Below are 57,671 nucleotides of genomic sequence, written 5' to 3' on the forward strand. Positions count from 1 at the left end.
GCGTACAACATCTTTATCATCTAGGTAAACCATACCAACTCCTTCAACGGTTTTGAGAATAAGTAGCGCTTCTTTAAGACCACTAGTAACTCTCCTAGGTAAATCTATCTGTCCTGGATCCCCGGTAATCATAAACTTTGCATTACGCCCCATACGAGTAAGGAACATTTTCATTTGAGCATGAGTCGTGTTTTGTGCTTCGTCAAGTATTACAAAGGCATTGTCTAAAGTACGACCGCGCATAAATGCCATAGGAGCAATCTGTATGACTCCTTTCTCAATAAATGTTTCTAGTTTCTCATGAGGAATCATATCACGTAGCGCATCATATAGCGGCTGCATGTATGGATCTAGCTTTTCCTTGAGATCACCTGGTAAAAAACCTAGGTTTTCACCAGCTTCAACCGCTGGACGTGTGAGAATAATTTTTTTTACTCTCTTTTCTTTGAGAGCTTGTACAGCAAGAGCAACTCCTATATAAGTTTTTCCAGTACCCGCTGGGCCTATAGCAAATGTTAAGTCATTCTTCTTTGCGAGCTCTACTAGTTTACGCTGGTTTGCAGTTTGCGGCTTTATAAGTTTACCACTTACACCATGTACTAGTGTGTCACCACTTTCTACTGGGGTTTCATAATCTGCTTTACTTACACTCGTGAGTACACGCTCTATGGAATTCTCGTCGAGCTTATTGTATTTTCCAAAATGCTCCATAAGCATCGTCATACGCCTATCAAACTCTTCGAGGAGATCCTCATCACCATAAGCTTTGATTTTGTTACCTCTGGCAACAATTTTAAGCTTTGGATAATACTGTTTTAAAAGTTCGATATTTGAGTTACGCTGACCGAAAAATTCGCGCGGGTTGATTTCTGAGAGTTCTAAGATTAATTCGTTCAAAAGGCAGAGAGATTATGTGAGATACGTCCGTAAAATATTTTAGCTTTGTTTACTACTAAAATACGTCTTTTTTGACCATCATTTGCAAGGCACACGCTTTTCTAGGTTAAGAAATAATGAACATTTTTAGTTTATAACTATATTAGATTTATATACTTTCTAGTAAGCACACACTCATAACTCGATGAAAATAATCACTCTTACTACAGATTTTGGAGAGAAAGATCCTTTTGCAGGCGCTGTAAAGGGTGCTATTTATTCAGAGTTAGAAGAAGTGCGCATTGTAGATATCTCACATAATGTATCTCCCTTTCATCTTATGGAGGCAGCATACATTATTCAGAATGCTTATCAAAATTTCCCTAAAGGAACTATACATGTGATAGGAGTAGATAGTGAGCTCACTCCAGAGACAAATCATATCGCTGTAAAGCTAGACGGGCATTATTTTATATGCGCCAATAATGGTATTATTTCTCTTCTCACTAAGGATATTGTACCTGAGGAAAAAGTAGAAATAAACATTCACGACCGCACACAAACTAACTTTACTGTTCTTGACGTCTTTGTAAAAACCGCTTGTCATATTGCACGTGGTGGAACCTTAGGAGTTATCGGTAAAAACATAGAGACCATAAGACAACTTACGGGAATCTCACCAGTAATAAACACCTCACGAAATCAAATTTCTGGAAATGTCATTTACATAGACAACTATGGGAATGTGATAAGCAATATCACAAAAAAGCTATTTGATGAGGTAGGAAAAGGTAGAGATTACAGACTTCAAGCAAGAGGTGCCGACATTTCAAAAATTCACAATCAGTACAGTGATGCGATTAACTTTACTATAGATAAATCTAAACGTGAGGAAGAAGGTAAAAAGCTAGCTGTCTTTAACTCTGGTGGATATGTGGAACTTGCCATTTACAAAAGTAATCCAAGTACGGTAGGAAGTGCTGCTAGCCTATTTGGCCTCAACTATAGAGATACTGTGATGATTAATTTTATAGACAAATGATTGTAAGACTTGTAAAATTACGCTTTCGCGAAAGCGAGATTCCAGCTTTTCTAGCTAATTTTGAGAAGGTAAAAGAAAAAATTAGAGCGTCAAATGGATGTTTATATCTAGAGATACTACGCGGGGAAGGTGACCCATGTATTTTCTTTACTCACAGCCATTGGGTCTCTGACGAAGCATTACAGAATTATCGTAACTCAGAACTTTTTAAAGGTATCTGGGCAGATACGAAAACTAAGTTTAGTGCAAAGCCTGAAGCTTGGACAACTTCATCACTAGAAAAACTACTTTAAATTTCTGGATTTCTGCGCAGAGAAGAAGGGCTAATCCCGTATTTCTCCTTGAATATTTTTGAAAAGTAACTTCTACTGGATAAGCCGAGTGCATATACTACTTCAGATACATTTTTATCTTCTGATGTGAGCATAGTCAAAGCTCTCTTAAGTCTAAACTCCTTGATATAATCATTTACGGTCATACCATAATTGCGCTTAAATCCATCTTGCAATCTGTAGGTCTCGATGCCAACCACTTCGGCGATTTCTGGAATGGTTACAAGCTCAGATATATGATTTTCTATGTATTGAACAGCAGCTGCAATATTGTCTAGATCTGCCAATCTAAGTGTAGGATGCTTCTTGCCTTCAAGGGAATCTTCTTTAAATAATTTGAGCATTAATGAGGTACACTCTAATGCCTTTGCTCCAAGATAATTTGTTCTTACCAGGCCTTGATCATCGTTAGTCAAGATATCATCTATGATATCTGAAATTTGCAAACTGTAATATCCTTTGTAGCAAACTTGGGTAAGCGCATTAACATCTGCAAATAATGGATAATACACTTCATCCACCTTTGATAAGTCGTAAGAAAGCTGCTCTTGAAATTTCGCCTTGTTGATTTCCAAATAGCAAACAATTGCCGGCTTTTCTTTTTTTATAATATAGACTTGGTCTTCATTATATCTAGGCGCTGCAATAAGATGCTCAGCTCTTCTAATGGCCATTTCTTCAGAATCTCTAGAAAATTTATGACCTACCTCCCCTTTCATGCAATAAATGAAACGCAAGGAATTCATCCCATTATTCTCAAAATAAAGTTCGGTATCGTCTATCATATCACCATTAATGATGTGAAGACCGATACCGTTAGGAAAATTAATACCCTTTATAAAACCTTTACCTAGATGAGTAGGAATTTGCATCGCAAACTCGCCAAAGTTGTTTGTATAATTGACTCCAAAAGCATCTGCAATTTCTGGTACAAAGTCGTCTACCTGCTCTATTTTAAGTTTATATGATTTCATATTTCTGTTTGTGAATCATGAAGGTCTGAAATATATTCCTATAAAAAATAAAGCATACTGCATTTAACCCAGCTTTAACCAGAAAGCATAATTATATGTGAATGCTAGATAAGCTCTTTCTTGTAGGCTTTCTTAAACAGTTTAAAAGTAGCTTTTGCACTTTTTACAGCAGTTTTAATTTCTTCATAGCTGAAGTCCAAAGAATCAACAGCCTCTTTAAATTCATTCCACCTCAATAAGCCTTCATTTACGTCTCCATTAAAGAAATGATGACTCTCTATGTGAGAGAGGTTGCTGCAAGACTGAAGTTTCTTACTCATCATTATTCCTCCTATCATAGATCCTTCAATAACGTAAAGCTTACCCACTAAGGTTGCTTCATCTCTAGCTCCCGATATGCTCATAGGCTCAGGCAGCGGCATACTTGAAAAAGCCGTAATATCTTTAGCTAACGCATTTGTCTTTTCATAACCTGCAAATGACTTTAATCCTAGTGGCAGCATTTCGTAGCGACCATTTATAAAATCTTCGACAGCTTTATATACTTTAAAATTATGACGTAATAATGTTTCATATTGATCTTGATCAATTGAACCATCCATGATAAGATTAGTTAAGTTATTCTTTTCTATTTCGTCATGAATTGATGTTGTTCCATTCTTAAGTGCTTCTAAAATCATAGGGATGTTTTTATAAGTAAACTATTCATATGTTAAATTTAACCACGCTTATAACCTAGTTAATAGAGAATTAACTAGTTCATCATAAACTATACCAATTAAATAAAATTAAGCCTGACCTGTAGGTCCAAAATTTAATGGAACAGGTTGTCTCTCATAATCCTTTATAACACCATGTGCATTTTCAAAACGTTTTACATTTTCTGCAAGTGCCTTAGCAAGCCTTTTAGCATGTTGTGGAGTTAATATGATGCGGCTCTTCACCTTACTTTTAGGAGTACCAGGCATAATATTTACGAAGTCCACTACAAATTCTGAAACAGAATGATTTATTATCGCCAGGTTTGAGTACGTGCCTTGAGCGACAGCCTCATCTAGTTCAATATTTATTTGTTTTTGGTTGTTTTGAGTCTTTTTATCTTCAGCCATGTGGGCGTGTATTGTAATGAGAGTAGTACTCTCTAATTGATTGATTTAGTCTTAATTCTACCTTTATAAGGCAGTCTGGAAAGATAAGAATTGCCTTGCTTTCGCGAAAGCGGAAATCCGCATTACAGTGTTAGATATTCGTTAATTAAAACTTAATATTTCTATAAAAAATTGACTTTTAAGTATTAAAAAACCCATTCAGATAAGCTGAATGGGTTTTAGAACTTTTTTTTGAAATTTGTTTCTAAAGAAAAACTAAGTTGAAAGACTAGTAGTACTTTACATTTTTATTTTCATTAGTTATACTCACGAGAACCCCTTTACTTCTTAGGAGGATATTCTCGTAATATTATAATGAGTTTTTTATTTTTTCTAGATGCTCTCTTATTTTAGCTATTCGATCTTGATGAGAGATATTTTCTCTATTAATATCTTCCATATACTCCTTTATATCATTTACAAGATCTGTGCTCTGCTTAATACGATTTCTAGTGTTTTGAACAATAACAGGTCTGTTTTTGATTTTATCTATATATGGAGCCAGCTTAGAAGCAAGTACACTCATGTGTTTTTTTAAAATAAAGCCATCTGCACCATTTAAAATAGTCTCTGCTGCCAGTTCTTCATCTTGAAGAGTGCCTGTAACAAACAAGAAGGTGGCAGTAGGAGATTTACTCCTAGCAACTTCTAGCACTTCCATCCCAGAGCACGTAGGTAAATTATAATCTGAAATTATCATTTGCGGATTAAAAGTCTTTATTGCAACCTCTAAATCTGCTAGATTATCAACAACTTGCACTTTATATGCTTTATCTAACTTGTGAATTTGCCTTGTAATAAGGGCAGCATCTGAGTCTGTATCTTCTACAAGTAGTATATGTACTTCTGTTGACATAGTTATTTATTTAATGTTAACCAATATTTGGCGACAATAGGAATTCGCTCCTTTAGCTCGGCATAATTTTTAGGCTTTTCTAGGTAGCTATTTGCTCCATTGAGATAAGCCTTATCCTTATCACTTATTTGATCTGATGAACTCATCATAACAATAGGTGCATATTTAAATAGCTCTATTTTTCTTATTTCCTTTAATAAGTCTAAGCCATTTAATCTAGGCATTTTTATATCTAACAATATAAGATCTGGTATGCGACTCACATCATCATATGCCTTAAACCATGATAGAGCTTCTAAGGAATCATCTATAAAGCGAACTTCAACAAGGGGCATTTCTTTATCAAAAATACGACTCATTAATGCACTGTCTGTGGCATTATCTTCTACAGATACTATAAGTCCCTTCATTATCTAGTGGGTAGTTGAAAATAAAATGTGGCTCCTTCATCTATCTTACCTTCTGCCCAGATGCGACCTTGATGTTTATCTACCACACGCTGAGAGATGGCGAGACCTATCCCAGAACCTTCAAACTCATCCTTTACAAGTCTATTAAAAACTCCAAAAATTTTCTCATTATACTTATTGTTGAAACCTATGCCATTATCCTTTACATAGTAAACCGAAGGAGACTCACTACTATCAAAACCTACTTCTATAATAGGCTTTTCTACCATTTGAGAATACTTAAGAGCATTACCTAGAAGATTATTAAGCAATTGAAAAACCATACCTCGATCTCCAAAGGCGTCAGGTAATTCTGGGTCAATAACAAATTGTGAGTCTTTGTACTTCATATCTACTTGCAAAAATGCAACTACCTCTTCTACTAGATCTTTCATAGAAAAGACTCCCATAGCTATCTGATTTTTACCTATTCCAGAAAACGCAAGGATATCATCTATAAGCGTATTCATTTTGCTTGTAGAGTCGATGATTGTCTGAATGGCTTTTTGCCCGTATTCATCCAGCGTTTCAAAGTAATCTTCTTTAATTATTTGTGCAAAACCATCTATACCACGCAAAGGAGACCTCAAATCATGAGACACACTGTAGCTAAAAGATTCTAACTCTTTATAAGCTTCTTTAAGTTTATCGTTAAGAAGTTTTACCTCTTGATACCTACTTATAATAATATTCGAAATACTAGTTTTGAGTGCTTGAGCAGAAGCTATTTCATAATCTTTCCAAGGAAGCGATGTATTTACTTGCTCTTTATTCCATTTTTCGAAAGATTTCCTAGGGCTTAGTTTTTGCGCATTTTCTTCCATCGCTTTTTCTGGATTACCTCCCCAGGATATAACTTGTTTAAGTTCTGGTTTAAACCAGAGAAGACAATCCTTTTCTCCTTTTGCAATAAAAACACAAAGTAATCCCGAGCCTATATTGGCGAAAGCCACCCCCTTATCATACTCTTCTGCAATATTTTGAGTGGTATATATATCGCCCATCTGGGTGTTATAAATCCAGTCTATTAAGGCTGTAATTTCTTCATTACTGGGAGTCTCTCCTACAGTGGACACATTATTTTCTAAAAACACTGCTCCACCCGTAGCTTCTGTAATAGTGAGCATTGATGTAGACTTCTGTGTCAAACCATTTGCCACGTCCCATCCATCACTCATTTGCTCTACAAGGCTAGCTCGTATAGCAGATGTTGCGTTAATACGGCTGAGCACTTCATTGGACGCCCTTAATGTGAGCTGCGTAGAAAATACCTGGGTTAAAAACTTAACCGTTTGTCTTTGATAATAGTTTACAAACTTAGGATTATAATGATGACACGCTATCAAACCCCATAATTCTCCATCACTCACAATTGCTGCCGTGAGTGTTGCTCCCACTTCCATATTCTCCAAATACTCTATATGTATGGGAGACGATGCTCGAGACTCACAAAGACCTAAATCTACTGGCTCATCTTCTGCACTAGGCTTTGCATAAACGGGAACCGTCTGTGATGCAACATCTGCAATGATACGCACGCCTTGTTTTAAAAACAGTTTACGTGCTTGCTGTGGTATATCTGTCGCTGGGTAGTGCATGCCTATCCAGCTATCAAGGTGCTCTTCACGAGCCTCAGATATAATCTTACCGTTCCAGTTTTCGTCAAATTTGTATATCATTACACGATCATATGCAGTAAAACCCTTAATGAGTCTTGCTGTTTTATCGCACATTGCAGAGACAGAAACAGCCTCACTTAAATCTGATATAATTTCAGATAACTGGCGTTGCATGTATTGAGCACTTTCTTGCTGTTGTATGGGCTCTAATTCTATATATACTAATTGATTGTTGTGGTGAGTGACTACTACATAACGTTTATCATCAATGGTTACTTCTAGAGAGGTCTTATATTCACTTTTTATATATGTTTCTATAAGTGTACCATTTTGTCCCAACACATCTTCAAGACGCTTAGAATAAAACTCTTCACGCTTTCGCGAAAGCGTAGAAATCACATTTTCAGATATGTGTGATATCTCAAAAGATGAGCTATCTATCACAAAAAGCATCGCATGAGATTGTATACGACCTATGAGATGTATAGGTTCTTTATCACAATTAGTTAGGTCAATCTTTTTTGGATATAAAGCAGATGGACTCCCCATAGTTTACTTATTTTTTAATTTTGAAATAAAATGTACTACCTACATTTAACTGAGAGTCTACCCATATTGAGCCATCGTGAAGTTTTACAATTTTCTCACAGTGTGCAAGACCGACACCAGTACCTTCATATTTATGCTGGGTGGATGCACGACCAAAAATTTTAAAAACATGGTCAAGATCTTCTTCGGCTATACCTATACCATTGTCGTTTATCACAAAGGTCCAGTACCCTTCATCTTCAAAAGATGAAATACGTACTACAGGACTTACATCTGGCTTTGAATATTTGAGTGAGTTACCTATTAAGTTCTGGAACAATAATCTCAACTCCGTATTATAAGCCTGGATAGTAGGCATTTTACTAAGATGTATTTTACCTCCGCACTCTCTCAGTCTTTTGCCGAGATCATACTTTACAATCTCTAGTAGTTCTTGAACATTTACTTCTGTGCGCTCTAGTTCTTGTCCTATACGGCTATGCTCTAGAAGTCCTTTGATTTGGTTTGCCATTCTACCTGCTGCACCATAGATGTAACCCAAGTATTCGGTAGCCTTAGGGTCTAGTTCATCTCCAAATTTCTTTAGAATAACATCACTACTAAAGCGTATCGTACCCAAAGGTTCTTGTAAGTCATGTGAACATATAGATACAAACTGTTCTAGGTCTGTATTAATGCGTTGTAACTCTTCATTCTTATCATACATTAACTGCTGTGCACGCTGCAGATCTGATATGTTTATTAAGGTAGAACGCGAGTACGAGTTACCTTCTTCTGGAATCACCAGCTCAGAGTTAAGAATAATAGGAATCTCATTACCTTCTGTATCTATAAGGGTCATTTGCTCACCTTCTATCACTCCAGTTCTTTGAATCTCATCCAAGAGACCAAGGCCTTTAGCCTTAGAATCGTCTGTGTAGAAATCAAATATACGCCTACCTACAACTTCGCTACGAGAATTTAAGCCAAGCGTCTCGATAAAAATTTTATTACATTCTACAATACGCCCTGTAGAAGGATCTACACTAACGTGCATCACAGGATCATTTTCATAAAAATCTTTAAACTTCTGCTGGCTTTCTTTTAATTTCTTTTGTGAATCCACCGTTTTGGTAATGTCTACAAAGGTGATTACAGATCCTTCTATTTTATTAGTCCCTGTATAGAAAGGTGAAATACGTCGTATATAAGAGCGTCCACCTTTTTTATCAATTTGTGTTTCATTTACCTCACCTTTACTCATCACAGTTTCAATCTTACTTCTAAGTGACGATTTTCTCCCTGTTCCTAACTGGGTTAAGAAGTGATCTATAGGTCTCCCTACATCTTGCTTCATTAACTTGAAATGTTCTTGTATGGAAGGTGTAAATTTTCTAATTGTAAGTTGCCTATCTAGAAAGATTGTGGCTATCTGAGTACTATTAAGAATATTGTCCATATCTGCATTAAGCAATGCGAGATCATCCATTTTTTCAATATGCTCCACATTTACAGTATGCAATTCTTCATTTACACTCTGCAACTCCTCGTTTGTGCTCTGCAATTCTTCATTTGAGGCAAGTAACTCTTCATTGAGCGTTTGTAATTCTTCATTACTAGTCTCTGCATCTTCAAGCGCTTTTTTAAGCTCTCCTCTTGTTTCTTCTATCTCGTCTATAAGGTCTTTAATACGCTCGTCTGGAGCTACTGCAAGATTCATTGTACCACGAGCTACAGCTGCATCTGGATTCAATTCCTTTTCAATAAAGGTGACTACATAGTTACAGTCACTCGTGTTATTTTGAAAAACAGGCTTTACCATTACATTAACAACGGTATCGGCACCTGCTTTTGGGGTAATCACGTCGTTATAAATAAAATCTTTTTTTGAACGTTTTGCTTTTCTCGCAGCCGAGTTTACTGCCGTTTTCAAATTATCAGGAAGCATCTTTAGTAAGTCTAAAGAAAAACCGCTTTCTGGTAACTGTGCATACTTAGAAAAAGAACCTAAAGCATCTAGTACTTTAAAGTCTGCATCTACATATACACTAGCAGTATCAAATTGAGATAAAAGCACATTGCTTATACTCATTTTAATATCATTGGTAAATGTTTCTTTCTTGTGAATTACCGTTTTTTTCTGCTTTCGCGAAAGCATGAAGTTACTCTTATCTGCATTTGAAGTAAGTAACTCACTATGCAATCTCTCCGAAGGATGTATATTCTTAAAAATTTTAAGCTTCCCATTGATTGTCTCAAAGGAGTTACGCAATGCCGTTATAGACTCACTTGAACCTAAAAACAAAAATCCATTAAGTTTTAATGCGTAGTGTAATGTATGCAATACCGCTGTTTGCACCTCTGGCTTTAAGTAAATCAAAAGATTACGGCATGAGACCATATCCATATTTTTAAATGGAGGGTCTTTTAAAATATCATGATTAGAGAAAATAATTTTCTTTCTAAGATCTTTAGCAACCTTATATTCTTCTCCATCTTTAATAAAGTACTTCTGTAATTTACTAGGAGAAATGCTTTGAACAATGGTATTACTAAAAACCCCTTGAGATGCAAGTGCTATGTGCTCTTCAGAAATATCTGTAGCAAATATTTTAAGCTTTATATCCTTTTCCTGACGATCTATTTCTTCTTGAAAAAGCATCGCCATTGAATATGCCTCTTCTCCTGTAGAGCAAGCCACATCCCAAACTTTTATAGTGTCTCCATCCCTTTTATTTCTTACAATACCTGGTATGGTCTCCGCTTCTAGTAAATTCCACGCGTTTGTATCTCTAAAAAATTTTGTCACTCCTATTAAAAACTCTTTATATAACACAGAAACCTCTTCTGGATGAATTTTGAGATATGCTATATATTGATCAAAACTACCCATTTTAAGGTTTTGCATACGCCTTTCTGTTCGTCTCAGAATCGTAGGACGCTTGTAGTAATTGAAATTTATATTTGTATTAGTATGGAGAATATTTAAAATGGAACGCAAACGTTCATTATCTTCTGTAGAAATATCTTCCTTAAAATTAAACGCATCTTCATTATTAAAATAGCGATGTATTTCATCTATCATTTCTCCTGCTGGCACAATATAGTCTACATCACCACTATTTATAGCGCTTGTAGGCATCCCATCAAAGCTAGCCTCATCTGGTTGTTGTACAAGTACAACTCCTCCATGTTCTTTGATAGCTTGCACGCCTTTTGTACCATCACTACCTGTACCACTCAATATAACGCCTACGGCTTCCTTTCCATAAGCTTCTGCAAGGGAACTCATGAATAAATCTATAGGAAGATTGAGCGTTTTGGCTACTGGTTTGTCTAATAATATGAGGTGCCCATTTTCAATGATAAGATTCATTGAAGGAGGTATCACATAAATATGACTCCGCTTTATTTCAGAGTCATTAGTAACCGCAACAATAGGAACATTTGTTTTTTTAGACAGCAATTCGGCCATGAGACTTTTATGGTCTGGAGACAAGTGCTGTATAATTATATAACTGTAATCGTAATTTTCGACTACATTATTAAAAAAAGCATTGAGTGCCTCTAGGCCGCCAGCACTGGCTCCTACAGCTACAATAATATGCTTCTTATTTTGTGTGTTCTTCAAAAAGGTAGGGGTTAAAACTAAAAAAATTTACTAAAAAAAGAATTCGAAGATATGCTTAATATCTCAAATTAAGTTTTGTTTAAGAAATTTACGATTAAATATTAACATTTTGTTTATGTTAAAAGGAAATCAAAAGAAATCCTCACACTTTTGCCTAAAAGCGTTTAATATTTATTCAATACAGCACGTTCTAGTCCCATTACATAAATTAAAGACCAAAAACTAAAACTAGTTACTAAAAGCACTAGTTGCGTCTAGTAGCACTTGAATTGATGATCATTCATACATTGTTCATATTCTTATTATAATTACAAGCTCCTGTAAATCTTCTTATATTTTGATAAGTGATTTCGCAAGACACTTTTCATATCTACATAGTAGCTTTACATAATGAATGGTTAATGGTTATCATATGTTCCGATACATTAAAACATGGTGCTGCTTCAAATACATCTATAAAGTGTAAGTATTAGTACGCTTTCGCAAAAGCGTAAATAGTCTAATGAGCATTTATCTCAACACAAAATATTGAACCCCATCTAAGCAATGTGATTAGTTATATTAAAATAAAAAACCCGTTCAGCATTGCTGAACGGGTTTTAAAAATTATTAAAGCTTTTGTTTCTTAAAAAATTAAAAAACTCAAACTACATACTAGTTGTAATTCACTTCTTGCTTTTCAGTCATCATATTCTCAAGATCTTCTTTGCTTCCTACGAGTATATTATCGTAACGACGCATTCCCGTTCCTGCTGGAATCTTATGACCTACAATAACATTCTCTTTAAGACCTTCTAAGTAATCAATCTTACCGCTTACAGCAGCTTCGTTCAATACTTTTGTTGTCTCTTGGAATGATGCTGCAGAGATAAATGACTTAGTCTGTAACGATGCTCTTGTAATACCCTGAAGGATAGGAGAAGCTGTAGCTGGACTTACATCGCGAGCTGTAACTTGATTCTTATCTTCTCTTCTAAGTAAAGAGTTCTCATCGCGAAGCTCACGTGGTGAAACGAGTTGACCTGGTTTAAGGCTCTCAGATTCTCCTGCATCTTCTACGACTTTCATACCGTACATTGCATCATTTTCTTCAATGAAGTCTGCTTTGTGTACCAATTGATTCTCTAGGAAGATAGTATCTCCTGGATCTTGTATACGTACTTTACGCATCATCTGGCGCACAACAACTTCAAAGTGCTTATCGTTAATCTTCACCCCTTGTAGACGATATACTTCTTGTACTTCGTTTACTAGGTACTGCTGTACTGCAGACGGCCCTTTGATATTAAGAATATCATTAGGTGTCACAGATCCATCAGAGAGTGGCATACCTGCGCGTACATAATCATTTTCTTGAACTAGAATCTGATTAGATAACTTCACTAAGTACTTCTTGATTTCTCCAAGCTTAGACTCTACGATTATCTCACGGTTACCACGTTTGATTTTACCGAATGAAACCACACCGTCTATCTCAGATACTACTGCTGGGTTAGATGGATTACGTGCTTCAAACAATTCAGTTACACGTGGAAGACCCCCTGTAATATCGCCAGCCTTTGCAGACCTACGAGGTATTTTTACAAGAATCTTACCTTCTTTAATTTTATCTCCATCATCAATCATAAGGTGAGCTCCTACTGGTAAGTTGTAAGAACGTAGCGCGTTTCCTTTGCTATCCTCAATAATCAATGTTGGTATCTTCTTCTTATCTCTAGATTCAGATATTACTTTTTCTTGGAAACCTGTTTGCTCATCTGTTTCTACACGGTATGTAATACCTTGCTCAATAGACTCAAACTTAATTTTTCCAGCAAATTCTGAAATAACTACACCGTTAAATGGATCCCACTTACAGATTACATCTCCAGCTTTCACTTTATCACCAGAGCTGGCAAATATTTGTGAACCGTAAGGAATTGTATTTGTACTTAATGTGATACCCGTTTTAGGATCAGATACTTTTGCTTCAGATGTACGAGAGATTACGATTTGAACATCGTTTCCTTCGTTATCTTGTCCAGTTACAGTTTTAAGATCTTCGATCTCAAGTAGTCCAGGGAATTTAGCTGTTACACTAGAATCCTCAGACACACCTCCTGCTACCCCTCCTACGTGGAACGTACGAAGTGTAAGCTGTGTACCTGGTTCTCCAATAGATTGTGCTGCTACTACTCCTACAGCTTCACCCATTTGCACCGTTTTATTGGTTGCTAGGTTACGACCGTAACATTTCACACAAATTCCTTTCTTAGCCTCACAAGTAAGCGCAGAACGAACCTCTACAGTTTCTATTGGTGCAGCACCTATAAGATCTGCTATGTCATCATCAATCTCAACACCAGCCTCAACGATTACCTCGTTTGTAAGTGGATTAATTACATCATTTAATGATGTACGTCCCACGATACGTGCGCTTAGTTTCTCAATGATTTCTTCGTTTTTCTTAAGAGCTCCTACTTCTACACCTCTTAACGTACCACAATCTGTGCTATTAATAATAACATCTTGTGACACATCTACTAGACGACGTGTTAAGTAACCTGCATCTGCCGTTTTAAGAGCGGTATCTGCAAGACCTTTACGTGCACCGTGCGTAGAGATAAAGTACTCAAGAATTGAAAGACCTTCCTTAAAGTTAGAAAGAATAGGGTTTTCAATAATGGCACCACCTCCATCGTTAGATTTTTTTGGTTTTGCCATAAGACCACGCATACCAGTAAGCTGACGAATCTGCTCCTTAGATCCACGTGCCCCAGAGTCAAGCATCATGTACACCGAGTTAAACCCTTGTTGATCCTCACGGATACGCTTCATAGAAAGCTCCGTAAGAGTCGCGTTTGTTGATGTCCATACATCAATAACTTGGTTATAACGCTCTGTGTTAGTAATAAGACCCATGTTATAAGATCCAGTAATACCTTCCACTTGCTCGTTTGCATCATCAATCATTTCCTGCTTCTCCTTCGGGATAATAATATCTCCAAGAGAGAATGATAGTCCACCGCGGAATGCAAATCCATAACCCATCGTTTTGATACGGTCAAGGAAATCTGCTGTTACAGGTACACTAGTCACTTTAAGAATACCACCGATAATATCACGAAGAGACTTCTTAGTCAATACTTCGTTAATATATCCAGCTGCTTCTGGCACTGCTTCATTAAATAGCACACGACCTACAGTCGTCTCCATTACTTTATAAACAAGCTCTTTATTTTCATTAAAATCCTTAGCACGTATTTTAATGATGGCATTAATGTCTACACGCTTTTCATTGTAGGCAATGTTTACCTCTTCTGCAGAGTAGAAAGTGATTCCTTCTCCTTTTACGTGAAATTCTGGAGTCGATTTTCTGGCCTTTGTCATATAGTAAAGACCTAATACCATATCCTGAGAAGGTACTGCTACTGGAGCACCGTTTGCAGGGTTTAAGATATTATGAGAAGCAAGCATTAATAGCTGCGCCTCAAGTATCGCTTCAGGTCCCAATGGTAAGTGTACTGCCATCTGGTCACCGTCAAAATCGGCGTTAAATGCTGTACATACTAATGGGTGTAACTGTATTGCTTTACCTTCAATAAGTTTAGGCTGGAAGGCCTGTATACCTAGACGGTGAAGCGTAGGAGCACGGTTAAGGAGGATAGGGTGTCCTTTAAGAACATTCTCTAAAATATCCCAAACTACTGGCTCTTTTTTGTCTATTATTTTCTTTGCAGATTTTACTGTCTTTACAATCCCACGCTCAATAAGCTTACGGATTACAAATGGCTTATAAAGTTCGGCAGCCATTCCTTTAGGAATACCACATTCAAACAATTTAAGCTCAGGTCCAACAACAATTACAGAACGTGCTGAATAATCCACACGCTTACCAAGTAAGTTTTGACGGAAACGCCCTTGCTTACCTTTTAAAGAATCAGAAAGAGACTTTAATGGTCTGTTAGAATCTGTTTTTACTGCAGATGACTTACGCGTGTTATCAAAAAGTGAATCTACAGATTCCTGTAGCATACGCTTCTCATTACGTAAAATTACCTCAGGAGCCTTGATTTCCATCAATCTCTTAAGACGGTTGTTACGTATGATTACACGACGGTAAAGATCATTTAAATCTGATGTTGCAAAGCGACCTCCATCTAGTGGTACTAGTGGACGTAATTCTGGTGGAATTACAGGTACAACCTTCATAATCATCCACTCAGGTTGATTCTCACGATTCTTGTTTGAATCACGAAGTGCCTCTACAACTTGAAGACGTTTAAGCGCCTCCGTTTTACGTTGTTTAGACGTCTCATTATTTGCCTTGTGACGTAACTCATAAGAAAGCTCATCAAGATCAATTCTTTTAAGAAGGTCGATCAAACATTCAGCACCCATTTTGGCGATAAATTTGTTTGGATCCTCGTCATCAAGATATAGGTTTTCTTGAGGAAGACTATCAAGTATATTTAAATACTCCTCTTCTGTTAAGAAATCCATCTTGTTAAGCTCCTCACCTTCTTCACTCTTTGCAATACCTGGTTGTATAACCACATAACGCTCGTAGTAAATGATCATATCTAATTTCTTAGATGGAAGACCAAGTAAGTAACCTATTTTGTTAGGTAACGATCTAAAGTACCAAATGTGTGCAACAGGAACCACAAGATTAATGTGCCCCACGCGATCACGACGTACTTTCTTTTCTGTTACTTCAACACCACAACGATCACACACGATCCCTTTGTAGCGTATTCTTTTATATTTACCACAAGCACACTCATAGTCCTTTACAGGACCAAAAATACGCTCACAGAACAACCCGTCACGCTCTGGCTTGTGCGTACGGTAGTTTATTGTTTCCGGCTTTAAAACTTCTCCTCTTGATGCCCCTAGAATAGATTCTGGAGACGCAAGACCGATCGAGATAGCATTAAACTTCGGCTGTTGTACATTATCATTATTTCTTGCCATAATTCTGTATATGTCGAATTAATTATTGTTGTGAATGGTTATTGTTACGCTTTCGCGAAAGCGGAACCTCAAAAGACTCCGCTTTCCAAAAACCATTTACTTATTCTCTAGACGAATGTCTAGTCCCAGTCCTTTAAGCTCATGCATTAATACGTTGAAAGATTCAGGAAGTCCCGGCTCTGGCATAGGCTCTCCTTTTACAATACTTTCATACGTCTTAGCACGACCAATCACGTCATCAGATTTTACAGTTAAGATCTCACGCAATGTTGCCGAAGCTCCATATGCCTCAAGAGCCCAAACCTCCATCTCACCAAAACGCTGACCTCCAAACTGCGCCTTACCTCCAAGAGGTTGTTGCGTAATAAGAGAGTATGGCCCGATAGAACGCGCGTGCATCTTATCATCTACCATGTGTCCTAGTTTAAGCATGTAGATAACTCCTACTGTTGCTGGTTGATCAAAACGATCTCCCGTACCTCCGTCATATAAGTAAGTATGTCCAAAACGTGGAATACCTGCCTCATCAGTAAGTGCATTAATCTGATCTAGTGTAGCTCCATCAAAAATAGGCGTCGCATACGTTCTTCCTAATTTTTGACCAGCCCATCCTAGTACCGTTTCATAAATCTGCCCGATGTTCATACGAGATGGTACACCAAGTGGGTTAAGAACGATATCTACTGGAGTTCCATCCTCAAGGAATGGCATATCTTCTTGACGAACGATACGAGCAACAATACCTTTGTTACCGTGACGTCCTGCCATTTTATCACCTACTTTAAGCTTACGTTTTTTAGCAATGTACACTTTTGCAAGTTTGATGATACCAGCTGGTAATTCATCTCCTACAGAAATTGTAAATTTCTCACGACGTAAGTTTCCTTGTAGATCGTTTTCTTTAATCTTATAGTTGTGTAATAAATCTGCTATAAGCGTGTTAGTCTTGTCATCTGTAGTCCAAGTACCTTGTGTAAGGTGCGTGTAATCTTCTACAGAGTTAAGCATCTTAAGAGTGAATTTCTTTCCTTTAGGAAGAACTTCCTCACCTAGATCGTTCATAACACCTTGAGCAGTTTTACCGTTTACTAGCTTAAATAATTTTTCAATTACTACAGCTTGTAAATCGTCAAACTTATCGTCATACTCATTTTCAAGAACAGCGATATCTTCTTTATCCTTTGCACGCTTGCGCTTATCTTTTATTGCTCTTGCAAACAATTTCTTATTGATAACCACACCATGTAAAGAAGGAGAAGCTTTAAGAGAAGCATCTTTTACATCACCAGCTTTGTCTCCAAAGATTGCACGTAAAAGTTTTTCTTCTGGAGTAGGATCAGATTCTCCTTTTGGAGTAATCTTACCTATTAATATATCTCCAGGTTTTACCTCTGCTCCTATACGGATCATTCCGTGCTCATCAAGATCCTTAGTAGCTTCCTCAGAAACGTTAGGGATATCGTTTGTAAGCTCTTCGTTTCCTAACTTAGTATCACGCACATCAAGAGAATACTCATCAATGTGAATAGAAGTAAAGATATCATCACGTACTACCTTTTCAGATATTACGATTGCATCCTCAAAGTTATATCCTTTCCAAGGCATGAAGGCAACCTTCATGTTACGTCCTAGTGCAAGCTCCCCTTTCTCGGTAGCATACCCTTGACATAATACTTGACCCTTTTCTACTCTATCACCTACTTTTACAATAGGTTTCAAGTTGATATTTGTTCCTTGGTTCGTTTTACGGAACTTAATAAGGTTATATGATTTAGAATCTTCGTCAAAGCTAACTAAACGCTCATCTTCAGTACGATCATACTTGATAGTAATCATGTTTGCATCTACATACTCAACAGTACCCGCACCTTCTGCGTTAATAAGTACTCTAGAGTCTGTAGCTACTTGACGTTCCAGACCTGTTCCCACGATAGGCGCATCTGCCATAATAAGTGGTACTGCCTGGCGCATCATGTTTGATCCCATCAGTGCACGGTTTGCATCATCATGCTCCAAGAATGGAATAAGAGATGCAGATATAGATGCAATCTGGTTAGGAGAGACATCTGCATAGTGTACGGTATCAGGATCTACAACAGGAAAATCTCCTTCCATACGTGCAATTACTTTTTCTTCAGTAATTGCCCCACTATCATCCATCGGGTTGTTTGCTTGTGCAATTAACATCCCTTCTTCCTCCTCTGCACTTAAATAAAGTGGTTCAGATTTTAAATCGATTTTACCGTTTTCTACTTTTCTATATGGAGTCTCAATGAATCCCATGTTATTCACCTTTGCATATACTGCAAGAGATGAAATAAGACCAATGTTTGGTCCCTCTGGTGTTTCAATTGGACATAGTCTTCCGTAGTGAGTATAGTGAACATCACGTACCTCAAATCCAGCACGCTCACGAGATAGACCTCCAGGTCCAAGAGCAGAAAGACGACGCTTGTGCGTTATCTCTGCAAGAGGATTGGTTTGATCCATAAATTGTGATAACTGGTTTGTTCCAAAGAAAGAATTAATAACAGAAGACAATGTCTTTGCATTAATCAAGTCAATAGGAGTAAAAACTTCATTATCACGAACGTTCATACGCTCACGAATAGTACGAGCCATACGAGCAAGACCTACACCAAATTGTGCAGATAATTGCTCACCAACTGTACGTACACGACGGTTTGATAAGTGATCAATATCATCAATCTCTGCTTTTGCATTAATCAACTCAATTAGATACTTAATAATTGTAATAATATCAAGCTTAGTAAGCACTTGCTTATCCATCTCGATATCAAGACCTAATTTTTTATTCATTCTGTAACGACCTACTTCACCTAAGTTATAGCGTTGGTCTGAGAAGAATAATTTATCAATAATACCACGTGCTGTTTCCTCATCTGGCGGTTCAGCATTACGTAGTTGTCTATAAATATGTTCAACAGCCTCTTTTTCAGAGTTTGTTGGATCCTTTTGTAGTGTATTATGGATAATCGCATAATCTGCCTGCTGATTATCTTCTTTGTGAAGTAATACGGTCTTAGCTCCAGCTTCAAGAATTTCTTCTACATGGTCTTTTTCTAATACAGTATCACGGTCAAGCACAATCTCGTTACGCTCGATAGAAACAACTTCACCAGTATCTTCATCTACGAAGTCTTCATGCCATGTGTTAAGAACACGTGCAGCAAGCTTACGACCTAAATATTTTTTTAATCCTGTTTTAGAAACTTTTACTTCCTCTGCAAGGTCAAAGATTTCAAGGATGTCTTTATCTCTTTCAAAACCGATTGCACGGAAAAGTGTAGTAACAGGTAATTTCTTTTTACGATCGATATATGCGTACATAACGCTATTAATATCTGTCGCAAATTCTATCCAAGATCCTTTAAAAGGAATTACTCGGGCAGAATATAATTTTGTTCCATTTGCGTGGAACGATTGTCCAAAGAAAACTCCAGGTGAACGGTGTAGTTGAGAAACAACAACACGCTCTGCGCCATTGATCACAAATGTTCCGCTAGGAGTCATGTATGGAATTGTACCTAGATATACATCTTGTACAATAGTTTCAAAATCCTCGTGCTCTTCGTCAGTACAGTATAATTTTAGACGTGCTTTTAAAGGCACACTATATGTAAGACCACGCTCAATACACTCTTGAATAGAGTATCTTGGTGGATCAACGAAATAATCTAAAAACTCGAGTACAAAGTTGTTACGAGTATCTGTAATTGGGAAGTTCTCGAGAAAAGTATTATAAAGACCCTCATCACCTCTCTCATCAGACTTTGTTTCCAGTTGGAAAAAATCTTGGAAAGACTTTACTTGAATATCCAAAAAGTCTGGATAATCAGGTCTATTCTTTACCGATGAGAAACTGATTCTTTCTCCTTGTTTTGCATCTTGCATCATCAACGAACGGAATTTGATTAGAACTAAACTTGCCCCTTAGCAAGTTTAAATATGATTTATTATGTACGATTAAAATCAAGTAAATATCGAGTTACAAAAAAGGTAACCATCTTATACGACAAATGGTTTAGGTATAATCGTACTTCCGAAGAAGTACAATTAACCTAAACCTTTATCTAGTTATTATGGTAAGCTTACTTAAGCTCAACCTCTGCACCAGCTTCTTCTAATTGAGCTTTAAGTGCTTCAGCTTCGTCTTTAGAAACACCTTCCTTGATAGGAGATGGTGCATTATCTACAAGCTCTTTTGCATCTTTAAGTCCAGCTCCAGTTAATTCTTTTACAAGTTTAACTACAGCAAGTTTAGAACCACCAGCAGCTTTAAGGATCACGTCAAATTCTGACTTTTCCTCAGCAGCTTCAGCTCCAGCTCCAGCTGGTCCAGCTACTACTGCAGCAGCAGCAGGCTCGATACCGTATTCATCTTTTAAAATAGTAGCTAACTCGTTTACTTCTTTTACTGTAAGGTTAACTAATTGTTCTGCGAAATCTTTTAAATCTGCCATTTTCTATCGTTTTTGAAAATTGTAATTGTTATATAATAAATAATAGTGCGTACTGCTTATCCTTCCTTTTCAGAAAGGGTTTTGATAATACCAGCGAGTTTACCTCCACTTGACTTAAGAGCGCTAACAACGTTCTTAGCAGGTGATTGAAGCAATCCAACGATGTCTCCAATAAGTTCTTCTCTAGATTTGATATTTACCAGACTATCAAGTTGGTCATCTCCAACATAAATAGCTTCTTCAATAAATGCTCCTTTTAATAAAGGTTTGTCAGATTTCTTACGAAATTCCTTAATTACCTTAGCAGGTGCATTACCCGTCTCAGCAAACATGATTGCAGTGTTTCCTTTTAATACACTTGGAAGTTCTGCAAAATCCTTGTCTGATGCCTCCATTGCCTTTGAAAGCAATGTATTTTTAACTACTGCTAGACTAACTCCCGCTTTAAAACATGCACGACGTAAATTAGAAGTCGTACCTGCATCTAAACCAGATATATCTGCAAGATAAATATGTACATTATCCCCTAACTGCGCAGTTAAATCTTTAATTACTATTGATTTTTCTTCTCTTGTCATAATTTAAAATTTGAACTAGTCAGTAGCGAATCGCTTAGCATCTACCTCTACAGATGGGCTCATAGTACTTGACATAAAAATACTCTTTATGTAAACACCTTTTGCCGTAGTAGGTTTAAGCTTTACTAATGTTGTTATTAATTCTCTTGCGTTTCCTGCAATTTTCTCAGCATCAAAAGATGCTTTACCTACAGAAGCGTGAATGATACCAGTCTTATCGACTTTAAAGTCAATCTTACCTGCTTTTACATCAGATACTGCTTTTGCAATATCCATAGTAACTGTACCAGTCTTAGGGTTAGGCATTAAACCACGTGGTCCTAAGACACGTCCTAAAGGTCCTAATTTTCCCATTACACTAGGCATAGTAATAATTACATCTACGTCTGTCCAACCACCTTTGATTTTCTCAAGGTACTCGTCTAATCCTACGTAATCTGCACCAGCCTCTTGAGCCTCTGCAGCCTTGTCTGGAGTAACAAGCGCAAGCACTTTTACATCCTTACCAGTACCGTGAGGTAATGTAACCACTCCACGAACCATCTGGTTAGCTTTACGAGGATCAACATTAAGACGTACAGCAATATCTACAGAAGGATCAAAGTTTACGTTACTTACTTCTTTAATTAAAGCAGAAGCATCAGCAAGATTGTAGGTTTGACCCGCTTCAATCTTAGTCTGATTTTCTTTTTGCTTTTTTGTTAATTTTGCCATTTTAATTTTGTTTTAAGCTGTTAAGCTGGAGCATCTCCACCTTTAACCGTTATTCCCATTGAACGAGCTGTACCAGCCACCATCTTCATTGCACTATCAATTGTAAATGCATTTAAATCAGGCATCTTGTCCTCTGCAATTGCACGTACTTGATCCCAAGTAACTTTTGCAACCTTCTTACGGTTAGGCTCACCAGAACCACTTTTAACTTTAGCTGCTTCCAATAATTGAACTGCTGCTGGAGGAGTCTTGATTACAAAATCAAAAGACTTATCCTTATAAACAGTTATCGCAACAGGAAGCACTTTACCAGCTTTATCTTGAGTTCTAGCATTAAACTGCTTACAGAACTCCATGATGTTTACACCGGCTGCACCTAAAGCAGGTCCTACTGGTGGAGAAGGATTTGCAGCCCCTCCACGTACTTGTAACTTAACAACCTTACTTACTTCTTTTGCCATTTCTAAAAATTTAAACAGACCTGTTCATAATGTGGAAGCATAGAACAAAATCTAAAATATATTAATGTAACAATTAATCTCTTATACTTTTTCCACTTGCATATAGCTAAGCTCTAACGGAGTCTTTCTTCCGAATATCTTCACCATCACTTCAAGCTTACGCTTTTCTTCATTCACTTTCTCAACCGTACCATTAAACCCATTAAATGGACCATCAATCACCTTGATTGTCTCACCTATAGTGAATGGTATAGATATACTGTCTTGCTTTACAGCAAGTTCATCCACCTTACCTAACATACGATTAACCTCAGACTTACGTAAAGGAACAGGATCTCCTCCTTTAACCTCACCAAGAAAACCAATTACACCATTAATAGACTTAATAATGTGAGGAATTTCTCCACCAAGATTAGCTTTAACCATTATATATCCAGGGAAATAAACACGCTCTTTGTTAACCTTTTTACCATTACGGATTTGAATAACTTTTTCAGTAGGCACTAACACCTCTTCAATACTATCCTCAAGATTTAAACGAGAAATTTCTTGCTCGATATACGCCTTTACTTTATTCTCTTGACCACTAACGGCCCTTACCACATACCACTGCTTCGTGTTACTTGTCTTAGCCATCTTGCTTGAATTAATTTGTTCCAACTACTTTATCAAAATATAACTTAATCACATTACTAAAAACGGTATCAACACCCCAAATAGCCAATGAAAAAATTATAGAAAACACAGCAACCACCACCATTAGACGTTGCGCTTCTGGAAGCGGCGTCCACGTTACGTGGTTTCTAAGCTCATTATATGATTCTTGAACGTAATTAATTAATCCAGCCATAATAGTTATTTCTTTCTAAACAAACACCTAACAAGCGCTAGGATGTTCTAATGTTTTCAAAATATAAATTAGCTCTAAAAATTAATCTTAAAGCTAATTTAAGTTGCACGGGATGAGAGACTCGAACTCACGACACCTGGTTTTGGAGACCAGTGCTCTACCAACTGAGCTAATCCCGTATACTTTAAGTTTTGAATCTCAAATTTCAAAAGAAATTATCGTTATTATTCATAAACTTAGGATTTCAACAAGCAACACTTTCGCGAAAGCTAAACAGAACCCCTCTTAACAAAAGTCAAGGCGTCTTGCAAAAACAAGACACCTTTACTTTTTATCTATAGACTAGAATTAATCTAATATCTCAGTTACCTGACCAGCTCCTACAGTTCTACCACCTTCACGGACAGCAAAACGAAGACCTAAGCTAAGTGCGATAGGCTGGATAAGCTCAACAGTAATAGTTAAGTTATCTCCAGGCATAACCATCTCAACTCCATCAGGAAGCATGATGTTACCAGTTACATCAGTTGTACGTACATAAAACTGTGGGCGGTAGTTATTGTGGAATGGAGTGTGACGTCCACCTTCTTCTTTCTTAAGAATATAAACCTCAGCTTTAAACTTAGCGTGTGGTGTTACTGATCCTGGCTTAACAATTACCATTCCTCTAGAAATCATTGATTTCTCAATACCTCTTAAAAGGATACCAGCGTTATCTCCAGCCTCACCTCTATCAAGGATCTGACGGAACATTTCAATACCAGTAATAGTAGATGTAAGTTTCTCTGCACCCATACCAATGATCTCAACAGGATCTCCAGTGTTTGCAATACCAGTTTCGATACGACCTGTAGCAACAGTTCCACGACCTGTAATAGAGAATACATCTTCTATTGGCATAAGGAAAGGCTTTTCAGTCTCACGTAGTGGCTCTTCGATCCAAGCATCAACAGCAGCCATAAGCTCTAATACTGTATCAACCCATTTTTGCTCACCGTTTAATGCTCCAAGAGCAGAACCAGCAATTACAGGACCGTTATCTCCATCATACTCGTAGAAAGAAAGAAGATCTCTGATCTCCATCTCTACAAGCTCAAGTAATTCTTCATCATCAACCATATCCACTTTATTCATGAATACAACGATACGAGGAATACCTACCTGACGACCAAGAAGGATGTGCTCACGTGTTTGTGGCATAGGTCCATCTGTAGCGGCAACAACAAGTATAGCACCGTCCATTTGAGCAGCACCAGTTACCATATTCTTTACATAATCGGCGTGACCTGGACAATCAACGTGTGCGTAGTGACGGTTCTCCGTAGCATACTCAACGTGTGAAGAGTTTATTGTTATACCTCTTTCTTTTTCCTCAGGAGCATTATCAATTTGATCAAAAGCAGAAGCTTCTGAAAAACCCGCATCTGCCAATACCTTTGTAATCGCAGCTGTTAAAGTTGTTTTACCGTGATCTACGTGTCCGATAGTTCCAACATTTAAATGGGGTTTCGAACGATCGTATGTTTCCTTTGCCATAATGTAATTATTTAATCTTAGTTATTATTAGTGTACTAGTTTACTATTGATCGAATACCTTCTCATTTAAACACGAAAAGTGAGTGCGACCAGCACTCATTGTTATTATTTCTTTTTTTGAGCCAACGACGGGAATTGAACCCGTGGCCTCTTCCTTACCAAGGAAACGCTCTACCCCTGAGCTACGTCGGCGGATTTTTTTACGCTTTCGCGAAAGCTCAACACCTCAAAGGCATTTAGAGCGGGAGACCAGGTTCGAACTGGCGACATTCAGCTTGGAAGGCTGACGCTCTACCAACTGAGCTACTCCCGCGTTTATAATCTCACTAACAAAAGTGATAATGAAATTAAAGGTGTGGGGAGAGCAGGATTCGAACCTGCGAAGTTAAAAACAACTGAGTTACAGTCAGTCCTCGTTGGCCGCTTGAGTATCTCCCCATTGTATTATCAAAATTCAGTGCGCAAAACTACGTATTAATTTTGAATAATAAAACAATATTTTAAAGAACTTTTTAACCTTTTTATTTCAGTTAAAAAAGAGCCGATGGAGGGACTCGAACCCACGACCTGCTGATTACAAATCAGCTGCTCTAGCCAGCTGAGCTACATCGGCTTTTTACTTACATAGACCTCTCTAAAGAGGCATAAAAAAGTCCGCTATTTCTAACGGACTGCGAAGATAACTAATTTTTATACTTATCCAATTTTTTTTTGAAAAAAAATCAAAAAAATTAAGATCTAATTTTATCCTTTCTCTTTAAAAGCATCCTCTCCATAGACTGTACACACGTGTCTGTAGCCTCTTCAAAAGACTTTGCCATTTTCTTTACAATAAACTCATCCCCTGGAACACTGATTAATAGCTCCACAATTTTATTATCCGGCTTCACATTAGGCTCTAATTTCAAGAACACATCTGCGTGAATTATCTTATCATAAAAATGCTCAAGCTTTCCTACTTTTTTTTCAATGAATTCAATGAGCTTTACATCTGCATCAAATTTTGGCGCTTCTACAGTTACTTTCATAAGATTATATATTTTTAGTTCAAAACTCAAACACCTTACAATAGGTGCTTCCTTTAATTACTCAGATAATTACTTTTTATTGCGAGGATGCGCTTTAGAATAAACATCTTTGAGCGCCTGGACACTATTATGCGTATAAACTTGCGTAGATGCAAGACTCGCGTGACCCAATAACTCTTTTACAATATTCAAATCTGCACCCTGATTAAGTAAATGCGTTGCAAACGAGTGTCTCAATATATGCGGACTCGTTTTTAACTTATCTGACGTCTCACTAAAGTAACGATTAATTATCCTGTATACAAGGGTGCTATAAATTTTAGCACCTTTATTAGTCACCAAGAGAGCATCTTCACCACTACTAGCTACAGAAGACCTAACAGCTATATACCTATCATAAGTAACAACCACACTAGAAAGCAAAGGAACGATGCGCTCCTTATTACGTTTACCTATAATTTTTATGGTTTTTTGAACCACATCAATGCTCCCCACAGTCAGATCCACTAGCTCAGCACGTCTCATTCCAGTTGCATACAGAAGCTCCACTATGAATAAGTCTCTCAACGTTGCAAAATCATCAGCTTCTTTTAGCCGATCAAAGACAGCTCCCACCTCTACTTCAGAAAATGGAATTTGCAGTCGCTTGGGAGTTTTTAGTGATTTATGCTTCGCAAGTGGCGAAGCTTCTATCTCACCTATTTTAAGTAAGAATTTATAGTAAGCCTTTAACGAAGATATCTTTCTATTGACCGTTCGGTTAGAAACGTCGTTATCTACAAGACTTACAATCCAAGATCGGATTTGCGCGTAATGAATGTCTGCTAAATTATTTTCATCAAAAATTATTTTGGCGAAAGCCAAAAATTCAACCACGTCTTTCTCATAAGCTACAACCGTATGCTTGCTATAATTTTTCTCAAGACTGAGATAATCAAGAAAAGAGGTCAATGACATAAATAAGATAGATTATTAGAATTACTACAAACACCCTTTGCAACATATGTCTAAAATAAAAAACCGTTGCACTGTAAAGATAAACTTTACAACACAACGGTTTTATATGATTGAGAGAGGTTTAATCTCCCTGTTAATCCAGATCATGCTTTGCATGACAACGGATTAATAAATACTAGATATTCTCTGCATCCCTCATCCCTTGGATGTACGATGCTTTTTGAATCTCACGTCTTCTTACTACAGAAGGCTTTGTAAACTGCTTGCGCTCTCTAAGATTACGCATAGTTTTTGTGCGATCAAATTTACGCTTAAAACGTTTAAGCGCTCTATCTATATTTTCTCCGTCTTTTACTGGTATAATTAACATAGTGGGACCTCCTTTCTTTAAGTTCTTATTCGGTTTTCAGGCTGCAAATATACGTTTTAAAAGTAACCCCGCAACCCTATCCTTTAATTTTTTGAAATTTCTTCTGACTTTGCTTTGTAAGTCTTCTTATCGATAACCATTTTTGCAATGATTTCACGCAGTATTTCTGAGGTACCACCACCTATAGGTCCTAGCCTACTGTCACGCAACATACGTGCAAGCGGATACTCTTCCATATAGCCATAACCACCTAGCATCTGTAAACAGTCATAAATCACTTCGTCTGCAATTTTTGTTGCAGTGAGTTTTGACATCGTCGCTTCTTTTACAACATACTCTCCCTTATTAAGGCGATATGCAACTGTATAATTAAAAGCTTTTGACATCTCTACCTCTGCCTGGCGCTCTGCAAGTTTGTGTCGTAATGCTTGAAATTTATCAATAGTAACACCAAACGCCATTCTCTCTTTCATGTAATCTAGCGCATACTCAATAGCATACTCTGCTCTCGCATGAGCATTTATACCCATAATAAGACGCTCTGAAGCAAAATGCTGCATGATATACCCAAAGCCTGCATTTTCTTCACCCATAAGGTTTGCTAATGGAACTTTCACATTATCAAATGCAATCTCTCCAGTATCTGATGCTCTCCATCCTAGCTTATCCAGCTTTGTTGCACTTATACCTGGCATGTCTCTATCTAAAAGGAAGATACTCATCCCTTTTCCTCCTAGTTCAGGAGCTGTCTTAGCTGCAACTATTAAATAATCTGAATAGACACCGTTTGTAATAAAGGTCTTAGAACCATTAATTACATAATGATCACCATCCTTAACAGCTGTAGTTCTCATACCTGCAACATCACTTCCACCAAAAGGTTCTGTGATACACAAACATCCTATTTTATCTCCTGCAATACTTGCTGTAAGATATTCAGATTTTATTCTTTCATCACCCTCTACATTAAGGTGTGTCATTGCAAGATAAGCATGTGCCCATATAGCAGCAGCAAATCCACCACTATTAATACGCTGTAGCTCCTCTAATAAGATAACAGTATAGAAGAAGTCAAGATTCATTCCTCCATATGCCTCTGGATAACTAATCCCAAAGAATCCCATGTCACCAAATTTCTTCCAGATAAAGCGTTCTATCTGTCCTGTTTTCTCCCACTTATCAATGTGTGGCACTACTTCTTTCTTAAGAAAGTCTCTTAAGCTTTCGCGAAAGAGATTATGCTCCTCCGTAAAATACATGTTTGTCATATTTAAAATTCTTTTTCAATCCAATTGTAAGACTTTTACAACTCTTACAATTGGGAATTTCATTCTAGTAAGTAATTCTCTAAAATTAGAATAATTACTAAGAATGTGATGGTTATTTATAGCAATTTCAATCAATATGTAAATATAAACTTATTATATCATATTTAAAGTCTGTCATACCCTCCAAATTTTTCAATTCTTCTATCGATTTGATACCTTCTCTGAGAATTCGATAATCTACTATCTCTTTGGCAAGATCAAAATTAAGTAAAGGAACGGTAGATAAATCTGATGCGGTTGCCGTATTCACATTTACTAATGCAACTACTGGCTTTTCTTTTACCGTGTATTCGTTAAGAATTGCACGTTTCAAATTTTTATCAACCCCAAACACACTGTAAAGCTGAAAATCTACTAGATATCCTCCAGTTTTATCACGATGTCTAAGTATTCTGGTCGCTATATCTTCATCTACACCATCAATAGCAATCAACTTTTCAAAAGAGACACTATTAAGATCACCTTTTTCTTCGGCAGTTTTCCATTTCTTTTTAAAGATAGATTTCTTTTTAGGAGATTTCTTTTGCTCTTCAATCCATTTCGGCCATTTAAAATAAGGTTCCATAACAGCAAGTAGGGAATCTGAGACACCTGACACTTTTTGAAACTGAGCGGTGGAGTCAAACCATTTCCCGCTTTCGCGAAAGCGTAATACTCTATCTATCTCCTCTGTGGTCATACCAAGTTTATAACCGTTGAAGTCTGTAAGTAGTGTAGGGTTGAAAGGAAAAATCTTAGGCTTACGTTTTTCAATCTCTATTACCTTAAGAGAGTCTATCTCCTTCTGAAATGCCAAAACCTCTAGATCTTCTTCTTGAGATATTTGCACATCGGCTTCTGGGGTATAAAAAATGACCGCAGCAGTACACGCAATAATTATTGCTATAAAAAAGAAAATCCCATTTCTTTTACGCCTATCGTAAATGAAATGGGATTTTAAACTTTTCATACTATTTACTATTACTCTATAGCCTGCTCCTTAAGCTTTATAGCGTTAAGGTATCTAGTTAATTGCTTTTTAACAACAGGGAATAGGAAGAATAATCCTACCATGTTAGGGAAAACCATTGCAAAAATCATTGCATCAGAGAATGCCCATATTGAGTTCATACTTGCAGATGCTCCTACAACTACAAAAGTTAAGAATAATAGTTTGTACACTAAATCTGCAACCTTACCACGCCCGAAAAGGAATTTCCAAGATTGTAGTCCGTAATAAGACCATGAGATCATCGTTGACACTGCAAAGAGTACCACTGCGATTGTTAAGAATACATCAGAATAAGGAATATATTCTGCAAAAGCCTTGGCAGTAATACCAGCTCCTTCAAAAGATTCCCCACCTATCATTACAGCTCCTAGTCCATCACCACCATATTGGAAAGCTCCTCCAAAGTTGAAAATAATAATCACAAGTGCTGTCATCGTACAGATAAGTACTGTATCAATAAATGGCTCTAGTAATGCCACTAGACCTTCACTTGCAGAGTATTTAGTACGTACTGCAGAGTGTGCAATAGATGCAGATCCTGCTCCAGCTTCATTTGAAAATGCTGCTCTTTTAAAACCTACTAATAATACTCCTATAAATCCTCCTACACCAATAGCGGTAGGGTTAAATGCTTCTTTTACGATAAGTGCAACAGCATCATCGATAAGAGTAAAGTTACTTAGTATAATGTATAGACATGCAACAACGTACATGATTGCCATAAAAGGTACTACTTTCTCGGTTACCTGAGCAATACGCTTAATACCACCTATGATGATAATACCAACAATTATTGCAAGTACAATACCTACAATAAATCCTGAGGCTGCACTCGTCATGTTAAACATCTCTTTAAGAACGATAGTAGCTTGGTTAGATTGAGCTGCGTTACCACCTCCAAAAGAACCACCAATACAGAAAACAGCAAATACTACAGCTGCAATTTTTCCTAAAGTTGCAAATCCTTTTGCTTTTAATCCTTTAGTTAAATAATACATAGGACCTCCATAAACAGTCCCGTCTTCACCAACATCTCTGTACTGAACACCTAAGGTACACTCTACAAATTTTGTAGACATTCCTAAAAGACCACAAACTATCATCCAGAATGTAGCTCCCGGACCACCTAATGCGATAGCAAGTGCAACACCAGCAATATTACCATTACCTACAGTTCCAGATACTGCAGTTGCTAGTGCTTGGAAGTGAGAAACTTCTCCTGCAGAACTTTCATCTCTAATTGTATCTACGATGTCTCCATCAATAGCTAGATTATCATCTACATCAAGATTTTCTATATGCTCTTCTATATCAACATTAGATAAATCTTGCCCTTGTGCAATACCATCTTCACCATAAAGCTCTGCAGCTCCATGCTTTTCAATATCTTCATATTTACCACGTACCGTTTGGATTGCTCTCCAGAAGAAACGTACGTTTGGGAATCCAAAATAAATCGTAAAAAAAGCGGCACTCGCCACTAATAAAATAAGAACAAAAGGTGTTCCTGCAACTTCAAAAAATACAATTGCCGAAAAGAAATCTGAAATTGGTTGAAATGCTTGGTCAATTTTCTGGTCAATTCCTACTTCTTGAGTTTCTTGTGCAAATGAAAGAAGCGGAATAAAAACAGAAAGAATGAATAAAAGGTATTTCTTCATTAGTATAGATATATTAAGTTATTGTAAATTCAGCTAGCAATATCCAAAAAAATGCCCCTTATTCAAAGGAAACTATCTTAAAATCCTTAACAATATTTAAATACCAAAGGTCTCGTGTAGTCTTTTGATTTGTTCAGGGCGCCCTATCACTATTAATTTTGACCCTCTCTCTAGTCTCATATCTGCTTCTGGGTTAACAATATACTTACCAGATGGTGATCTGTAACCTATAATCGTACAGCCAGTCTTATAACGCAAATCAATTTCCTTAATACTTGCTTCTTTTCCGTCTGCACAAATTTGATCAAAGCTTATTTCCTCTACATTAATACTATCCTCCTCTCCTACTACAGATAAATTGTCTAAAAATTCGATAAGATCTGGAACTACGACGAGTGACGCCATGTGATCCCCACCTATTTTATCAGGCATTATCACATTATCTGCTCCTGCAAGTTTGAGTTTCTTTTGTGAAGTCTCGGCAGTGGCGCGACTTATAATCTTGAGCTTACTATTAAGTTGGCGTGCACTCAACACTATAAAAAGGTTGTCTGCATCTTCAGGAAGCGCACACAATAGTGCCGAGGCCTTTGTGATTCCAGCTTTTTCTAGTATCTCATCTTCATTTGCGTTGCCATATACAAAATGAATATTCTTATCCATTTCATAGCGCTCTATAACGTCCAAATCCATCTCAATGACCACAAACTGCTTGTTATAAGCCATGAGCTTTTGCACCGCCTCTTGTCCATTACGTCCATAACCACACACAATGATGTGATCTGTCATTTTATCGATTTCTTGCTGCACCTTTTTATGTATTAAATCTTTATAAGAACTCTTACTTATTATATACTCCGAGATTACTGTCAAAGCATAACCCACAATCACAACACTTAATAAAATAAGTATTACTGTAAAAATTTTTGCTTCGGGTGTGAGTGGTATCACTTCTCCAAAACCCACGGTAGTTATTGTAATTACCGTCATATATACAGCATCTACCCAATTGTAGTCTGCTATAAAACGATAGCCAAAAACTCCTAAAAGCAAGGTCGTTACTAGGAGCACTATAGCTAAATAAATTTTATTCTTAAAAAAGGAAAACAAATTCATAAGTCAAAAACAGAAGTACGCTTTGTATAAATAAGATCTTTTAACTTAAGCCAAAACGCCACTGTAAGATATAATGCAAAGCCTACCCCTAGGGTTGCAAATGACACATATATAAAAAAAAGTCTGACATTTTTTGCTCGCATTCCTAGGCGGTCTGCGAGTCTAGAGGAAACATAAAACCCATGTTTCTCAAAATAATGCCGTATATCGTATACTAGTTTCAACATATTGTGAAGGTAATAAATGCTAGATGTACCATGCTATAATAAACGAATCGGAAATAGTCTTAGGGATGATTTTTAATTAATCACGCTTTCGCGAAAGCGTACTTAAAACCAAACACATCTCATATAATTACGATTTAATTTGCCACCTCACTCATGAATTTAATTCTATATAAACGCAACTCCTCGTCTTCATAGTCCCCATCAAATTCTTCCATGGCAACTTCAATTTTATCTGTCTCTGCCTCCATAAAATAATCATGCAATTCCTCTTGCTGATCCTCGTCAAGTATATCGTTAATCCAGTAATCTATATTAAGACGCGTACCGCTAAAAACGATCGCCTCCATCTCTTTAATGAAGTCTGCCATATCCTTACCTTTTGCAGAGGCGAGGTCATCCAGTGGTAATTTGCGATCTACGTTTTGGATAATGTATAATTTTAATCCGCTATTTGCTCCTGTACTTTTTACAACAAGATCATCTGGTCTTAAAATTTCATTATCAGAAACATATCTATCGATGAGCGCTACAAATTCTTTTCCGTATTTCTTAGCTTTACCATCACCTACTCCATGTACGTTACCCAGCTCTTCTACGCTTACAGGATATTTAATAGACATATCTTCTAGTGAAGGGTCTTGAAAAACTACAAATGGTGGCACATCAAGCTTCTTTGCTACTTTTTTACGCAAGTCTTTAAGCATTTCTAGGAGCTTCTTATCGGCTCCAGCTCCTGCTTTTTGAGCAGATACTATTGCATTATCAGTATTTGCATCAAATACATGATCATCTGTCATCATAAATGAGACAGGGTTCTCTATATAATCTAGACCTTGTGGTGTCATTTTTACAACGCCATAAGTCTCAATATCCTTCTTTATATATCCCGCAACGAGAGCTTGACGTATAAGGGCAAACCAATATTCTTTTTTCTGGTCATGACCTATACCGAAAAATGGCTGCTCATGAGTTTTATGCGAACTGATAATAGCATTTTCCTTTCCTCTTAACGTAAGAACAATCTCTTTACTTTTATAAATCTCGTTAGTATCTCGTATTACAGATAACACTTTTACAAGTTCCTCTTTTGCCTCGTGTTGCTTTTTAGGATTACGCATGTTGTCATCAAGCATCCCTCCTTCTCCAGTGGCGTTATCAAACTCCTCTCCAAAATAGTGAAGTATAAATTTACGTCTAGACATACTCGTCTCTGCAAAAGCTACTACTTCTTGAAGTAAGGCATGACCTATTTCCTGTTCGGCAACGGGCTTACCACTCATGAATTTCTCAAGCTTCTCTATGTCCTTATATGCATAAAAAGCAAGACAATGTCCTTCTCCTCCATCTCTTCCCGCTCTACCAGTTTCTTGATAGTAGCTCTCTATACTTTTAGGAATGTCATGATGTATAACAAATCTTACATCTGGCTTATCAATTCCCATCCCAAAAGCTATGGTAGCAACCACCACATCCACATCTTCCATCAAGAACATATCTTGATGCCTCACTCGTGTTTTTGCATCGAGTCCTGCATGATATGGCACCGCTTTAAGTCCGTTTACTTGCAATGTTTGTGCTAACTCCTCTACACGCTTACGTGCGAGGCAATATATAATACCACTCTTACCTTCATTTTGCTTCACAAAACGAATAATATCTGCATCTACTTGTGCCGTTTTAGGTCGCACCTCGTAATATAGATTAGGTCTATTAAATGAAGCCTTAAAAGTGTTTGCATCTGTAATCCCTAAGTTTTTAAGAATATCCTCTTGCACTTTTGGAGTAGCAGTAGCAGTAACCGCTATAATTGGGATATTATCACCTATCCTACCTATAATCTTACGTAGGTTACGGTATTCTGGTCTAAAATCATGTCCCCACTCTGAGATACAGTGTGCTTCATCTATAGCTAGAAAAGAAACAGTAACTCCTCTTAAAAACTCAACGTTTTCTTCTTTAGTAAGTGACTCGGGAGCCACGTACAAGAGTTTTGTTACTCCATTAGTAATATCTTCTTTTACTTTTTTTATCTCTCCTTTAGTAAGCGAGCTATTAAGTACATGAGCTATGCCCTCTTCTTGAGATATACCTCTAAGTGCATCTACTTGGTTTTTCATTAATGCTATAAGTGGTGATACCACAATAGCAGTACCCTCTGCAATAAGTGCAGGTAACTGATAACATAATGATTTTCCACCTCCTGTGGGCATAATCACAAAACTGTGATTACCACCTACGATGCTTCTTATAACTTCTTCCTGCAGACCCTTGAACTGACTAAAGCCAAAATATCTTTTAAGTTCTTCGTGTAAGTCTATTTGCCTTGTCCCCATATGTATTCAAATACATTTTTACATACCTTTGTGTTTTCTAAAGATAGTAATTTCCGCACGTTAAACAAATCATAACAAAACCCAGTTTTGAACAACTTCCAGCAAATCATTGCTAGCGCACAGAAAACCATTCATATTGAGCAAACTGCGATTGCAAATCTCAGTTCATTAATAGACGAAGAATTTGCACAAGCAGTACAAGCCATCTATAAATCTAAGGGCAGAGTGGTCATTACTGGCATAGGCAAGAGCGCAATTATTGCTCAAAAAATCGTGGCAACCTTAAATAGCACAGGAACTCCTGCATTATTTATGCATGCAGCAGATGCTATTCATGGAGATTTAGGAAGCATATTAATAGATGACATCGTTATCTGCATCTCAAAAAGCGGAAACACTCCAGAAATCAAGGTTCTAGTGCCTCTTATTAAAAAGACGGAGAACACGCTGATTGCAATTACTGCAAATAGAGATTCTTTTTTAGGTAAAGAAGCAGACTATATTTTACATGCTAATACAGAAGAGGAAGCATGCCCTAACAATCTCGCACCTACTACAAGCACAACTGTACAACTAGTGCTAGGTGATGCTGTAGCAGTTGCCTTGCTAGATTTGAGAGGATTTACAGAAAGTGACTTTGCACGATACCACCCCGGTGGTGCACTAGGCAAGAGACTATACCTTACCGTTAATGATATTTGCTCGACTCACGAAAACCCACAAGTAACTCCAGATGCAAGTATCAAGGAGGTAATCATTGAGATTACTAATAAAATGCTTGGTGTAACCGCCGTTGTGCTCAACGGAGTTATCCAAGGAATTATAACAGACGGCGACTTGCGTCGCATGCTCTCAAAAAATGATTCACTTGACGGTCTTACCGCTGCTGCAATCATGAGTGCTACACCAAAAACAGTACGTCATGATGCCATGGCGATTGATGCAAAAGAAATTTTAGAAGCACATAACATCACCCAGTTACTAGTTGAAAAAGACGGAAACTATGCTGGCGTGGTGCACATACACGATCTTATAAAAGAAGGAATCGCATAATGGCAAAAAAAGTAAAAAAACATCCAGATGAGATGTCCTTCCTTGATCACTTGGAAGAATTAAGATGGCACTTAATAAGAGCTACGCTTGCTGTAATTATCATAGCTACAGTTGCTTTTATATTTAAAGGAACGCTTTTTGAAATTGTTTTTGGACCTCAAAATCCAGACTTCGTTTCTTATGACATACTCTGTAAAATCTCTCAATTTTTTGGAGCAGAAAAAGGATGTATTGCAGATGGAGACATGGATTTTATCATCCAGAGTAGAAAAGTAGCTGGCCAGTTTAGCGCAGCTATATGGACTTCCATCATGGCAGGAGTTGTAATAGGTTTTCCTTATATATTGTATGAATTTTGGAAATTTATATCTCCAGGACTCTATGAAAATGAGCGTAAATCTAGTAAAGGCTTTATTGTAGTTGCCTCTTTTCTTTTCTTTCTAGGAGCAGCATTTGGATACTTTGTGGTAGCACCATTATCTATTAATTTCCTAGCAACTTTTAAGATATCTGATGCAGTTCAAAATGAATTTGATATCGACTCATTTATAGGTCTTGTAAGGGCTTCAGTGCTAGCATCTGGATTAATATTTGAACTACCTATCATTATGTACTTCCTTACCAAAATAGGGCTTGTCACTCCAGAATTCCTTAAAAAGAATCGCAAGTATGCATTAGTTATTGTATTAATTTTGGCGGCAATTATAACGCCTCCAGATATTTCAACGCAAGTAATCGTTGCCGTACCTATCATTATATTATATGAAGTAAGTATTTTTATTTCTAGAGGTGTTATCAGAAGAGAAAAACGCCGACTCAAGAAGGAAGGACTTGCATAACATCACTTAACTAATATTCATTTTTAACGCTTTCGCGAAAGCGTAATAACCACTACTCCCCGCAATTATGAGCAATATAATAGACGACTTTAATAGTTACCGTTCTACAATGAACGATAAAATTCTTGCCGATAATAATAAAATCGTCAAGCGTATTTTCAATCTAGACACCAATGCCTTTTCTGAAGGTGCATTAAACAAAAAGACTAAAGAGCTTTTAGGTCTTGTAGCCTCCACCGTTCTAAGATGTGATGATTGTATAAAATATCACTTGGAAAGCTGTCACGATGAAGGCGTAACAAAAGAAGAAGTAATGGAAACATTAGGAATAGGAACCCTAGTGGGTGGTACTATTGTAATACCTCACCTGCGCCGTGCTTATGAATTTTGGGAAGCACTAGACGAGAGAAAAGCAGGTAAATAATGTAAGCTGTGTGTAACGATGAGATTTTTAAAATATTTTACAACCTTCTTCGTTACACACAGTCTTGTACTCAATGCTTTTGAATATTTTAGTAAACAAGAGATAAGCTGGTTTGGTAATTTATTTCAAGGTTTATTTTTTGGTCTTATAATGGCTTTTACTTTTACACGTTATAATAAGACTAGAACAGAGGATTAAACAATTTGTATATTTACCTATTATGAAACTACGCGCTGAAAATTTAATGAAATCCTATAAAGGCCGACAGGTGGTTAAAGGTATTTCTGTAGAGGTAAATCAAGGAGAAATAGTAGGATTATTAGGCCCTAACGGAGCTGGAAAAACTACTTCCTTCTATATGATAGTAGGTCTTGTAAAGCCTAATGGTGGTAATATCTACCTAGAACAGCAGGACATCACAAAGTACCCGATGTACAAACGCGCCCAGAATGGGATAGGTTACCTCGCGCAAGAGGCTTCTGTTTTTAGAAAACTAAGCATTGAGGATAATATATTAAGTGTACTACAACTCACAAAGCTTTCAAAGAAAGAGCAACTTCATAAAATGGAGGAACTCATAGAAGAATTTAGCTTAGGACATATACGTAAAAGTCGTGGCGATTTACTTTCTGGAGGTGAACGACGCCGTACAGAAATTGCAAGAGCACTAGCGACCTCTCCCTCATTTATATTACTGGACGAGCCTTTTGCAGGTGTGGATCCTGTTGCAGTAGAAGATATACAGCGCATCGTAGCACAGCTTAAAGATAAAAATATAGGAATACTTATTACCGATCATAATGTCCAAGAAACACTTGCCATTACAGATCGTACTTACTTAATGTTTGAAGGAAGTATCCTTAAACATGGAGAACCAGAAGAACTTGCAGCAGATGAGATGGTACGTAAAGTATATTTAGGTCAAAACTTTGAGCTACGCAAGAAAAAACTATTTACCTAGTTTACCATTAAACCAACCATAGCGTGAGTTTTCTAGTCAATCTCACACACTAAATTATCATCCTCTTGAAAACGACCTTTACCATCATACTCGTTTGTTTCCTTTCTATTTTTTGCAAAGCACAAACCCCTATCCCTTCTCAAACTCAAGACACCTTGAGTATTTTAAAACTTGCAGTGTACGACACTAAGGTAATGCTCAAAGGTATAGGTCACGCTTATACAGGACCACTACGATGGAAAAAGGATGACTGGATTGTAGCTGGTACGATTGCTGGAGGAACCGCATTACTCTATTTTGTAGATGATGATGTGAACAGTTTTTTCACAAAAAGAAGTGATGACTTACCAGGAGTACTAGACGAGGCTGGAGAACGAGGCGGTAGTCCGCAGGTGATCTATGGACTGACGGCTGGAACTTATTTATTTGGGTTATTTACTAAGAATCAAAAGGTACGCAGAGCAGGAGCTTTAATGACATCATCTGCAGTGACGGCTGGGCTTTTACAAACTCTTCTCAAAGCCTCAGTAGGTAGAAGTAGACCTAAAAACGGCGAAGGTAAATTTGCATTTAACCCTTATAGTGGTATGCCAGGTTTTAGATCATTCCCTTCTGGGCACACTATATTATCTGTTACGATGGCGCATGCAATTGCAAAGCAATTTGATAACACGTGGGTAAAAGTGGGCGTGTACGCCTTAGGCTCAATTGCACCTTTGCAAAGACTTTGGGGAGGAGCGCACTGGCTTACCGATGTTGCACTTAGTGCAGCATTAAGTATCGTTATTGTAGATTCTATAGATAACTATATGAACAAAAGTAACGTCTATCCCGACGGAACTAAAAAGAATAAAATCACTTGGAATTTTAATGTAGGTCTAGGTCGTGCCGGGATATCAGGTACTTTCTAAATTATACTTTAGTTCGCTCTTCTTGTTGTGCTTTTACAGTAAGCACCAACATAGACAACCTACCAATCACAAAGGTAAAGAGACCAAATAGCGTACAAAGCAATGCTACTTTAAGTCCGCCTGCCATCATGGGTTGCGATATATTACCGCTTCCTTCTATAGCATCAAAAGCTGTGATTAAGCCCAAGGTAGAACCGAGAAAGCCCCACATCATTGCAAATAGACTGAGATGACCTATAATTTCAGAGGTTGGCCTCTTGGCTCTTTTACCCATAAGAGAAATTACAAGTAAGACGATAATTGCAATAATTACTATTAGAATAGGGTACATAAATAATGGTCCTCCTTCATTCATGCGGTCAATTAATTGTGACATAATTTGTAGTGTTAATGGTTAAAAATACTATTTGATATTAAATGGTTGAAATAACATGCTGGGCAAGTTATTCGTAAACGTTTACGAGACAAATATATAACTGAATTACAACGCTCATTAATATACTCGACCAGCTTCCATTATAACACACATTATAACTTAATAAGCCTTTTAAGTGGTTACTAGCTTGGTGAAAATGTTATTCCCATGATGAATCTCGTCGTTCACCTCAAAAAATCAAATCGTTCTTATATTTTTCTCATCTTTGGAAAATGCATGAATTCAAGCTTAAAAATCTTGCGCTTATACCATTACATATTATACTGTGGATAGTCGTATGGCTATTTTACATTTACTTTTTTAGCTATGCAGCAGCAAATGAAGAATTTGTATTATACTTTGCAACGAGTCTTTTGCCAATAACGATTACCGTCACTTATATTATTGCTTACTATTTAATTCCAAGATTCTTGCTTGAAAAGCGATATCTATTATTTAGTACCTACCTACTCTACACCATAGTTGGTTCGCTATTTCTTATTATCATTATCACTTTTATCAACTTCATATTTTTATCTAATTATGATATGAAGCAAATGCCATTACTCACCCGTAATTTTCTATTTGTATTCATACTTGTTTATATAATTACTGGATTAGTATCACTTGTACAAGTACTGCGATACAACTACAAAGCTATTAATCGCAATACAGCGTTAGAAAAGAAACTTCTAGAAGGCCAACTCACCCTTAAAGAGAAAGAACTTTATTACCTAAAAGAGCAAATACACCCTCATTTTCTATTTAACACACTCAACACCATTTATGGAGCTGCACTAACGGAGTCTAAAGATACTCCTGACTTAATTTTAAAATTGTCTAATCTGCTCGACTATACTCTTAATCAAATTGAGAAAAAAACTGTTGCAATCTCTGAGGAGGTGCTTTACATATCATCTTACATAGGACTGGAACAAGTGCGCTTTAGAGACACATTAAAAGTTTCATTCTCAAAAAAGATAGATAGCGATATACAAGTCCCGCCAATGTTATTTATTGCATTCATTGAAAATGCGTTTAAACATGGCAGTCCGCATGACAGTATATTACACATTAAAATATCTCTTGAAGTCAGTGACAAACAGCTACATTTTTCTATAAAAAATACAATCAAAGAAGATTCCTCTCCAAAGGAAAATCACGGACTAGGAATGCAAAATAGTATTAAAAGGTTAGAAACCTTATATCCAAACGCTTATGCTCTTAACACCCACACTTCAAAAGGATGGTATTACCTTGAGCTAATTATAAACATAAACTAATGGAAACTTATCAAGCAATTATTATAGATGACGAGCCCATGGCTCGTGAGATTTTAGAAAATCACCTTTCTAAAATAACTCAAGTGAATGTAGTTGCTGTTTGCAAAAATGCAACCGAAGGCTTCAGCGCGCTAAGTAAGCATGATGTTGATCTCGTCTTTCTAGATATAAATATGCCAGAGGTTACCGGACTTATGTTTGCCAAGGCAATCCAAGGAACTACAAAAATAATATTTACTACTGCTTATCGAGAATATGCCGTAGAAGGCTTTGATTTACAAGCGGTAGATTACCTACTCAAACCTATATCTCTTGAGCGATTAATGAAAGCTCTACAAAAATTTTATAAGGAAGCAAGTCCAAAAATTGAAAGGACCAATCAAGAGACCTTTACCTTTTTTCGTTCTGACCGTAAAATGATAAAAGTAGACTTCGACCATATACTATACATAGAGAGTATAGGTGATTACTTGAAGATACACACCACAAATGACGTTATCGTCACTAGAGAAACCCTACTTGCCACTCTAGAAAAACTACCCGCTACCCTATTTTTGAGAACCCACAGATCATTTGTGGTTGCAATAAGTAATATTGAAAGTTTTACAAACGAACATATTAATATTAATAATAAAGCAATTCCTATCAGCCGTAGCTACCGTGACCAAGTACTTAGCACATTAAACCGCATAAAATAATGTAGTTTATTATGTACCTTTGCAAGCCTTAAAAAATCATTACGACAAAGATTAAAAAGGTGCTTATTATGCTTTCGCGAAAGCGTAATAAATTCCATTAAAAGGATTGCAGATTACTATGAAAACAGATTTAGATAGAGGAATACAAGTAGACGACGCTAGTCTTCTCAACGAAGAAATAGGCGATAATCACGTTGCTACAAGTGCTATTACACCATTGCGTGATGATGCTTTTGAGATGAGTAACGCAGATAAAATGGCGAGCATTCAAGAAGATGTTGCACATATTATGCAAACACTAGGTCTTGATATGACTGATGATAGCCTTAAAGGCACTCCTAAGCGTGTGGCAAAAATGTTTGTAAACGAGATCTTCTCAGGTTTACATCCAGATAATAAACCTAAGGTTTCAGTTTTTGATAATAACTACAAGTATGGAGAGATGCTTGTAGAAAAAAATATTACAGTGTACTCTACCTGTGAGCATCACTTACTACCTATTGTAGGTCGTGCACACGTGGCTTACATTTCTAACGGAACTGTTGTAGGTCTTAGTAAAATGAATCGCATTGTAGATTATTATGCAAAGCGTCCTCAAGTTCAAGAGCGCCTCACTATGCAGATTGTACAAGAATTACAACGAGCAATGGGAACAGAAGATGTAGCCTGCGTTATCGATGCAAAGCATCTCTGTGTAAATAGTAGAGGAATAAGAGACATCGAGAGCAGCACAGTTACTAGCGAGTTTGGTGGTAAATTTAAAGACGCTGCTACACGCAGAGAGTTTTTAGACTACATCAAGCTAGATACAGATTTTTAAGAAGCTACAACTTGCTTATCAATACTTATAAAAAAGCGGTTTCTTTTTAGTTACCGCTTTTTGAGTTTTACAATTAAGATATTTACCTTCGTCACACACACATAAATAGCACATAAAATGCCATTATACCAAGATCAAGAACTTACAGTTTACAATTCCCTTTCGGGAAAAAAGGAACTTTTTAAACCCCTTCTTGAAGGATATGTAGGCATGTACGTTTGTGGTCCTACCGTATATAGCAATGTACACTTAGGTAACGTACGTACTTTTATGAGCTTTGATATGATTTTTAGATATCTCAAGCACCTTGGATATAAAGTGCGTTATGTGCGTAACATCACAGATGCTGGTCACCTTACAGATGATGCAGATCAAGGAGAAGATAAGATTGCAAAAAAGGCAAGATTAGAAAAAATCGAACCTATGGAAGTTGTGCAGAAATACACACTAGACTTTCATGATATTCTCAATAAATTCAACTTCTTACCTCCTAGTATTGAACCTACAGCTACAGGTCATATTATCGAGCAAATGGAAATCATTAAGAAAATCATAGATAATGGTTATGCTTATGAAAAAAATGGCTCTGTATATTTTGATGTTGTCAAGTTTAATAAAGACCATGAGTACGGTAAACTTTCTGGCCGCAAGCTAGAAGATATGATTGCAAATACTAGAACTCTCAACGCACAAGATGAAAAAGAGAACCCTCAAGACTTTGCACTCTGGAAAAAAGCAGAACCACAGCACATCATGCGCTGGCCTAGTCCTTGGGGAGATGGTTTTCCAGGATGGCACTTAGAATGTACTGCTATGAGTACAAAATACTTAGGAGACCAGTTTGACATACACGGTGGAGGTATGGATTTAAAGTTCCCTCACCATGAATGTGAGATTGCACAAAACGAGGCAGCCCTAGGTACCGAACCCGTGCGCTACTGGCTTCACGCAAATATGCTCACTCTCAACGGACAGAAAATGGCCAAAAGTACCGGGAACAGTATTAATCCTGGGGAGATATTTTCTGGAGATAGCGAGCATCTCTCTAAAGGATTTGCTCCTAGTGTTGCGAGATTCTTTATACTTCAAACAAGCTATCGTAGCATCATGGATTTTTCTAATGACGCTTTACTTGCTAGTGAGAAAGGGTTTCATAGACTTATGGAAGCACTTAAAGTAGCTAAAAATCTTACGGTTTCTAAGGAAAGTAGCTTTGATGTGACAGCATGGAAGCAATCTTGCTACAATGCCATGAATGATGATTTTAATACACCTATTCTCATAGCACAACTTTTTGAAGCTGTCAAGCAAATCCATTTAATAAAAGATGGCAAGGCAACAATCACAGCCGAAGATTTGAAACTTCTACTAGAAACTCTTGAAGCTTTTGTTTTTGACGTTTTAGGACTTGAGGATAATAACGCTTTCGCGAAAGCGGACGATTCAAAACTCAATGGAACCGTTGAACTACTAATAAAGCTGCGCAAAGAAGCTAGAGAAAACAAAGATTTTGCCTTAAGTGACAAAATACGCGATGAACTTATTGAACTAGGAATACAACTGAAGGATAGTCGAGAAGGTACAAGCTTTTCGGTAAACTAATGGTTTCTATCAAGAAAATAGCCATTGCTCCATTTTTAGGAATCATCTGGTTTTATCAAAAATTCATCTCTTCATGGACGCCAAGCTCGTGTCGCTATAGCCCTACTTGCTCAAGTTACACAAAAACGGCACTAGAAAGACACGGACTTATCACTGGAGGCTGGTTATCTATCAAAAGAATATTTTCTTGCCACCCATGGGGCGGTCAAGGATATGACCCAGTTCCCGAAAAAGAAGAATTAAATAATACATAAAGACTTTTAGTATCTGCTATTAAGGTTTTAAATTGCTTATTGAAAATAAACAACACACTCGATCTACTGTGGAAACACTAACTAATGATCTGAGTAGCTAACAATCCCAATATATGCTTGCATTAAAATTTACATGGAATCCAATATCAGGACTTGACCTAGGCTTTATTACCATCCATTTTTATAGTTTAATGTTTGTAGTTGCATTCTCATTAGGTTTTTACCTGATGAAGAAGATGTTTATCCGTGAAGGAGTTGCTATTGAAAAATTAGACAGTCTATTTATTTATGCCGTAGTCTCTATTCTTTTAGGAGCACGACTAGGTCACGTATTCTTTTATCAAACTGAATTACTTTGGGAAGATCCGCTGTCTGTATTGTTACCTTTTAGGTTTGTTCCAGAATTTGAGTTTACTGGGTTTAGAGGCCTTGCAAGTCACGGAGCTGCGATTGCTACTATTTTTGGATTATACCTGTACAATAAGAAGGTATTGCATAAATCGGTTTTATGGATTTTAGATCGGGTAGTAATTACCTGTGCGTCGGGTGCTGTGTTTGTGCGTATAGGTAACTTTTTGAACTCAGAAATGGTAGGAAAAGTTACAGATAGCAACTTAGGAATTCAATTTGTTCAAGACGAAATTTCTGAACGCCGAGCGGTATCGCTTACTAATATCCCAAATCCAGCACAAGCGTACCAAGCACTTACAAGCGACCCTCAATTTGCAGACATTATAAGCACCATTCCCTTTAGATATCCTGGACAGCTCATGGAGGCTTTTGGCTATGTATTTGTATTCCTAATCTTATTTATTCTGTATTGGAAGACAGATGCTCGCAAGAAGTCAGGGTTCTTATTCGGTCTATTCCTATTACTGCTCATGGGCGTACGTTTTATAGTAGAAAACTTTAAACGTGAACAGGTAGAGAATCGTGAAGATTGGATTTTTAATCTAAACACAGGTCAGGTATTGAGTATACCTTTTATAATTATAGGCCTATACTTTGTAATAACATCATTTACTAAAAAAACATCTTATGAAGCTTCGTAACGCTGCTTATATTTCGCTTTTCTCACTTCTAATTGCCGGAGTGAGTTGTAAAGAAAACACAAATACTGATAGTATTATATCTATCGAAAAACCAGCTTTTAATAAAGAGGGAGAGCTGACACTCATAAAAGCTTCTGGACAAGTAATACGCACTATAGATATAGAAGTAGCAGACACAGCGTACGAGCAGGAAGTAGATCTCAAGAATAGAGATAGACTTAAGTCGCACCAAGGAGTTCTTTTTCTATACCCACAAGAAGAATTAAGAGGATATTATATGACAGATATTAGGTTTCCTCTAGACCTTATACACATCAATGCTAGTAATGAGATTGTAAGTTTTTCTGAAAACACTACACCTTTGGATGATAAGACATTCTTACCATCACAAGTACCTTCTCAGCTAGTTTTAAAGATTAATGGCGGCCTATCTGAAGAGTGGGTTATTGAGGTAGGAGATCGCGTAGAATGGAAGCTTCTTTAATATAGCCCAACAGTATCTTAAGTCAACACAAAACCCTCTAAATAGAGGGTTTTTGCTTTTACAGACTATTTATTAAGTAAATCTATTCATTCACCGCGTAGATAACGCTTTTATGCTACAAAAAGAGCCATACTTTGCCTCTTAGGTAACCACAGCAAGCTCGTACTATTAACAAAGCATATTTCTTAATCAAACATTTTGAACAACAAAAAACCCGCTTCTATAAAGAAGCGGGTTTTTAAATATTGTATAGTATAACTTATTTCTTAGCTAAGAAATCGCTTACTTGGTCTGGAGCCATTACTGCTTCCACAAATGTATAAGCTCCAGATTTTGGAGACTTTACCATTTTTATCGCTTTAGTTAAACGCTTTGATCCTGTCTGTAAAGATGCTACTGATTTCTTTGCCATAACTTATTTGATTTCTTTATGAACAGTCATCTTCTTCAATACGTTGTTGAATTTCTTCAACTCCATACGATCAGGAGTGTTCTTTTTATTTTTAGTCGTGATATATCTTGACGTACCTGGTTGACCAGTCGCTTTGTGCTCAGTGCACTCTAAGATTACCTGTACTCTATTCCCTTTCTTTGCCATCTCGGTGTTTCTTTATGGGATTATTTAGTTAAGAACCCGTTTGCGCGTGCCTCTTTAACAACCGCATCGATTCCTTTCTTATTGATATTCTTTAACGCAGACGTTGATACTTTCAACGTGATCCACTTATCTTCTGCTGGAAGGTAAAAACGTTTTTTCATAAGATTCACGTTAAATTTACGCTTCGTCTTATTCATCGCGTGGGAAACATTATTTCCGACCATCGCTTTCTTACCTGTAAGCTCACAAACTCTAGACATTCCTAAAACTTTAAATAGTTATTTCAAAACAGGCTGCAAAAATACGTAATTTTATATCTCACAACAAAACTTATTCGTAGTTTTTTTCCTGTTTCTTCAAGTGATTTTCACTTTTCTTTAATTTTACTCTTTATTTCGTCTCGCGCAAGCACTGAAATGGCACTTTTTCGCGAAAGCGTAATCTTAAAATAATATTTACTTAGAGAGTAATTCTTCTTTAAGTAACTCTAAGGCTTTATTTACAGCCTTACCTATTACTCGCTCTCTGTGATTGCCCATCATAAAATGATGCGCTGTAACACCGTTCTCTGTAGCAATCCCTATATAAACCGTTCCCACCTCTGCATCACTATCTCCTTTTAAAGGCCCTGCGTTACCGGTAGTAGAAATACCTATATCTGATTTATAAAGCTTTCTAGCATTTACAGCCATTTGCTCTGCCACTTGTGCACTTACGACAGAATGCTCTTTAATTACTCCTGGATCTACGCCTAAAATATCAACCTTAGACTGTGTAGCATAAGTAACTAGACTCCCCTTTAAAAATTGCGAAGCACCGCTGTGTGCCGTAAATCGCTCTACCATTTGCCCTCCAGTACAACTCTCCGCTATTGCAAGTGTTTTACCTTTTTCAACAAATAGGCCTGCTACAACTTGCTCAAATTCTCCATCGCTTTCATATCCAACAAAAATGTCGTCTATAAATGGTAAAAGCTTATCTGCTTGTTCTTGCATAGCAACCTCAACCACCTCTTTGTAAAGACCTGAAGTAGATAAACGTAAACGTACTCTACCTAATGAAGGAAGATAAGCTAGTTTAATTTCGGCAGGAAGTTCATTCTCAAAGCGCTCTATCCTTTCGGCGATGGCACTTTCGCCCATTCCGTAAGTTAAAAACGTTTTGTGTAGTATATAAGGAAGTTTAAACTGCTTTTGTAAACGTGGCAGCACTTCGTTCTCCATAAGCCCCTTCATCTCATAAGGAACACCCGGCATTGAGACAAAGATAGTGTTATCATTCTCAATCCACATTCCTGGAGCAGTACCAAATTCGTTTACTAGCACTTCTGCCTTACTAGGCACCATAGCTTGCGTTTTATTTGCATCAAGCATTGGCTTTTTAATATACTCCTTAAAGAGATGCGCTACATGATCTAGTACTCCTTGATTGAACACTAGCTCATCATTAAAGTACTTACATATGGTATGCTTTGTAATATCATCTTTAGTAGGACCTAAACCGCCTGTAATAATCACAAGATCTGCTCTAGATTGTGCAGCTGCAAAGGCTTCTAGTATATGACTTTCATCATCTTGAATAGAAGTAATCTGATATATAGAAACTCCTATTTTATTGAGGGCAGATGATATGTAAGCACTATTAGTATCTACAATCTGGCCTATGAGAATCTCATCACCTATCGTTATAATTTCTGCTTTCATTTAAAAATCTTCTTGAAGCTCAGCAATCACAGTACCTAAGGTAGAGGTTATATCATCTAGCTTAGACTGTATTGCAGACGTAGGCTTATTACTATCACTCCACTTCTCCATTGCTTTAATTTGACCTAATAAATCAATACCAAACATATCGAGATTAGGTTTCATTTTATGTGCAAATTGATATGCCATCTTGTGGTTATTATTTGCAATAGCACTTTGCATAGACTCTAAATCTGGCGGAATTTCTTGTAAGAACGTTGCCACGATAATGCCTACAAAATCCTCATCACCACCAGCGATCTCTCTTACTTTTTCTAGATTATAATGTCTCAACATGTCTTATTTTACGTTTATAGAGAACATCTCTGTTTCTCCTATATACCCTTTTAATTTATCATTCTCTTGTACTCGTGCAACTCCCGCAGGCGTTCCCGTAAATATAACATCTCCTATCTTAAGTGTAAAATACTGAGACACATAACTTATCAAAGCATCAATTTTCCATAGCATTTCACTAGTAGATCCTTCTTGAACTGTAACGTCATTATTCTTTAGACGAAAAGAAATATCATCTACAGTGTCAAAGTCTGACACAGGTAACCACTTTGAACTTATTACGGCAGCACCGTCAAAGCCCTTTGCTTTTTCCCATGGCAATCCTTTTTCTTTAAGTTGTGCTTGTAAGTCACGAGCTGTAAAGTCAATACCTAGACCTATCTCATCATAATAGGTACTAGCATATTTCTGATCTATATACTTCCCTATTTTCTTAATTTTTACAAGAATTTCCACCTCATGATGCACATCATTAGAAAATGGCGGTATCACAAATGGATGTTTACTTAATAAAATAGAAGAATCTGGCTTTAAAAACACCACTGGATGTTCTGGACGCTCATTATCTAGCTCTGCAATATGCTTTGCATAATTACGACCTATACATATAAGTTTCATAAGCTATGCTTTAGTGTTAAGTTTACGCAGTTTTATAGCCGTAAGCACTTTCTTAGTGTAAAGAGGGAAATCTGCATTTTGAATCCAGCCAAAATATCCTGGCTCATTATCTAGCACCTCTTCTACTTTTTTACCTTTATGTTTTCCAAAGGTAAAAATCTCTACATCATCCTTATCGTAGCCTATGAAACCAGCAAAATCTGCTTGTTTTTTACGCGTACTAAAGTCTCCTAAGAATTTCATATCATTCTCTAGCTCATCATATCTGTCAAGCTGTGACTTCAACACCTCATAGGTCGCCCATGTATCGGCAGAGGCGCTGTGCGCATTAGTAAGGTCTTTACCGCAATAAAATTTATAAGCTGCAACAAGTGTGCGTTGCTCCATCTTGTGAAAAATATTTTGCACATCAATGGCATTACGATTTTTCATATCAAAATCAATCCCAGAGCGCAGTAGTTCTTCTACTAGTAATGGGATATCAAATCTATTAGAATTAAATCCCGCAAGATCTGCATCCTTTATAATATCATAAACATCCTTTGCACGAGCAGCAAATGTAGGCTTGTCTGCCACATCTGCATCACTTATTCCATGCACCGCAGTTGTTACCGCAGGAATAGGCACTGTAGGATTTATACGTTCTGTAAACTCTTCTTCCCTTCCATCTGGAAATACCTTTAAAATAGAAATCTCTACGATTCTATCTTTGGCTACGTTAATTCCAGTAGTCTCAAGGTCAAAAAAGCAAATCGGTCTTGTAATTTTTAATTGCATGGCACAAAAATACTTGTTTCAATCTACAAAATTAACTCCCTCTTTCATTAAAAATGGTAGATTCTGTATCTTGGTACGTCTTTTGATTTTAAGATAGTTATGAAAAACAAATTTTTACTGTTGCCCTTTTTAATTTTCGCTTTCGCGAAAATGGGAAATGCACAAACCTCAGCATTTACCACAGATGATGTCTCTGGAGTTTATAGTAAAGGATTTGAAACCTCATCAGTATCATCAAAATTTAATACTAGTACAAAATTTACAAGGTCACTTACCCTATCTCCAAATGGTAGATTTGAGTATCACAATTTTAGACAACTCAAAGGTCAAGAAGAAGAGCACTGGTGGGCACGCGGCAACTGGAGACTTGATGGTAAAGTCGTTTTTTTTACAACCACCAAAGATGATATAAACGATCAATTTACGATTGATTTAAATAATACAAAGGCACGATTCTTCAAGAAGTCACCTCGAAGTAAATCGCCTAAAATTCAGCCAACGTACATTCGATTTTTCGAATCGGATTACTCACTAACTAAGAATTTAAAACTTCCTAAAACAGATGAATAGATTACAACTATTACTTTTTATAGCCTTGGTGTCAGGGTTTCAATTTTTCGCGAAAGCGCAACAAAACAACACGCCTCCTGTAGAATTGATAGAAGATAAACAACCAAAAAGATGGCTACTTTATGCTCAAAACAATACAGACGAGGAGCAAGAGGCATTTTTAATCGTGCAAGGTGAAGGCTTTAGAAGAAGCGCAGATAGGCCTGTGATAAAAAAACTTCCTCCTAACTCAAAAGTCCTCATGATTACGCTTATCCCTCTCAAAGGAGTGGAGCCCACCTACACTAAGATTTTTACTTATGAGAACGAATTGCAAGACATCTCAACCAGAAAAGGAGCAGACAGAGAAGAGTTTGTAAATATAAGACCCCTAAAGGACGATGAACTCACTGTATTTACAGAGCCAGATTGCGAGAAATGTAAGTTGCTCACAGATTTTTTAAATAAAAATCATTACAAATACCGTGTGCTGGATGTAAGCACTAACAACAAGGTGAATGACTTTATGTTTGATCATCTCAAAAACTCAAGCTACAAAGGAGGAATTATAGATTTACCAGTAGTAATGTTTGAAGGAAGAAAGCACTGGAGCATTGTAGATATTAAAAACTTCATACGTGAGTACGACTGGAAAGGATTAAAAAAGAGCTGATCCTGACGATTCAGATATTAATAACTCCATAGAACAAGAAAGGCGCAACTCACGTTGCGCCTTTGGCTTATATAAATTTAATCGCTTTACTTATACTTCGCGATTTACATCAAATCCTTCCAGATACTCAGCAACACGTTTTACAAACTGTCCGCCCAGTGCTCCATTTACCACACGGTGGTCATAAGAGTGTGAAAGGTACATTTTCATGCGTATCCCGATAAAATCTCCGTCTGGAGTTTCTATCACTGCTGGTACTTTGCGTATTGCTCCTAGCGCAAGAATTGCAACTTGCGGCTGATTGATAATAGGAGTTCCCATGATAGATCCAAAGGTCCCTACATTTGTTACCGTATACGTTCCTCCAGCGGTATCATCTGGTTTTAATTTTCCATCTCTAGCACGTCCCGCAAGATCATTAACAGACTTTGCCATCCCTACAAGATTAAGCTGGTCTGCATTTTTTATTACAGGTACTATAAGGTTACCGTCTGGTAAAGCTGCTGCCATACCTAGGTTTATATTTTTACGTTTTATGATCTTATCACCATCTACGGCAATGTTAATCATAGGGAAATCACGTATAGCTTTTGCTACAGCCTCCATAAATATAGGAGTAAAGGTTAAATTCTGACCTTCTTTTGCCTTAAAGCTATCCTTGTGTTTCTTTCTCCAGTTCCAGATGTTTGTTACATCTGCCTCAATAAATGATTGAACGTGCGCACTTGTTTGTACAGATGCTACCATGTGATGCGATATGAGCTTGCCCATACGTGTCATTTCTATGATCTCATCTTCACCATTTACACTTACTGGTGTAGCTTTTACTGCTGGAGCAGCCTTAGCAGCAGGAGCTTGTTTTTGTGCAGCTGGCTTAGCCGGAGCTGCGCCACGTGTAGAAAGATAAGTTACCATATCATCCTTAGTCACTCTACCATCTTTACCCGTACCTGCGATTGCATCAAGCTCTGCTTGATCAATACCTTCTTCCTTAGCCATGTTACGCACCAGTGGTGAGTAAAAACGGTCTCCAGAACTTACAGGAGTAGCTACTGCGTCTTTTGCAGCAGTAACAGTTTGAGCGACTGCAGCAACTGCAACCTCTTCTTCTTTAGTTTCTTTTTGAACTGGCGCTGGCGTAGCGTCTCCGCCCCCTTCACCTTCGGTTTCTATAATAGCAATAGTCTGCCCTACCTCAACAACATCATCTACCTCAAACAGTTTTTCTATTAAAATACCGTCTACTTCACTAGGAACTTCACTATCTACCTTATCTGTAGCGATCTCTAGTACAGGCTCATCTGCCTCTATAGTATCTCCTACTTCTTTTAACCAAGTTGTAAGCGTTGCTTCTGCAACACTTTCTCCCATTTTTGGTAGCTTTAATTCAAATCTTGCCATATTCGTAAAATGTAGCTGTTTTTAATACTCGTTTTTGCAAAAATAGTAATTAAATCAATCCAATAGTGATTATAAGCTATTAATCTCTATTAAACTCAATCACATCGCCCTTCCCTAGACTACTATTACTGCCTATTGCAAAAGTACCATTTTTAGGAATGATTTTATAGGTAGCACCACTACCTCGATATGTTATAATTTCCTTAATTATGTCACTATACGCCACATATGCCGCATCAAAAACAAGCTCTTGCCCTTCCTTAGGAACACACATATCACTGATAACTTTTACAGGTTTTGTTACCGCTTTCGCGAAAGCGTCACTCAAAAATGTATTATCTGTAAGCAGCACATATTCTTTTACGATACTCTCGCCATCAACCAGGTGAGACTGTAAATACTTTTTAAAAAATGCAGCTTTGAACTTAGCCAAGTTTACACCAGTATTCACAAGAAAACCTTTGAATACATTATTATTAAAATGATTTTCATAAAACAATTGCATTGCTCCATAAAAACACTTTCTATAGTGCTCATCCCTTACAGTGCTTTCTCCTTTAAAATGCAATATCGTCTCATCGCCTATATAGTGATTGCTATAGCCGGCCTTTGTAATGGTGTAAGACAAGTCTATATCTTCTCCGAACATAAAATAGCGCTCATCAAAGCCTCCCACTTCCTCATAAAGATTACGAGACAAAAACATAAATGCACCCACTAGAATAGCTACTTCACCCCTAGCATCACTCGCTATATGAGTGGCATAATAAGAGGATCCATAACCCATCATCTTACTTAATGCAACTCTGAGGGTAGGGACATTGCGCTTACTTTCTGGTAAATAAGCCCCTCTACCATTTACAAGACGTACTCCTTGCGCTCCGGTATATTGTTCTTGGGTAGTTATTTTTAGTAAAGTCTCAAATACACTCGATGGAACCACTGTATCCGGATTGAGAATACAGATATGAGCTCCTTTTGCTAAAGCAACCCCTTGATTATTTGCAGACGAAAAACCAGCGTTTTTCTTATTGGCAACAATCTTTACGGCAGGAAACTTATCCTTCACCATTTGAACACTGCCATCTATAGAAGCGTTATCTACCACTATAATCTCTGCATCTGTAAAAGCTATTGCATCTTGCACACTGTCTAGACATAACTCTAGGTTGTGCATCACATTATAACTTACAATGATTATGGAGAGTTGCAAAAAGCTTAAAAGAGTTTATTATTTCTGGTAACACTATATATACTGCCTATTGTGTTACATTTTTAACAAAGCACAATATATTAATTTAATTCTTTAAAGAATTCTCAAATGGTATGCGATGTAAAATACTTCTACCTAGCGTTACCTCATCTGCATATTCTAGCTCGTCACCTACGGCAATACCTCTAGCAATAGTAGAGGTTGCTATATCGTAAGCTTCTAGCTGTCTATAAATATAGAAGTTTGTAGTATCTCCTTCCATAGTAGAACTTAGTGCAAAAATCACCTCTTTCACCACTCCGCTTTTTGCTCTATCTATGAGCGAAAAGATATTTAAATCTTGAGGCCCTATACCGTCCAGCGGACTGATTTTACCTCCCAGCACATGGTACAAACCACGATACTGACTCGTATTTTCTATCGCCATTACATCCCTTACGTCTTCTACCACGCAAACTATACTTTCATCTCTATTGGGATTTGAACATATCTCACATAATGCCACATCTGAAATGTTGTGACACTTTTTACAGAATTTAATAGTATCGCGCATCGTATTTAATGCTTCTGTAAGGTGGTGTGTCTGCGTCTCTGGCTGGCGTAATAAATGTAATACTAATCGTAATGCAGTACGCTTGCCTACTCCTGGGAGTTGAGACATTTCATAGACTGCATTTTCAAGAAGTTTTGAAGAGAATTCCATAGTTGTAAAGATAACTCTTTAGTGACGTTATGTAAAAATCACTTAGTTGATAGACGCACTAATTCTTATCCTCCAGCAACGGCACAAATCTAAACTCTCCATATTCCTTTTTTTCAAAAGAAGTGGCAGAGGTTCGTATGTAGCGCTGCATGATTTGTGGGTCATCACCTACGGGTATAATAAGCCTACCTCCTATTTTAAGTTGAGCGAGTAGCGGTTTTGGAACAAACGGAGCTCCAGCCGTCACTATAATACTATCAAACGGAGCATAAGAAGGTAATCCTTTATACCCATCGCCAAAACTCAAAAAACGAGGCCTATAACCTAGCTTAGTAAGAAACAACTTTGTTTTCTTATACAATTCTTGCTGGCGTTCTATAGAATATACTTTTGCTCCTAGCTCACAAAGCACGGCGGTTTGGTAGCCGCTTCCCGTTCCTATCTCGAGGACCTGATGTCCTTTCTTAATCTCCATTAATTCACTTTGAAAAGCAACTGTATATGGTTGTGAGATGGTTTGATCTGCAGCAATAGGAAACGCTTTGTCTTGATATGCGTGATGCTCAAAACTACTATCCATAAAAAAATGACGCGGAATCTTCCCAATAGCATTGAGAACGAGATCATTTGTGATTCCCTTATCTCTCAATATTTGAACAAGTTGGCGGCGTTTTCCTTGGTGGCGAGTAGTGTCTTTCATGGATTACTAAATTAGAAGAAAAGTTGGAAAATCAATATACCTATCTGTAAGATTTTACAACCATTCTAAAAAAATCTCCTTTGTAGAAAGCTGTATCCTATTAAAAAGTATCTAAAACCTTATTTTTGTATAAAAATCAAACACTATGCTTAAAGCTGGCGTACTCGGTGCTGGACACTTGGGAAAAATACACTTAAAACTTCTTAACCTTTCTGAACACTACAACCTTGTAGGTTTTTACGACACCTCAAAAGAGGTTAGAGATGCCATCTCTCAAGAATTTGGTTACACTGCTTTTGAGACCGAAGAAGATTTAATCAACGCCTGTGATATGGTAGATGTAGTAACTCCTACCACCTTTCACTATGCAAGTGCAGAAAAGGTAATCAAAGCTGGAAAGCATCTCTTTATTGAGAAACCAATAACAAACACAGTTGAGGAGGCAGAAAAACTACTCACGCTTGCAAAAGAACACAATGTTCTAGGTCAAGTAGGCCATGTAGAACGCTTCAATCCGGCATTTATGTCTGTGAGCGATTCCATTAAAAGCCCTATGTTTATAGAGGCACATAGACTTGCAGAATTTAATCCAAGAGGAACAGATGTCCCTGTGGTTTTAGACCTTATGATACATGACATTGATGCAATACTAAGTGTTGTAAATAGTCCTGTAAAAAGTGTGAATGCGAGTGGTGTATCTGTTATATCAGAAACTCCAGATATCGCAAATGCTCGTATTGAGTTTGAAAACGGATGTGTTGCAAACCTTACCGCGAGTCGTATCTCTATGAAAAACATGCGTAAAGCACGTTTCTTTCAGAAAGACGCATACATTTCGGTAGATTTTCTTGAGAAAAAAGTAGAGGTTGTAAAGATGAAAGATGCTCCAGAATCTCCAGATGATTTTGCGATGATTCTTCAGAATGCAGAAGGAATCAAGAAGCAAATTTATTTTGACAATCCAGATGTCCCTAGCAATAACGCAATACTTGATGAGCTAGACGCTTTCGCGAAAGCAATAAAAGAAAACACCACCCCAATCGTATCATTGAAGGCTGGAACCGAAGCTTTACGAGTAGCAAAAATGATTATTGCAGATTTTTAGAAAACACATATTCAAACACACAATCTCTTTTACAAGGGAGCACACAAAGCACTTCATTTATGAAAAACATAGCAGTTATAGGAGCAGGAACAATGGGTAACGGTATTGCCCACACTTTTGCTCAAAGTGGTTACCAAGTTCAACTAGTAGATATCTCTCAAGATTCACTAGACCGTGGGATTAGTACTATCTCAAAAAACCTAGATAGAATGGTTGCCAAAGAGCGTATTACCGCTATAGAAAAGCAGCAAACTCTTGACAACATCACTACGTACACAAACCTTACAGAAGGTGTTAAGAATGCTGAGCTCGTAGTGGAAGCTGCTACCGAAAATGTAGATTTAAAACTAAAGATTTTTGAATCTCTAGATGCAGCTACAAGTGACTCATGCATACTTGCTACAAACACATCTTCTATTTCAATTACTCAGATTGCGGCTGTTACAGAACGTCCAGACCAAGTAATAGGAATGCACTTTATGAACCCCGTGCCTATCATGAAACTTGTAGAAATCATAAGAGGTTATAATACAAGCGACCTTACTACAAAGACCATCATGGAACTTTCAGAAAAGCTAGGTAAAGTACCAGTGGAGGTTAACGATTACCCAGGATTTGTAGCAAATCGCATCCTTATGCCTATGATTAATGAGGCTATAGAAACATTATACAACGGTGTGGCTGGTGTTTATGAAATAGACACAGTTATGAAACTAGGAATGGCGCACCCTATGGGTCCATTACAACTTGCAGATTTTATAGGTTTAGATGTATGTCTTTCTATTCTTGAAGTAATGCACGACGGATTTAAAAACCCAAAATATGCACCTTGTCCGCTTTTAGTAAACATGGTAAGAGCTGGAAAATTAGGAGTGAAGTCTAGTGAAGGTTTTTACGATTATAAAGAAAGTCGCAAGGCAGAGAAAGTCGCAGCAATGTTTGCTTCATAATCTCCACACTACTCAAAGCTCAATAAAGGCGCATTGTTTTGCGCCTTAAGTACATATAACATGGCAAAAATTCTCCCATTCCGTGCGGTAAGACCTACTAGAGACAAAGTAGGGCTGGTTGCTACGCGTGCTTACCAATTTTATGATCAAGTAGGACGCGACCACAGAATGGCACAAAATCCATTCTCATTTTTGCACATTATCAATCCTGGATATAAATTTCAAAAAGAAATCACTGGGAAACAACGTTTTGAACTAGTGCGCAATCGCTATCAAGAATTTAAAGATGATGGTGTCTTTGTTAAGGAAGAGCAACCTGCATTTTATGTATATAGAATAGTAGATAGAGAAAAAAATACCTTTTGTGGTATTGTCGCTAGCGCTTCTGTAGAAGACTATGAGAATGACGTTATAAAAAAGCACGAAGACACGCTGGAAGATCGCGAGACTCTTTTTACAGAATATCTAGATACGGTGGGATTTAATGCAGAAGCTGTATTACTT

58 protein-coding genes and 5 tRNA genes (2 of these 63 only partly in view) are annotated in these 57,671 nt (G+C 37.2%); 20 read left to right on the forward strand and 43 right to left on the reverse strand.

Features of this window, described 5'->3' with window-relative positions; genetic code table 11:
• Window positions 1-897: the 5' portion of a PhoH family protein gene (locus ACJJVU_RS13340; RefSeq protein ID WP_108878186.1), read on the reverse strand. It extends 60 nt beyond the left edge of the window; only the first 897 of its 957 coding nucleotides appear in the window; the start codon lies at window positions 895-897; its stop codon lies off the left edge, out of view.
• 184 nt (window positions 898-1,081) lie between these two features.
• Between ACJJVU_RS13340 and ACJJVU_RS13345 the strand changes: the two genes are divergently transcribed.
• Together ACJJVU_RS13345 and ACJJVU_RS13350 are read left to right on the forward strand one after the other, a co-directional pair.
• Complete coding sequence (locus ACJJVU_RS13345; protein WP_298326252.1) at window positions 1,082-1,918, forward strand: S-adenosyl-l-methionine hydroxide adenosyltransferase family protein; 837 nt, start codon at window positions 1,082-1,084, stop codon at window positions 1,916-1,918.
• A complete protein-coding gene (locus tag ACJJVU_RS13350) occupies window positions 1,915-2,211 on the forward strand; it encodes a putative quinol monooxygenase (RefSeq protein WP_405226405.1) in 297 nt (98 codons plus the stop codon). Before ACJJVU_RS13345 ends, ACJJVU_RS13350 begins: the two co-directional genes overlap by 4 nt.
• Here the strand turns inward: ACJJVU_RS13350 and ACJJVU_RS13355 are convergent.
• From ACJJVU_RS13355 to ACJJVU_RS13500, 30 genes are all read right to left on the reverse strand, one after another.
• On the reverse strand, window positions 2,208-3,224 hold the full coding sequence (locus ACJJVU_RS13355; protein WP_405226408.1) for a helix-turn-helix domain-containing protein: 1,017 nt from the start codon (window positions 3,222-3,224) through the stop codon (window positions 2,208-2,210). The genes ACJJVU_RS13350 and ACJJVU_RS13355 overlap by 4 nt on opposite strands.
• A gap of 104 nt (window positions 3,225-3,328) precedes the next feature.
• Window positions 3,329-3,904, reverse strand: a complete 576-nt coding sequence (locus ACJJVU_RS13360; RefSeq protein ID WP_339847065.1) for a biliverdin-producing heme oxygenase — start codon at window positions 3,902-3,904, stop codon at window positions 3,329-3,331.
• Window positions 3,905-4,012: 108 nt separating this feature from the next.
• Window positions 4,013-4,333 carry a DUF3467 domain-containing protein gene (locus tag ACJJVU_RS13365; protein WP_298326265.1) on the reverse strand — a complete coding sequence of 107 codons (321 nt, stop codon included), beginning with the start codon at window positions 4,331-4,333 and terminating at the stop codon, window positions 4,013-4,015.
• Between the two features lie 349 nt (window positions 4,334-4,682).
• Window positions 4,683-5,228: a response regulator gene (locus tag ACJJVU_RS13370; protein WP_339847060.1), complete on the reverse strand. Its 546-nt coding sequence runs from the start codon at window positions 5,226-5,228 to the stop codon at window positions 4,683-4,685.
• A gap of 2 nt (window positions 5,229-5,230) precedes the next feature.
• A complete protein-coding gene (locus ACJJVU_RS13375; RefSeq protein ID WP_013749854.1) occupies window positions 5,231-5,638 on the reverse strand; it encodes a response regulator in 408 nt (135 codons plus the stop codon).
• Window positions 5,638-7,845 (reverse strand): ATP-binding protein, encoded by a 2,208-nt coding sequence (locus ACJJVU_RS13380; protein ID WP_405226413.1) that lies wholly within the window; start codon window positions 7,843-7,845, stop codon window positions 5,638-5,640. The genes ACJJVU_RS13375 and ACJJVU_RS13380 overlap by 1 nt, the downstream gene beginning before the upstream one ends.
• A gap of 7 nt (window positions 7,846-7,852) precedes the next feature.
• Window positions 7,853-11,455: a CheR family methyltransferase gene (locus ACJJVU_RS13385; protein ID WP_405226416.1), complete on the reverse strand. Its 3,603-nt coding sequence runs from the start codon at window positions 11,453-11,455 to the stop codon at window positions 7,853-7,855.
• Between the two features lie 654 nt (window positions 11,456-12,109).
• Window positions 12,110-16,411 carry a DNA-directed RNA polymerase subunit beta' gene (gene rpoC / locus ACJJVU_RS13390; RefSeq protein WP_339847052.1) on the reverse strand — a complete coding sequence of 1,434 codons (4,302 nt, stop codon included), beginning with the start codon at window positions 16,409-16,411 and terminating at the stop codon, window positions 12,110-12,112.
• 96 nt (window positions 16,412-16,507) lie between these two features.
• The gene (gene rpoB, locus ACJJVU_RS13395) at window positions 16,508-20,329 is read right to left on the reverse strand and encodes a DNA-directed RNA polymerase subunit beta (protein ID WP_405226419.1); all 3,822 of its coding nucleotides are present in this window, start codon (window positions 20,327-20,329) and stop codon (window positions 16,508-16,510) included.
• 194 nt (window positions 20,330-20,523) lie between these two features.
• The gene (rplL, locus tag ACJJVU_RS13400) at window positions 20,524-20,895 is read right to left on the reverse strand and encodes a 50S ribosomal protein L7/L12 (protein ID WP_035334247.1); all 372 of its coding nucleotides are present in this window, start codon (window positions 20,893-20,895) and stop codon (window positions 20,524-20,526) included.
• A gap of 56 nt (window positions 20,896-20,951) precedes the next feature.
• Window positions 20,952-21,473 (reverse strand): 50S ribosomal protein L10, encoded by a 522-nt coding sequence (rplJ, locus tag ACJJVU_RS13405; protein WP_108878175.1) that lies wholly within the window; start codon window positions 21,471-21,473, stop codon window positions 20,952-20,954.
• A 15-nt stretch (window positions 21,474-21,488) separates the two neighbouring features.
• Window positions 21,489-22,187, reverse strand: a complete 699-nt coding sequence (gene rplA / locus ACJJVU_RS13410; RefSeq protein WP_013749861.1) for a 50S ribosomal protein L1 — start codon at window positions 22,185-22,187, stop codon at window positions 21,489-21,491.
• Between the two features lie 20 nt (window positions 22,188-22,207).
• Window positions 22,208-22,648, reverse strand: coding sequence for a 50S ribosomal protein L11 (rplK, locus tag ACJJVU_RS13415; RefSeq protein ID WP_013749862.1), 441 nt, complete (start codon window positions 22,646-22,648; stop codon window positions 22,208-22,210).
• A gap of 81 nt (window positions 22,649-22,729) precedes the next feature.
• Entirely contained in the window at window positions 22,730-23,284 is a 555-nt protein-coding gene (nusG, locus tag ACJJVU_RS13420) for a transcription termination/antitermination protein NusG (protein WP_013749863.1), read from the reverse strand.
• Between the two features lie 10 nt (window positions 23,285-23,294).
• Window positions 23,295-23,498: a preprotein translocase subunit SecE gene (gene secE / locus ACJJVU_RS13425; protein ID WP_013749864.1), complete on the reverse strand. Its 204-nt coding sequence runs from the start codon at window positions 23,496-23,498 to the stop codon at window positions 23,295-23,297.
• Window positions 23,499-23,604: 106 nt separating this feature from the next.
• A tRNA-Trp gene (locus ACJJVU_RS13430) sits at window positions 23,605-23,677 on the reverse strand.
• A gap of 169 nt (window positions 23,678-23,846) precedes the next feature.
• The gene (tuf, locus tag ACJJVU_RS13435; RefSeq protein ID WP_405226426.1) at window positions 23,847-25,034 is read right to left on the reverse strand and encodes an elongation factor Tu; all 1,188 of its coding nucleotides are present in this window, start codon (window positions 25,032-25,034) and stop codon (window positions 23,847-23,849) included.
• Between the two features lie 120 nt (window positions 25,035-25,154).
• Window positions 25,155-25,226, reverse strand: a tRNA-Thr gene (locus tag ACJJVU_RS13440).
• Between the two features lie 48 nt (window positions 25,227-25,274).
• Window positions 25,275-25,347: transfer RNA gene (locus tag ACJJVU_RS13445), tRNA-Gly, on the reverse strand.
• Window positions 25,348-25,390: 43 nt separating this feature from the next.
• Window positions 25,391-25,472 (reverse strand) — tRNA-Tyr (locus ACJJVU_RS13450).
• Window positions 25,473-25,573: 101 nt separating this feature from the next.
• Window positions 25,574-25,647 (reverse strand) — tRNA-Thr (locus ACJJVU_RS13455).
• Between the two features lie 118 nt (window positions 25,648-25,765).
• Complete coding sequence (locus tag ACJJVU_RS13460) at window positions 25,766-26,062, reverse strand: HPF/RaiA family ribosome-associated protein (protein WP_108878173.1); 297 nt, start codon at window positions 26,060-26,062, stop codon at window positions 25,766-25,768.
• A 69-nt stretch (window positions 26,063-26,131) separates the two neighbouring features.
• Window positions 26,132-27,019 (reverse strand): tyrosine-type recombinase/integrase, encoded by an 888-nt coding sequence (locus ACJJVU_RS13465; RefSeq protein WP_405226430.1) that lies wholly within the window; start codon window positions 27,017-27,019, stop codon window positions 26,132-26,134.
• A 175-nt stretch (window positions 27,020-27,194) separates the two neighbouring features.
• Window positions 27,195-27,389, reverse strand: a complete 195-nt coding sequence (gene rpsU, locus ACJJVU_RS13470) for a 30S ribosomal protein S21 (RefSeq protein WP_013749868.1) — start codon at window positions 27,387-27,389, stop codon at window positions 27,195-27,197.
• An 83-nt stretch (window positions 27,390-27,472) separates the two neighbouring features.
• Entirely contained in the window at window positions 27,473-28,657 is a 1,185-nt protein-coding gene (locus ACJJVU_RS13475; RefSeq protein WP_405226433.1) for an acyl-CoA dehydrogenase family protein, read from the reverse strand.
• A gap of 127 nt (window positions 28,658-28,784) precedes the next feature.
• On the reverse strand, window positions 28,785-29,666 hold the full coding sequence (locus ACJJVU_RS13480) for a ComEA family DNA-binding protein (RefSeq protein WP_405226436.1): 882 nt from the start codon (window positions 29,664-29,666) through the stop codon (window positions 28,785-28,787).
• An 11-nt stretch (window positions 29,667-29,677) separates the two neighbouring features.
• On the reverse strand, window positions 29,678-31,369 hold the full coding sequence (locus tag ACJJVU_RS13485) for an alanine/glycine:cation symporter family protein (protein WP_405226439.1): 1,692 nt from the start codon (window positions 31,367-31,369) through the stop codon (window positions 29,678-29,680).
• A gap of 96 nt (window positions 31,370-31,465) precedes the next feature.
• Entirely contained in the window at window positions 31,466-32,485 is a 1,020-nt protein-coding gene (locus ACJJVU_RS13490; RefSeq protein WP_298326329.1) for a TrkA family potassium uptake protein, read from the reverse strand.
• Window positions 32,482-32,712, reverse strand: coding sequence for a PspC family transcriptional regulator (locus tag ACJJVU_RS13495; RefSeq protein WP_108878167.1), 231 nt, complete (start codon window positions 32,710-32,712; stop codon window positions 32,482-32,484). Before ACJJVU_RS13495 ends, ACJJVU_RS13490 begins: the two co-directional genes overlap by 4 nt.
• A 134-nt stretch (window positions 32,713-32,846) precedes the next feature.
• Window positions 32,847-35,045: an ATP-dependent DNA helicase RecQ gene (locus ACJJVU_RS13500; RefSeq protein ID WP_298326337.1), complete on the reverse strand. Its 2,199-nt coding sequence runs from the start codon at window positions 35,043-35,045 to the stop codon at window positions 32,847-32,849.
• An 87-nt stretch (window positions 35,046-35,132) separates the two neighbouring features.
• Between ACJJVU_RS13500 and ACJJVU_RS13505 the strand changes: the two genes are divergently transcribed.
• The 6 genes from ACJJVU_RS13505 to ACJJVU_RS13530 all read left to right on the forward strand — a co-directional run bounded on the left by ACJJVU_RS13505 (window position 35,133) and on the right by ACJJVU_RS13530 (window position 39,233).
• Complete coding sequence (locus ACJJVU_RS13505) at window positions 35,133-36,098, forward strand: SIS domain-containing protein (RefSeq protein WP_298326341.1); 966 nt, start codon at window positions 35,133-35,135, stop codon at window positions 36,096-36,098.
• Entirely contained in the window at window positions 36,098-36,937 is an 840-nt protein-coding gene (gene tatC / locus ACJJVU_RS13510; RefSeq protein ID WP_405226445.1) for a twin-arginine translocase subunit TatC, read from the forward strand. Before ACJJVU_RS13505 ends, tatC begins: the two co-directional genes overlap by 1 nt.
• A 67-nt stretch (window positions 36,938-37,004) precedes the next feature.
• Window positions 37,005-37,361 carry a carboxymuconolactone decarboxylase family protein gene (locus ACJJVU_RS13515; RefSeq protein ID WP_298326347.1) on the forward strand — a complete coding sequence of 119 codons (357 nt, stop codon included), beginning with the start codon at window positions 37,005-37,007 and terminating at the stop codon, window positions 37,359-37,361.
• 18 nt (window positions 37,362-37,379) lie between these two features.
• A complete protein-coding gene (locus ACJJVU_RS13520; RefSeq protein WP_405226448.1) occupies window positions 37,380-37,559 on the forward strand; it encodes a hypothetical protein in 180 nt (59 codons plus the stop codon).
• Between the two features lie 22 nt (window positions 37,560-37,581).
• On the forward strand, window positions 37,582-38,322 hold the full coding sequence (gene lptB / locus ACJJVU_RS13525) for an LPS export ABC transporter ATP-binding protein (RefSeq protein ID WP_035334263.1): 741 nt from the start codon (window positions 37,582-37,584) through the stop codon (window positions 38,320-38,322).
• 65 nt (window positions 38,323-38,387) lie between these two features.
• Entirely contained in the window at window positions 38,388-39,233 is an 846-nt protein-coding gene (locus ACJJVU_RS13530) for a phosphatase PAP2 family protein (protein WP_298326357.1), read from the forward strand.
• A 1-nt stretch (window position 39,234) separates the two neighbouring features.
• Here the strand turns inward: ACJJVU_RS13530 and ACJJVU_RS13535 are convergent, their stop codons facing one another.
• A complete protein-coding gene (locus tag ACJJVU_RS13535) occupies window positions 39,235-39,609 on the reverse strand; it encodes a MotA/TolQ/ExbB proton channel family protein (RefSeq protein ID WP_405226453.1) in 375 nt (124 codons plus the stop codon).
• A gap of 272 nt (window positions 39,610-39,881) precedes the next feature.
• Between ACJJVU_RS13535 and ACJJVU_RS13540 the strand changes: the two genes are divergently transcribed.
• The 7 genes from ACJJVU_RS13540 (at window position 39,882) to ACJJVU_RS13570 (ending at window position 45,841) form a co-directional block, all read left to right on the forward strand.
• A complete protein-coding gene (locus ACJJVU_RS13540; protein WP_405226456.1) occupies window positions 39,882-40,931 on the forward strand; it encodes a sensor histidine kinase in 1,050 nt (349 codons plus the stop codon).
• Window positions 40,931-41,629: a LytR/AlgR family response regulator transcription factor gene (locus ACJJVU_RS13545; RefSeq protein WP_405226459.1), complete on the forward strand. Its 699-nt coding sequence runs from the start codon at window positions 40,931-40,933 to the stop codon at window positions 41,627-41,629. The genes ACJJVU_RS13540 and ACJJVU_RS13545 overlap by 1 nt, the downstream gene beginning before the upstream one ends.
• 118 nt (window positions 41,630-41,747) lie before the next feature.
• Complete coding sequence (gene folE / locus ACJJVU_RS13550; RefSeq protein WP_298326372.1) at window positions 41,748-42,449, forward strand: GTP cyclohydrolase I FolE; 702 nt, start codon at window positions 41,748-41,750, stop codon at window positions 42,447-42,449.
• Between the two features lie 117 nt (window positions 42,450-42,566).
• A complete protein-coding gene (gene cysS, locus ACJJVU_RS13555; protein WP_108878156.1) occupies window positions 42,567-44,051 on the forward strand; it encodes a cysteine--tRNA ligase in 1,485 nt (494 codons plus the stop codon).
• Window positions 44,051-44,305, forward strand: a complete 255-nt coding sequence (gene yidD / locus ACJJVU_RS13560) for a membrane protein insertion efficiency factor YidD (protein WP_204161770.1) — start codon at window positions 44,051-44,053, stop codon at window positions 44,303-44,305. The genes cysS and yidD overlap by 1 nt, the downstream gene beginning before the upstream one ends.
• Before the next feature lie 113 nt (window positions 44,306-44,418).
• On the forward strand, window positions 44,419-45,357 hold the full coding sequence (lgt, locus tag ACJJVU_RS13565; RefSeq protein ID WP_339847821.1) for a prolipoprotein diacylglyceryl transferase: 939 nt from the start codon (window positions 44,419-44,421) through the stop codon (window positions 45,355-45,357).
• Window positions 45,344-45,841 (forward strand): DUF192 domain-containing protein, encoded by a 498-nt coding sequence (locus ACJJVU_RS13570; protein WP_108878154.1) that lies wholly within the window; start codon window positions 45,344-45,346, stop codon window positions 45,839-45,841. Before lgt ends, ACJJVU_RS13570 begins: the two co-directional genes overlap by 14 nt.
• Window positions 45,842-46,100: 259 nt before the next feature.
• Here ACJJVU_RS13570 and ACJJVU_RS13575 read toward each other — a convergent pair whose 3' ends face one another.
• From ACJJVU_RS13575 to ACJJVU_RS13605, 7 genes are all read right to left on the reverse strand, one after another.
• Window positions 46,101-46,253: a DUF4295 domain-containing protein gene (locus ACJJVU_RS13575; protein WP_013749889.1), complete on the reverse strand. Its 153-nt coding sequence runs from the start codon at window positions 46,251-46,253 to the stop codon at window positions 46,101-46,103.
• 3 nt (window positions 46,254-46,256) lie between these two features.
• Window positions 46,257-46,439, reverse strand: a complete 183-nt coding sequence (gene rpmG / locus ACJJVU_RS13580; protein ID WP_013749890.1) for a 50S ribosomal protein L33 — start codon at window positions 46,437-46,439, stop codon at window positions 46,257-46,259.
• 20 nt (window positions 46,440-46,459) lie between these two features.
• The gene (rpmB, locus tag ACJJVU_RS13585) at window positions 46,460-46,699 is read right to left on the reverse strand and encodes a 50S ribosomal protein L28 (protein WP_013749891.1); all 240 of its coding nucleotides are present in this window, start codon (window positions 46,697-46,699) and stop codon (window positions 46,460-46,462) included.
• 195 nt (window positions 46,700-46,894) lie between these two features.
• The gene (locus tag ACJJVU_RS13590; RefSeq protein ID WP_405226466.1) at window positions 46,895-48,142 is read right to left on the reverse strand and encodes a competence/damage-inducible protein A; all 1,248 of its coding nucleotides are present in this window, start codon (window positions 48,140-48,142) and stop codon (window positions 46,895-46,897) included.
• Entirely contained in the window at window positions 48,143-48,478 is a 336-nt protein-coding gene (locus tag ACJJVU_RS13595; protein ID WP_298326393.1) for an Hpt domain-containing protein, read from the reverse strand. It lies immediately after the preceding gene.
• 3 nt (window positions 48,479-48,481) lie between these two features.
• On the reverse strand, window positions 48,482-49,096 hold the full coding sequence (locus ACJJVU_RS13600; protein ID WP_405226469.1) for a fumarylacetoacetate hydrolase family protein: 615 nt from the start codon (window positions 49,094-49,096) through the stop codon (window positions 48,482-48,484).
• A 3-nt stretch (window positions 49,097-49,099) separates the two neighbouring features.
• On the reverse strand, window positions 49,100-49,873 hold the full coding sequence (locus ACJJVU_RS13605) for a 3'-5' exonuclease (protein ID WP_298326399.1): 774 nt from the start codon (window positions 49,871-49,873) through the stop codon (window positions 49,100-49,102).
• 99 nt (window positions 49,874-49,972) lie between these two features.
• On the opposite strand from ACJJVU_RS13605, the gene ACJJVU_RS13610 reads away from it, so the two are divergent.
• Window positions 49,973-50,443, forward strand: coding sequence for a hypothetical protein (locus ACJJVU_RS13610; protein ID WP_405226472.1), 471 nt, complete (start codon window positions 49,973-49,975; stop codon window positions 50,441-50,443).
• Window positions 50,436-51,095 carry a hypothetical protein gene (locus ACJJVU_RS13615; protein WP_405226475.1) on the forward strand — a complete coding sequence of 220 codons (660 nt, stop codon included), beginning with the start codon at window positions 50,436-50,438 and terminating at the stop codon, window positions 51,093-51,095. Before ACJJVU_RS13610 ends, ACJJVU_RS13615 begins: the two co-directional genes overlap by 8 nt.
• A gap of 90 nt (window positions 51,096-51,185) precedes the next feature.
• Here ACJJVU_RS13615 and ACJJVU_RS13620 read toward each other — a convergent pair whose 3' ends face one another.
• The 4 genes from ACJJVU_RS13620 to ACJJVU_RS13635 form a co-directional block, all read right to left on the reverse strand.
• Window positions 51,186-52,496 carry a dihydrolipoamide acetyltransferase family protein gene (locus ACJJVU_RS13620; RefSeq protein ID WP_405226478.1) on the reverse strand — a complete coding sequence of 437 codons (1,311 nt, stop codon included), beginning with the start codon at window positions 52,494-52,496 and terminating at the stop codon, window positions 51,186-51,188.
• A 79-nt stretch (window positions 52,497-52,575) separates the two neighbouring features.
• On the reverse strand, window positions 52,576-53,709 hold the full coding sequence (locus ACJJVU_RS13625; RefSeq protein ID WP_405226480.1) for a glycosyltransferase family 2 protein: 1,134 nt from the start codon (window positions 53,707-53,709) through the stop codon (window positions 52,576-52,578).
• Between the two features lie 85 nt (window positions 53,710-53,794).
• Window positions 53,795-54,412: a recombination mediator RecR gene (gene recR / locus ACJJVU_RS13630; RefSeq protein ID WP_013749900.1), complete on the reverse strand. Its 618-nt coding sequence runs from the start codon at window positions 54,410-54,412 to the stop codon at window positions 53,795-53,797.
• A 58-nt stretch (window positions 54,413-54,470) separates the two neighbouring features.
• Window positions 54,471-55,112 (reverse strand): protein-L-isoaspartate(D-aspartate) O-methyltransferase, encoded by a 642-nt coding sequence (locus tag ACJJVU_RS13635; protein WP_108878144.1) that lies wholly within the window; start codon window positions 55,110-55,112, stop codon window positions 54,471-54,473.
• A gap of 145 nt (window positions 55,113-55,257) precedes the next feature.
• Here ACJJVU_RS13635 and ACJJVU_RS13640 point away from each other — a divergent pair, with 145 nt between their 5' ends.
• The 3 genes in view from ACJJVU_RS13640 to ACJJVU_RS13650 are tightly spaced (at most 60 nt apart) and all read left to right on the forward strand, a layout consistent with a single transcriptional unit that may run on beyond the window.
• Entirely contained in the window at window positions 55,258-56,217 is a 960-nt protein-coding gene (locus tag ACJJVU_RS13640) for a Gfo/Idh/MocA family protein (RefSeq protein WP_298326419.1), read from the forward strand.
• 59 nt (window positions 56,218-56,276) lie between these two features.
• A complete protein-coding gene (locus ACJJVU_RS13645; protein WP_405226486.1) occupies window positions 56,277-57,167 on the forward strand; it encodes a 3-hydroxyacyl-CoA dehydrogenase family protein in 891 nt (296 codons plus the stop codon).
• Between the two features lie 60 nt (window positions 57,168-57,227).
• A protein-coding gene (locus tag ACJJVU_RS13650) for a DUF1015 domain-containing protein (protein ID WP_298326423.1) crosses the window boundary here: on the forward strand, window positions 57,228-57,671 show its start. It continues 777 nt past the right edge of the window; only the first 444 of its 1,221 coding nucleotides appear in the window; its start codon is at window positions 57,228-57,230; its stop codon lies beyond the right edge, outside the window.

Origin of the sequence: Dokdonia sp. Asnod1-B02 (genome assembly GCF_045063955.1) — a bacterium.
GTDB lineage: Bacteria > Bacteroidota > Bacteroidia > Flavobacteriales > Flavobacteriaceae > Dokdonia.

Excerpts from the sequence above, each read along its gene's own strand:
- nusG (WP_013749863.1), bottom strand. The coding sequence starts at position 23,284 with ATGGCTAAGACAAGTAACACGAAGCAGTGGTATGTGGTAAGGGCCGTT.
- folE (WP_298326372.1), top strand. The coding sequence starts at position 41,748 with ATGAAAACAGATTTAGATAGAGGAATACAAGTAGACGACGCTAGTCTT.
- rpoB (WP_405226419.1), bottom strand. The coding sequence starts at position 20,329 with ATGATGCAAGATGCAAAACAAGGAGAAAGAATCAGTTTCTCATCGGTA.
- ACJJVU_RS13610 (WP_405226472.1), top strand. The coding sequence starts at position 49,973 with ATGAAAAACAAATTTTTACTGTTGCCCTTTTTAATTTTCGCTTTCGCG.
- ACJJVU_RS13570 (WP_108878154.1), top strand. The coding sequence starts at position 45,344 with ATGAAGCTTCGTAACGCTGCTTATATTTCGCTTTTCTCACTTCTAATT.
- rplJ (WP_108878175.1), bottom strand. The coding sequence starts at position 21,473 with ATGACAAGAGAAGAAAAATCAATAGTAATTAAAGATTTAACTGCGCAG.
- ACJJVU_RS13380 (WP_405226413.1), bottom strand. The coding sequence starts at position 7,845 with ATGGGGAGTCCATCTGCTTTATATCCAAAAAAGATTGACCTAACTAAT.
- rpoC (WP_339847052.1), bottom strand. The coding sequence starts at position 16,411 with ATGGCAAGAAATAATGATAATGTACAACAGCCGAAGTTTAATGCTATC.
- ACJJVU_RS13635 (WP_108878144.1), bottom strand. The coding sequence starts at position 55,112 with ATGAAAGACACTACTCGCCACCAAGGAAAACGCCGCCAACTTGTTCAA.
- ACJJVU_RS13595 (WP_298326393.1), bottom strand. The coding sequence starts at position 48,478 with ATGTTGAGACATTATAATCTAGAAAAAGTAAGAGAGATCGCTGGTGGT.
- ACJJVU_RS13515 (WP_298326347.1), top strand. The coding sequence starts at position 37,005 with ATGAGCAATATAATAGACGACTTTAATAGTTACCGTTCTACAATGAAC.
- ACJJVU_RS13615 (WP_405226475.1), top strand. The coding sequence starts at position 50,436 with ATGAATAGATTACAACTATTACTTTTTATAGCCTTGGTGTCAGGGTTT.
- ACJJVU_RS13475 (WP_405226433.1), bottom strand. The coding sequence starts at position 28,657 with ATGACAAACATGTATTTTACGGAGGAGCATAATCTCTTTCGCGAAAGC.
- ACJJVU_RS13350 (WP_405226405.1), top strand. The coding sequence starts at position 1,915 with ATGATTGTAAGACTTGTAAAATTACGCTTTCGCGAAAGCGAGATTCCA.
- ACJJVU_RS13640 (WP_298326419.1), top strand. The coding sequence starts at position 55,258 with ATGCTTAAAGCTGGCGTACTCGGTGCTGGACACTTGGGAAAAATACAC.
- ACJJVU_RS13465 (WP_405226430.1), bottom strand. The coding sequence starts at position 27,019 with ATGTCATTGACCTCTTTTCTTGATTATCTCAGTCTTGAGAAAAATTAT.
- ACJJVU_RS13365 (WP_298326265.1), bottom strand. The coding sequence starts at position 4,333 with ATGGCTGAAGATAAAAAGACTCAAAACAACCAAAAACAAATAAATATT.
- lptB (WP_035334263.1), top strand. The coding sequence starts at position 37,582 with ATGAAACTACGCGCTGAAAATTTAATGAAATCCTATAAAGGCCGACAG.
- ACJJVU_RS13490 (WP_298326329.1), bottom strand. The coding sequence starts at position 32,485 with ATGAATTTGTTTTCCTTTTTTAAGAATAAAATTTATTTAGCTATAGTG.
- yidD (WP_204161770.1), top strand. The coding sequence starts at position 44,051 with ATGGTTTCTATCAAGAAAATAGCCATTGCTCCATTTTTAGGAATCATC.
- rpsU (WP_013749868.1), bottom strand. The coding sequence starts at position 27,389 with ATGTTAATTATACCAGTAAAAGACGGAGAAAATATAGATAGAGCGCTT.
- ACJJVU_RS13460 (WP_108878173.1), bottom strand. The coding sequence starts at position 26,062 with ATGAAAGTAACTGTAGAAGCGCCAAAATTTGATGCAGATGTAAAGCTC.
- ACJJVU_RS13605 (WP_298326399.1), bottom strand. The coding sequence starts at position 49,873 with ATGCAATTAAAAATTACAAGACCGATTTGCTTTTTTGACCTTGAGACT.
- ACJJVU_RS13590 (WP_405226466.1), bottom strand. The coding sequence starts at position 48,142 with ATGAAAGCAGAAATTATAACGATAGGTGATGAGATTCTCATAGGCCAG.
- recR (WP_013749900.1), bottom strand. The coding sequence starts at position 54,412 with ATGGAATTCTCTTCAAAACTTCTTGAAAATGCAGTCTATGAAATGTCT.
- ACJJVU_RS13495 (WP_108878167.1), bottom strand. The coding sequence starts at position 32,712 with ATGTTGAAACTAGTATACGATATACGGCATTATTTTGAGAAACATGGG.
- ACJJVU_RS13480 (WP_405226436.1), bottom strand. The coding sequence starts at position 29,666 with ATGAAAAGTTTAAAATCCCATTTCATTTACGATAGGCGTAAAAGAAAT.
- ACJJVU_RS13600 (WP_405226469.1), bottom strand. The coding sequence starts at position 49,096 with ATGAAACTTATATGTATAGGTCGTAATTATGCAAAGCATATTGCAGAG.
- ACJJVU_RS13540 (WP_405226456.1), top strand. The coding sequence starts at position 39,882 with ATGCATGAATTCAAGCTTAAAAATCTTGCGCTTATACCATTACATATT.
- rplA (WP_013749861.1), bottom strand. The coding sequence starts at position 22,187 with ATGGCAAAATTAACAAAAAAGCAAAAAGAAAATCAGACTAAGATTGAA.
- ACJJVU_RS13370 (WP_339847060.1), bottom strand. The coding sequence starts at position 5,228 with ATGTCAACAGAAGTACATATACTACTTGTAGAAGATACAGACTCAGAT.
- ACJJVU_RS13545 (WP_405226459.1), top strand. The coding sequence starts at position 40,931 with ATGGAAACTTATCAAGCAATTATTATAGATGACGAGCCCATGGCTCGT.
- lgt (WP_339847821.1), top strand. The coding sequence starts at position 44,419 with ATGCTTGCATTAAAATTTACATGGAATCCAATATCAGGACTTGACCTA.
- tatC (WP_405226445.1), top strand. The coding sequence starts at position 36,098 with ATGGCAAAAAAAGTAAAAAAACATCCAGATGAGATGTCCTTCCTTGAT.
- cysS (WP_108878156.1), top strand. The coding sequence starts at position 42,567 with ATGCCATTATACCAAGATCAAGAACTTACAGTTTACAATTCCCTTTCG.
- ACJJVU_RS13535 (WP_405226453.1), bottom strand. The coding sequence starts at position 39,609 with ATGTCACAATTAATTGACCGCATGAATGAAGGAGGACCATTATTTATG.
- ACJJVU_RS13500 (WP_298326337.1), bottom strand. The coding sequence starts at position 35,045 with ATGGGGACAAGGCAAATAGACTTACACGAAGAACTTAAAAGATATTTT.
- ACJJVU_RS13575 (WP_013749889.1), bottom strand. The coding sequence starts at position 46,253 with ATGGCAAAGAAATCAGTAGCATCTTTACAGACAGGATCAAAGCGTTTA.
- rpmB (WP_013749891.1), bottom strand. The coding sequence starts at position 46,699 with ATGTCTAGAGTTTGTGAGCTTACAGGTAAGAAAGCGATGGTCGGAAAT.
- ACJJVU_RS13645 (WP_405226486.1), top strand. The coding sequence starts at position 56,277 with ATGAAAAACATAGCAGTTATAGGAGCAGGAACAATGGGTAACGGTATT.
- ACJJVU_RS13520 (WP_405226448.1), top strand. The coding sequence starts at position 37,380 with ATGAGATTTTTAAAATATTTTACAACCTTCTTCGTTACACACAGTCTT.
- rpmG (WP_013749890.1), bottom strand. The coding sequence starts at position 46,439 with ATGGCAAAGAAAGGGAATAGAGTACAGGTAATCTTAGAGTGCACTGAG.
- tuf (WP_405226426.1), bottom strand. The coding sequence starts at position 25,034 with ATGGCAAAGGAAACATACGATCGTTCGAAACCCCATTTAAATGTTGGA.
- ACJJVU_RS13360 (WP_339847065.1), bottom strand. The coding sequence starts at position 3,904 with ATGATTTTAGAAGCACTTAAGAATGGAACAACATCAATTCATGACGAA.
- ACJJVU_RS13355 (WP_405226408.1), bottom strand. The coding sequence starts at position 3,224 with ATGAAATCATATAAACTTAAAATAGAGCAGGTAGACGACTTTGTACCA.
- ACJJVU_RS13485 (WP_405226439.1), bottom strand. The coding sequence starts at position 31,369 with ATGAAGAAATACCTTTTATTCATTCTTTCTGTTTTTATTCCGCTTCTT.
- secE (WP_013749864.1), bottom strand. The coding sequence starts at position 23,498 with ATGGCTGGATTAATTAATTACGTTCAAGAATCATATAATGAGCTTAGA.
- rplK (WP_013749862.1), bottom strand. The coding sequence starts at position 22,648 with ATGGCAAAAGAAGTAAGTAAGGTTGTTAAGTTACAAGTACGTGGAGGG.
- ACJJVU_RS13345 (WP_298326252.1), top strand. The coding sequence starts at position 1,082 with ATGAAAATAATCACTCTTACTACAGATTTTGGAGAGAAAGATCCTTTT.
- ACJJVU_RS13375 (WP_013749854.1), bottom strand. The coding sequence starts at position 5,638 with ATGAAGGGACTTATAGTATCTGTAGAAGATAATGCCACAGACAGTGCA.
- ACJJVU_RS13620 (WP_405226478.1), bottom strand. The coding sequence starts at position 52,496 with ATGGCAAGATTTGAATTAAAGCTACCAAAAATGGGAGAAAGTGTTGCA.
- rplL (WP_035334247.1), bottom strand. The coding sequence starts at position 20,895 with ATGGCAGATTTAAAAGATTTCGCAGAACAATTAGTTAACCTTACAGTA.